The 57,671-nt window shown below is 33.9% G+C and carries 54 protein-coding genes, 3 tRNA genes, 2 other RNA genes and 5 pseudogenes (2 of these 64 only partly in view); 22 read left to right on the top strand and 42 right to left on the bottom strand.

What is annotated here, in order from left to right; genetic code table 11:
- From JSQ73_RS04545 to JSQ73_RS04535, 3 genes are all read right to left on the bottom strand, one after another.
- Positions 1–29 carry the beginning of an aspartate kinase gene (locus JSQ73_RS04545; protein ID WP_214249822.1) on the bottom strand. 1,132 nt of this gene lie to the left of the window's left edge, so 29 of the gene's 1,161 nt are visible here — the first part of the coding sequence; it begins with the start codon at positions 27–29; its stop codon lies beyond the left edge, outside the window.
- Positions 30–118: 89 nt separating this feature from the next.
- Positions 119–1,837 (bottom strand): monovalent cation:proton antiporter-2 (CPA2) family protein, encoded by a 1,719-nt coding sequence (locus tag JSQ73_RS04540; protein ID WP_214249821.1) that lies wholly within the window; start codon positions 1,835–1,837, stop codon positions 119–121.
- A gap of 5 nt (positions 1,838–1,842) precedes the next feature.
- Positions 1,843–2,415 carry a thioredoxin family protein gene (locus JSQ73_RS04535; RefSeq protein ID WP_214249820.1) on the bottom strand — a complete coding sequence of 191 codons (573 nt, stop codon included), beginning with the start codon at positions 2,413–2,415 and terminating at the stop codon, positions 1,843–1,845.
- A gap of 102 nt (positions 2,416–2,517) precedes the next feature.
- Here JSQ73_RS04535 and tmk point away from each other — a divergent pair, with 102 nt between their 5' ends.
- Positions 2,518–3,111 carry a dTMP kinase gene (gene tmk, locus JSQ73_RS04530; RefSeq protein ID WP_214249819.1) on the top strand — a complete coding sequence of 198 codons (594 nt, stop codon included), beginning with the start codon at positions 2,518–2,520 and terminating at the stop codon, positions 3,109–3,111.
- A gap of 25 nt (positions 3,112–3,136) precedes the next feature.
- Here the strand turns inward: tmk and JSQ73_RS04525 are convergent, their stop codons facing one another.
- The 3 genes from JSQ73_RS04525 to JSQ73_RS04515 form a co-directional block, all read right to left on the bottom strand.
- Positions 3,137–3,565: a hypothetical protein gene (locus JSQ73_RS04525; RefSeq protein ID WP_234301670.1), complete on the bottom strand. Its 429-nt coding sequence runs from the start codon at positions 3,563–3,565 to the stop codon at positions 3,137–3,139.
- Positions 3,546–3,809 (bottom strand): hypothetical protein, encoded by a 264-nt coding sequence (locus tag JSQ73_RS04520; RefSeq protein WP_234301669.1) that lies wholly within the window; start codon positions 3,807–3,809, stop codon positions 3,546–3,548. The genes JSQ73_RS04525 and JSQ73_RS04520 overlap by 20 nt, the downstream gene beginning before the upstream one ends.
- Positions 3,810–4,174: 365 nt before the next feature.
- Positions 4,175–4,251: transfer RNA gene (locus JSQ73_RS04515), tRNA-Met, on the bottom strand.
- Positions 4,252–4,347: 96 nt separating this feature from the next.
- Between JSQ73_RS04515 and JSQ73_RS04510 the strand changes: the two are divergent.
- The 3 genes and pseudogenes from JSQ73_RS04510 (at position 4,348) to JSQ73_RS04500 (ending at position 9,170) form a co-directional block, all read left to right on the top strand.
- Positions 4,348–6,399 (top strand): annotated as a pseudogene (locus JSQ73_RS04510) (ComEC/Rec2 family competence protein).
- 15 nt (positions 6,400–6,414) lie between these two features.
- Positions 6,415–8,223, top strand: coding sequence for a hypothetical protein (locus tag JSQ73_RS04505; RefSeq protein ID WP_214249818.1), 1,809 nt, complete (start codon positions 6,415–6,417; stop codon positions 8,221–8,223).
- Positions 8,224–8,258: 35 nt separating this feature from the next.
- A complete protein-coding gene (locus JSQ73_RS04500; RefSeq protein ID WP_214249817.1) occupies positions 8,259–9,170 on the top strand; it encodes an RluA family pseudouridine synthase in 912 nt (303 codons plus the stop codon).
- 6 nt (positions 9,171–9,176) lie between these two features.
- Here the strand turns inward: JSQ73_RS04500 and JSQ73_RS04495 are convergent, their stop codons facing one another.
- The 4 genes from JSQ73_RS04495 to JSQ73_RS04480 form a co-directional block, all read right to left on the bottom strand.
- Positions 9,177–9,524, bottom strand: a complete 348-nt coding sequence (locus JSQ73_RS04495; protein WP_214249816.1) for a diacylglycerol kinase — start codon at positions 9,522–9,524, stop codon at positions 9,177–9,179.
- Positions 9,525–9,795: 271 nt separating this feature from the next.
- Positions 9,796–13,023: a carbamoyl-phosphate synthase large subunit gene (gene carB, locus JSQ73_RS04490; protein WP_214249815.1), complete on the bottom strand. Its 3,228-nt coding sequence runs from the start codon at positions 13,021–13,023 to the stop codon at positions 9,796–9,798.
- A 437-nt stretch (positions 13,024–13,460) separates the two neighbouring features.
- Positions 13,461–14,225, bottom strand: coding sequence for an SDR family oxidoreductase (locus JSQ73_RS04485; protein WP_214249814.1), 765 nt, complete (start codon positions 14,223–14,225; stop codon positions 13,461–13,463).
- Positions 14,212–15,027 carry a YihY/virulence factor BrkB family protein gene (locus JSQ73_RS04480; protein ID WP_214249813.1) on the bottom strand — a complete coding sequence of 272 codons (816 nt, stop codon included), beginning with the start codon at positions 15,025–15,027 and terminating at the stop codon, positions 14,212–14,214. The genes JSQ73_RS04485 and JSQ73_RS04480 overlap by 14 nt, the downstream gene beginning before the upstream one ends.
- 128 nt (positions 15,028–15,155) lie before the next feature.
- Between JSQ73_RS04480 and JSQ73_RS04475 the strand changes: the two genes are divergently transcribed.
- Positions 15,156–15,524, top strand: a complete 369-nt coding sequence (locus JSQ73_RS04475) for a TrbC/VirB2 family protein (RefSeq protein WP_214249812.1) — start codon at positions 15,156–15,158, stop codon at positions 15,522–15,524.
- Between the two features lie 955 nt (positions 15,525–16,479).
- Here JSQ73_RS04475 and purF read toward each other — a convergent pair.
- The gene (gene purF / locus JSQ73_RS04470; protein ID WP_214249811.1) at positions 16,480–17,865 is read right to left on the bottom strand and encodes an amidophosphoribosyltransferase; all 1,386 of its coding nucleotides are present in this window, start codon (positions 17,863–17,865) and stop codon (positions 16,480–16,482) included.
- Positions 17,866–18,114: 249 nt separating this feature from the next.
- On the opposite strand from purF, the gene JSQ73_RS04465 reads away from it, so the two are divergent.
- Positions 18,115–19,347 (top strand): hypothetical protein, encoded by a 1,233-nt coding sequence (locus JSQ73_RS04465; protein ID WP_214249810.1) that lies wholly within the window; start codon positions 18,115–18,117, stop codon positions 19,345–19,347.
- Positions 19,348–19,478: 131 nt separating this feature from the next.
- Here the strand turns inward: JSQ73_RS04465 and JSQ73_RS04460 are convergent, their stop codons facing one another.
- The 3 genes from JSQ73_RS04460 to def all read right to left on the bottom strand — a co-directional run bounded on the left by JSQ73_RS04460 (position 19,479) and on the right by def (position 21,764).
- On the bottom strand, positions 19,479–20,018 hold the full coding sequence (locus JSQ73_RS04460) for a demethoxyubiquinone hydroxylase family protein (protein WP_214249809.1): 540 nt from the start codon (positions 20,016–20,018) through the stop codon (positions 19,479–19,481).
- Between the two features lie 434 nt (positions 20,019–20,452).
- Complete coding sequence (locus tag JSQ73_RS04455) at positions 20,453–21,235, bottom strand: uracil-DNA glycosylase (RefSeq protein ID WP_214249808.1); 783 nt, start codon at positions 21,233–21,235, stop codon at positions 20,453–20,455.
- The gene (def, locus tag JSQ73_RS04450) at positions 21,225–21,764 is read right to left on the bottom strand and encodes a peptide deformylase (protein WP_214249807.1); all 540 of its coding nucleotides are present in this window, start codon (positions 21,762–21,764) and stop codon (positions 21,225–21,227) included. The genes JSQ73_RS04455 and def overlap by 11 nt, the downstream gene beginning before the upstream one ends.
- Positions 21,765–21,895: 131 nt before the next feature.
- Between def and ftsA the strand changes: the two genes are divergently transcribed.
- Both ftsA and map read left to right on the top strand, forming a co-directional pair.
- Positions 21,896–23,134 (top strand): cell division protein FtsA, encoded by a 1,239-nt coding sequence (gene ftsA, locus JSQ73_RS04445; protein ID WP_214249806.1) that lies wholly within the window; start codon positions 21,896–21,898, stop codon positions 23,132–23,134.
- 103 nt (positions 23,135–23,237) lie between these two features.
- Positions 23,238–24,035: pseudogene (map, locus tag JSQ73_RS04440) on the top strand (type I methionyl aminopeptidase); the annotation flags it as partial.
- 30 nt (positions 24,036–24,065) lie between these two features.
- Here the strand turns inward: map and JSQ73_RS04435 are convergent.
- Positions 24,066–25,268, bottom strand: a complete 1,203-nt coding sequence (locus tag JSQ73_RS04435; RefSeq protein ID WP_410543643.1) for an MFS transporter — start codon at positions 25,266–25,268, stop codon at positions 24,066–24,068.
- 214 nt (positions 25,269–25,482) lie between these two features.
- Between JSQ73_RS04435 and rsmH the strand changes: the two genes are divergently transcribed.
- A complete protein-coding gene (gene rsmH, locus JSQ73_RS04430; protein WP_214249804.1) occupies positions 25,483–26,367 on the top strand; it encodes a 16S rRNA (cytosine(1402)-N(4))-methyltransferase RsmH in 885 nt (294 codons plus the stop codon).
- Between the two features lie 829 nt (positions 26,368–27,196).
- Here rsmH and JSQ73_RS04425 read toward each other — a convergent pair.
- Entirely contained in the window at positions 27,197–27,496 is a 300-nt protein-coding gene (locus JSQ73_RS04425; protein ID WP_211907645.1) for an ETC complex I subunit, read from the bottom strand.
- Between the two features lie 142 nt (positions 27,497–27,638).
- Here JSQ73_RS04425 and JSQ73_RS04420 point away from each other — a divergent pair, with 142 nt between their 5' ends.
- A complete protein-coding gene (locus JSQ73_RS04420) occupies positions 27,639–28,250 on the top strand; it encodes a 50S ribosomal protein L25/general stress protein Ctc (protein ID WP_214249803.1) in 612 nt (203 codons plus the stop codon).
- Positions 28,250–28,813, top strand: coding sequence for an aminoacyl-tRNA hydrolase (pth, locus tag JSQ73_RS04415; protein ID WP_214249802.1), 564 nt, complete (start codon positions 28,250–28,252; stop codon positions 28,811–28,813). Before JSQ73_RS04420 ends, pth begins: the two co-directional genes overlap by 1 nt.
- Positions 28,814–28,847: 34 nt before the next feature.
- On the opposite strand, the gene recA is transcribed toward pth, so the two are convergent.
- The gene (gene recA / locus JSQ73_RS04410) at positions 28,848–29,915 is read right to left on the bottom strand and encodes a recombinase RecA (RefSeq protein WP_214249801.1); all 1,068 of its coding nucleotides are present in this window, start codon (positions 29,913–29,915) and stop codon (positions 28,848–28,850) included.
- Between the two features lie 114 nt (positions 29,916–30,029).
- On the opposite strand from recA, the gene truA reads away from it, so the two are divergent.
- On the top strand, positions 30,030–30,767 hold the full coding sequence (gene truA, locus JSQ73_RS04405) for a tRNA pseudouridine(38-40) synthase TruA (protein WP_214249800.1): 738 nt from the start codon (positions 30,030–30,032) through the stop codon (positions 30,765–30,767).
- Position 30,768: 1 nt separating this feature from the next.
- On the opposite strand, the gene dnaN is transcribed toward truA, so the two are convergent.
- The 7 genes from dnaN to ffs form a co-directional block, all read right to left on the bottom strand.
- Positions 30,769–31,920 carry a DNA polymerase III subunit beta gene (dnaN, locus tag JSQ73_RS04400; RefSeq protein ID WP_214249799.1) on the bottom strand — a complete coding sequence of 384 codons (1,152 nt, stop codon included), beginning with the start codon at positions 31,918–31,920 and terminating at the stop codon, positions 30,769–30,771.
- A 111-nt stretch (positions 31,921–32,031) separates the two neighbouring features.
- Positions 32,032–32,529, bottom strand: a complete 498-nt coding sequence (locus JSQ73_RS04395; RefSeq protein ID WP_214249798.1) for an invasion associated locus B family protein — start codon at positions 32,527–32,529, stop codon at positions 32,032–32,034.
- Positions 32,522–33,415 (bottom strand): RNA polymerase factor sigma-32, encoded by an 894-nt coding sequence (locus tag JSQ73_RS04390; RefSeq protein WP_214249797.1) that lies wholly within the window; start codon positions 33,413–33,415, stop codon positions 32,522–32,524. Before JSQ73_RS04390 ends, JSQ73_RS04395 begins: the two co-directional genes overlap by 8 nt.
- A gap of 276 nt (positions 33,416–33,691) precedes the next feature.
- Positions 33,692–34,378 (bottom strand): P44/Msp2 family outer membrane protein, encoded by a 687-nt coding sequence (locus JSQ73_RS04385; protein WP_214249796.1) that lies wholly within the window; start codon positions 34,376–34,378, stop codon positions 33,692–33,694.
- 336 nt (positions 34,379–34,714) lie between these two features.
- Complete coding sequence (locus tag JSQ73_RS04380) at positions 34,715–35,029, bottom strand: YbaB/EbfC family nucleoid-associated protein (RefSeq protein ID WP_214249843.1); 315 nt, start codon at positions 35,027–35,029, stop codon at positions 34,715–34,717.
- Positions 35,030–35,050: 21 nt separating this feature from the next.
- Complete coding sequence (gene dnaX, locus JSQ73_RS04375; protein WP_214249795.1) at positions 35,051–36,634, bottom strand: DNA polymerase III subunit gamma/tau; 1,584 nt, start codon at positions 36,632–36,634, stop codon at positions 35,051–35,053.
- Positions 36,635–36,649: 15 nt separating this feature from the next.
- Positions 36,650–36,750: signal recognition particle sRNA small type (gene ffs / locus JSQ73_RS04370), an RNA gene on the bottom strand.
- A 108-nt stretch (positions 36,751–36,858) separates the two neighbouring features.
- Between ffs and JSQ73_RS06930 the strand changes: the two are divergent.
- Positions 36,859–36,987: pseudogene (locus JSQ73_RS06930) on the top strand (WPE palindromic element domain-containing protein); the annotation flags it as partial.
- Between the two features lie 197 nt (positions 36,988–37,184).
- Positions 37,185–37,838 carry a glutathione S-transferase family protein gene (locus JSQ73_RS04360; RefSeq protein WP_214249793.1) on the top strand — a complete coding sequence of 218 codons (654 nt, stop codon included), beginning with the start codon at positions 37,185–37,187 and terminating at the stop codon, positions 37,836–37,838.
- Here the strand turns inward: JSQ73_RS04360 and JSQ73_RS04355 are convergent.
- Positions 37,810–38,487 carry an O-methyltransferase gene (locus tag JSQ73_RS04355; protein WP_214249792.1) on the bottom strand — a complete coding sequence of 226 codons (678 nt, stop codon included), beginning with the start codon at positions 38,485–38,487 and terminating at the stop codon, positions 37,810–37,812. The two genes, JSQ73_RS04360 and JSQ73_RS04355, sit on opposite strands and share 29 nt — an antisense overlap.
- Positions 38,488–38,737: 250 nt before the next feature.
- On the opposite strand from JSQ73_RS04355, the gene JSQ73_RS04350 reads away from it, so the two are divergent.
- A complete protein-coding gene (locus JSQ73_RS04350) occupies positions 38,738–39,016 on the top strand; it encodes a DUF2671 domain-containing protein (RefSeq protein ID WP_214249791.1) in 279 nt (92 codons plus the stop codon).
- A 28-nt stretch (positions 39,017–39,044) separates the two neighbouring features.
- On the opposite strand, the gene JSQ73_RS04345 is transcribed toward JSQ73_RS04350, so the two are convergent.
- From JSQ73_RS04345 to ssrS, 3 genes are all read right to left on the bottom strand, one after another.
- Positions 39,045–39,737, bottom strand: coding sequence for a thioredoxin domain-containing protein (locus JSQ73_RS04345; protein WP_214249790.1), 693 nt, complete (start codon positions 39,735–39,737; stop codon positions 39,045–39,047).
- A 54-nt stretch (positions 39,738–39,791) separates the two neighbouring features.
- Positions 39,792–40,253, bottom strand: a complete 462-nt coding sequence (locus JSQ73_RS04340) for a type II toxin-antitoxin system RatA family toxin (RefSeq protein WP_214249789.1) — start codon at positions 40,251–40,253, stop codon at positions 39,792–39,794.
- 17 nt (positions 40,254–40,270) lie between these two features.
- Positions 40,271–40,432: non-coding RNA, 6S RNA (gene ssrS / locus JSQ73_RS04335), on the bottom strand.
- A gap of 117 nt (positions 40,433–40,549) precedes the next feature.
- Here ssrS and JSQ73_RS04330 point away from each other — a divergent pair.
- Both JSQ73_RS04330 and JSQ73_RS04325 read left to right on the top strand, forming a co-directional pair.
- Positions 40,550–41,134 carry an MlaC/ttg2D family ABC transporter substrate-binding protein gene (locus tag JSQ73_RS04330; RefSeq protein ID WP_214249788.1) on the top strand — a complete coding sequence of 195 codons (585 nt, stop codon included), beginning with the start codon at positions 40,550–40,552 and terminating at the stop codon, positions 41,132–41,134.
- Positions 41,131–42,429 (top strand): bifunctional folylpolyglutamate synthase/dihydrofolate synthase, encoded by a 1,299-nt coding sequence (locus tag JSQ73_RS04325; RefSeq protein WP_214249787.1) that lies wholly within the window; start codon positions 41,131–41,133, stop codon positions 42,427–42,429. Before JSQ73_RS04330 ends, JSQ73_RS04325 begins: the two co-directional genes overlap by 4 nt.
- On the opposite strand, the gene JSQ73_RS04320 is transcribed toward JSQ73_RS04325, so the two are convergent.
- From JSQ73_RS04320 to JSQ73_RS04305, 4 genes are all read right to left on the bottom strand, one after another.
- On the bottom strand, positions 42,417–42,944 hold the full coding sequence (locus JSQ73_RS04320; RefSeq protein ID WP_234301665.1) for a hypothetical protein: 528 nt from the start codon (positions 42,942–42,944) through the stop codon (positions 42,417–42,419). The genes JSQ73_RS04325 and JSQ73_RS04320 overlap by 13 nt on opposite strands.
- Before the next feature lie 117 nt (positions 42,945–43,061).
- Entirely contained in the window at positions 43,062–43,337 is a 276-nt protein-coding gene (locus JSQ73_RS04315; RefSeq protein ID WP_214249786.1) for a hypothetical protein, read from the bottom strand.
- An 812-nt stretch (positions 43,338–44,149) separates the two neighbouring features.
- Complete coding sequence (locus JSQ73_RS04310) at positions 44,150–44,614, bottom strand: hypothetical protein (protein WP_214249785.1); 465 nt, start codon at positions 44,612–44,614, stop codon at positions 44,150–44,152.
- 68 nt (positions 44,615–44,682) lie between these two features.
- Positions 44,683–44,767, bottom strand: a tRNA-Leu gene (locus JSQ73_RS04305).
- Positions 44,768–44,829: 62 nt separating this feature from the next.
- On the opposite strand from JSQ73_RS04305, the gene tldD reads away from it, so the two are divergent.
- Positions 44,830–46,260 (top strand): metalloprotease TldD, encoded by a 1,431-nt coding sequence (gene tldD, locus JSQ73_RS04300; RefSeq protein ID WP_214249784.1) that lies wholly within the window; start codon positions 44,830–44,832, stop codon positions 46,258–46,260.
- A gap of 451 nt (positions 46,261–46,711) precedes the next feature.
- On the opposite strand, the gene JSQ73_RS04295 is transcribed toward tldD, so the two are convergent.
- The 7 genes and pseudogenes from JSQ73_RS04295 to JSQ73_RS04265 all read right to left on the bottom strand — a co-directional run bounded on the left by JSQ73_RS04295 (position 46,712) and on the right by JSQ73_RS04265 (position 52,679).
- On the bottom strand, positions 46,712–46,870 hold the full coding sequence (locus tag JSQ73_RS04295) for a hypothetical protein (protein WP_214249783.1): 159 nt from the start codon (positions 46,868–46,870) through the stop codon (positions 46,712–46,714).
- Positions 46,871–47,236: 366 nt separating this feature from the next.
- Positions 47,237–47,836, bottom strand: coding sequence for a ubiquinol-cytochrome c reductase iron-sulfur subunit (petA, locus tag JSQ73_RS04290; protein WP_214249781.1), 600 nt, complete (start codon positions 47,834–47,836; stop codon positions 47,237–47,239).
- 94 nt (positions 47,837–47,930) lie between these two features.
- Positions 47,931–50,633 (bottom strand): DNA topoisomerase (ATP-hydrolyzing) subunit A, encoded by a 2,703-nt coding sequence (gene gyrA / locus JSQ73_RS04285; protein ID WP_214249780.1) that lies wholly within the window; start codon positions 50,631–50,633, stop codon positions 47,931–47,933.
- Between the two features lie 51 nt (positions 50,634–50,684).
- Positions 50,685–50,757: transfer RNA gene (locus tag JSQ73_RS04280), tRNA-Val, on the bottom strand.
- Positions 50,758–50,821: 64 nt separating this feature from the next.
- Entirely contained in the window at positions 50,822–51,688 is an 867-nt protein-coding gene (locus JSQ73_RS04275; RefSeq protein ID WP_214249779.1) for a tetratricopeptide repeat protein, read from the bottom strand.
- 68 nt (positions 51,689–51,756) lie between these two features.
- Positions 51,757–52,155: pseudogene (locus tag JSQ73_RS04270) on the bottom strand (DUF1284 domain-containing protein).
- Entirely contained in the window at positions 52,152–52,679 is a 528-nt protein-coding gene (locus JSQ73_RS04265; RefSeq protein WP_214249778.1) for a biotin transporter BioY, read from the bottom strand. Before JSQ73_RS04265 ends, JSQ73_RS04270 begins: the two are co-directional and overlap by 4 nt.
- Positions 52,680–52,775: 96 nt before the next feature.
- On the opposite strand from JSQ73_RS04265, the gene JSQ73_RS04260 reads away from it, so the two are divergent.
- Positions 52,776–53,348, top strand: coding sequence for a nitroreductase family protein (locus tag JSQ73_RS04260; RefSeq protein ID WP_214249777.1), 573 nt, complete (start codon positions 52,776–52,778; stop codon positions 53,346–53,348).
- A gap of 331 nt (positions 53,349–53,679) precedes the next feature.
- Here JSQ73_RS04260 and JSQ73_RS04255 read toward each other — a convergent pair whose 3' ends face one another.
- Complete coding sequence (locus JSQ73_RS04255) at positions 53,680–54,297, bottom strand: glycoside hydrolase family 5 protein (RefSeq protein WP_234301663.1); 618 nt, start codon at positions 54,295–54,297, stop codon at positions 53,680–53,682.
- A 40-nt stretch (positions 54,298–54,337) separates the two neighbouring features.
- Between JSQ73_RS04255 and JSQ73_RS06645 the strand changes: the two genes are divergently transcribed.
- The 3 genes and pseudogenes from JSQ73_RS06645 (at position 54,338) to JSQ73_RS04245 (ending at position 55,200) form a co-directional block, all read left to right on the top strand.
- Positions 54,338–54,466, top strand: a complete 129-nt coding sequence (locus JSQ73_RS06645; RefSeq protein ID WP_255701029.1) for a hypothetical protein — start codon at positions 54,338–54,340, stop codon at positions 54,464–54,466.
- Positions 54,423–54,590, top strand: a pseudogene (locus tag JSQ73_RS04250) (transposase); the annotation flags it as partial. The gene JSQ73_RS06645 and the pseudogene JSQ73_RS04250, both read left to right, overlap by 44 nt.
- Before the next feature lie 133 nt (positions 54,591–54,723).
- Entirely contained in the window at positions 54,724–55,200 is a 477-nt protein-coding gene (locus JSQ73_RS04245) for a hypothetical protein (RefSeq protein WP_214249739.1), read from the top strand.
- A 60-nt stretch (positions 55,201–55,260) separates the two neighbouring features.
- On the opposite strand, the gene ribD is transcribed toward JSQ73_RS04245, so the two are convergent.
- Both ribD and JSQ73_RS04235 read right to left on the bottom strand, forming a co-directional pair.
- On the bottom strand, positions 55,261–56,502 hold the full coding sequence (ribD, locus tag JSQ73_RS04240; protein WP_214249738.1) for a bifunctional diaminohydroxyphosphoribosylaminopyrimidine deaminase/5-amino-6-(5-phosphoribosylamino)uracil reductase RibD: 1,242 nt from the start codon (positions 56,500–56,502) through the stop codon (positions 55,261–55,263).
- Positions 56,502–57,671 carry the 3' portion of a deoxyguanosinetriphosphate triphosphohydrolase gene (locus JSQ73_RS04235; protein WP_214249737.1) on the bottom strand. The gene runs 30 nt beyond the window's last position, so 1,170 of the gene's 1,200 nt are visible here — the last part of the coding sequence; its start codon lies beyond the right edge, outside the window — the gene reads right to left on this strand; the stop codon is at positions 56,502–56,504. Before JSQ73_RS04235 ends, ribD begins: the two co-directional genes overlap by 1 nt.

The raw sequence follows: 57,671 nt of genomic DNA, 5'->3' as shown, positions 1-57,671 counted from the left end.
CCAAATTTTTTTATTATTATTTTGTTCATAGTTACAATAAGGTCAATTTCACCTTTCTAGAGAGTATAATTGCTTAATTAAATGTGTTTTTCTGGTCACTAATTAAAGTGATAGAGGATTATTCATCTTTATCACTACCAAGGTCTTTTAACATACTGTAGTTGCCTTTTCTAAATTTACCTTTTAAAGATGTAACTCCGCTCTCGCTAATACCACTTAAACTTAATGCTGCTCCACCTAGCTGCAATCCAATTTCAGACGTTTCGGGAATAACTTTACTAGCCCCTATATCTTTATAAACCTCCACATTATTCAAATCTGGTAAACGTATTATAATATTTACATGCGGGAAGTTTGTTGCAACTAGAGAAACTATTTTCTTTATAGTGACTTCGTTCTTTATTGAAACCACAAGAGCTTGAGCTCTTTCTATTCCTACTGATTTTAAAATTTCATATCTTGTAGCATCTCCAAGATATATAGGAAAACTGTCATTTTTTCCTTCTTTCACTATTTTTGATTGAATATCTACAACAACATAACTTAAATGCTCCGCAGTAAGCATTTTCGTTACCATATATCCCACTCTACCAAACCCGGCAACTATTACGTGGTTATAAAGATCTTGTGTGTCTGTTTCGATTGCTTCATCGTCTAGTATTATTTTTTCAGTGCTAAATGAATTTGCTATCCAGTCTCCAATTCCCGATAAAAGAGGAGTAAAAGCCATAGTTACTGTAGTTACCATCATAAGCACTTGAGCGATTTCACTTGATAGTACATCTAATTCATCTGCTAAACGGAATAAAATAAATGCAAATTCACCGCCTTGTGCAAGCAGTAATCCAGCTTGTATTGCAGGTGCACTTCTAAATCCAAAAAATCTACACAATGTATATATAATGGACGTCTTTAAAACGATAAGGATAATTGATAATAAAGTAACGAGTGGTAACTTATTGAGTAAAAGGTCAATATCAATAGACATGCCAACAGTCATAAAGAATAAACCAAGAAATAAGTCTTTAAATGGCAATACTGCATGTTCTACCGAATTCCTGTGTTCTGTTTCTGCAACTAGTAACCCAGCAACAAATGCGCCTAATGCCATTGATAAATGAAATCGTTCAGTAATAAATGCTGATCCTAATATTATCAGAAGTGTTGTTGATATAAAGATTTCATTACTCTCCATTTTGGCAATAACCGAAAACAATGGCCTCAGTAATAACCTACCAGTTACAAATATCAACACCAATGCAATAGCTGCTTGCACTAATGAGCCTGCCAACGAGCTTATTAAGCTGTGTTCAGAATTGCCAGTAAGCAGGGGCACTAGTACTATTAGAGGTACCACTGCAAAGTCCTGCATTAGTAGCACTGCTATTGACAATCTACCAACTTGGCTTGCTTGAGAACCTTTTTCTTGCAGAACCTGCAACACTATTGCTGTTGAGGATAGTGCAAGTCCACCACCGATAACTGCTGCCATGTTTGTATTTACTCCAAAGGCAAGAGCAATGCACCATATTGCTATCATGGTAACTATAACTTGAAGGGAACCAAACCCAAACACATGCCTACGCATAGCGATAAGGCGTTCAAATGTCAATTCAAGACCTATAATGAACAATAGGAAAACTACGCCAAACTCTGCAAAGTTATCCATTACTTCAACTGAATGTATCAGATTAAATCCATGAGAACCAATCAATGCACCTGCAACAAAGTAACCAAGTACTGGGCTAATATTCATTTTCCAAAACGCTATGACTATAAACACAGCAGCAGAGAGTAAAATTATAATATCAAACAAATACTGAGAGCCGCTGTGCATAATATTTAACCTGTAGAATTAGACCATTTTATTGAACAACCAATGCTTGATTTTTGGTCAACTGGAGGATTGCTAGTTTCTGCAATAAATTTCATGGCTTGAAATAAATCACTACTTCCTACTTCGTAATTTTGAACTTTCTCTTTTTTTGTGTTGTTAAAACGCCCTCGATAGCAGAGGGCTAGTTTGGAATTAAAGCCAAAAAAATCAGGGGTACAAACAGCACCATACTCTTTAGCTACTTCTTGGTTATTGTCAATCAAATATGGAAATGTAAACTTATTTTCCTTGGCAAAATTAATCATGTTTTCAAAGGAGTCTTCTGGGTACTCATTTACATCATTTGGCATGATTGCAACGGTGTTTACCTGATAATCTTTTTTTAACAAATTAACATCGCTTACTAGATTGCTAATAATTGATTGAACGTAAGGACAGTGATTGCATATAAACATTACAATGAGACCATTTTCCCCATAGCAGTCACTTAATGTATAATATTTGTTATCCACTCTCAGGAGATTGAAATTCTTTGCAGTAAAGTCTAAATCTATCTTAGGAGTGTCTAGCGTAACCATAGCTCATAGAGAATTGTATACCATAATTTATGATCTTATTGCTTAAATGTCAAATGGTTTCTATGTACACTGTTTGCATTTAGAATTGTAATTATAAAATATATGTTCATAACCTTCGAAGGAATAGATGGTTCTGGTAAAACAACACAGTCTGAGTTACTTGCAAATTATTTCAAGCAAATTCACGGTGAAAATAATGTCGTATTGACTAGAGAACCAGGTGGTACTGATTTTGCAGAAAAAATAAGAGGATTACTACTTAAGGATAATATTGATCCTATTTCTGAACTCTTGCTGCTTATCTCGATGAGGCACGAACATATGGAAAAATTAATATTGCCAACTCTTAAAGAGGGAAAGATAGTTATCTGTGATCGATTTATCGATTCAACTATTGCGTATCAAGGGTATGGACTAGATGTTGACTTGAGTCTAATAAGAGACTTACACAAATTAGTGGAAATTAAATATCCAGATATCACATTTATTTTAGATATTGATGTTCAAGTTGGACTCAGCAGAGCAAAGGATAAAAATAAGTATGAAGAAATGAGCATTGATTTCTATCATAAAATTCGAAAAGGATTTCAAGAAATAGCTATAAAAGAATCTAATAGATGTAATGTTATTACTGGAATTGAAAAAAAAAGTGATAATCATGTACACAATGAAATTATTGATATTGCAAAGACTTAGCTATACGTATTGAACTTTTGCTAACCTAAACAGTTACTGCATTAACCTGTGGTAAAAAATTATCAATTTTAGGTGACGTTATTTCATACGAAAGACTCTCTTTTTGATTAGCTAAAAAACTTTGTATTTCATTTTTAGGTTTTTCACTTATTGTTCTATATATTCTTGCGCGATTAATTAGCTCATTTCTACTATTCTTATAGCTTACTTCATTTATGGTAAAAAATTGATCAAAGTGATTTAACAGATCCTCGTCTTTTATCGAGGATGCAACGCTATCAATGTCTCTTACATATAAAGCAAGTTTGTGCGCTTTGCTACGATCCTCAAAACAAAGATTAATCAGTACTTTACAAAACTTATTTTTTGTAATATCTCTTGTTTCTGCTAGCAAAAATTCGATTCCGTCTTGGCAATGCACTCTCTTAACTGACTCAGCAGATACCGAGAACATTTTCTACTACAGACTTTTTCTCACAATCAAAAAGAACCGTATAATATCCCATAGACATAGTCAAGAGAAGGAATATAGCTGGAAGCAAGAATGGAGCGAGTACATTTTGTGATTCAGGAAAGATAAACCAGACGGCAGTTGCTGCTGACACAGCTAAAAATAATCCTGACATAACGAGCTTTATTTTTCTTCTGTATCCGTTATCAATAACTGTATTTATACCAATAAAAGCTACATCAACCATTGCTCATACCTTACTAAAAGTAATATTAGCTTAATAATAGCATTGTTGTGATAAGAAATCAATATTATGAATATTTTAATTGATTTATAAAATCATCTAACCAAATAGAAAAAAGGCAAAAGAAGTCCCGAGTAGAGAGTTTTAATAATTTAAATTGATAATGTGCTAACAAATGCGATTTGGCTAAATTTGGCTAAATATAGAAAAAATTAAAAGACATGCAGCCGCTATAATTTTGTTAATAAATACCCTGAGTTTTTTTACTGAATGTTACGATTGAGCCTACAGGTCAAAAACAAGCTTTGAGTTAGAAATACCATTGCTATTATAATAAGAGAAATCGCAATGTTTGTACAATTGAAAGATGGTTGCGGGAGTAGGATTTGAACCTACGACCTTCAGGTTATGAGCCTGACGAGCTACCGAGCTGCTCCATCCCGCGTCGTTGCTTATTTATTATTATATGCGTAATAATAATAAATAAAAGAATAAAATCACACTATTACATATATTTATATATCTATTAACCTTTCTTAACATGATAGTAAATTATATACATAACAATCTGTGCAATGAAAAATATAACTTGATATTGTGGTTCCCTGTTTTTCAGTGTGCAGGAATTTTCACCTATTTCTCATTAAATTTTGAACCAAGCTATGCTTTCACTATATCTATTTTTCTCTTGCTTTCACCTATACTAATTCTGATTGCAATATTATACAGGAAATACGCAATATTATGCATTTCTTTAATTGCAGTGCTCATAGGATTTACAGCCAGCAAATTCAGAACAGATTCAGTTAATACTCACATTCTTGATAAGGAAAGGTATGTGAAAGATATTGTTGCTACAGTGAAGGATATTAATAACAAGGGCTCATATGAGCAATTTTTGCTTTATGAAATAAAAAACACGAAGTTTAAGTTAGATAGCATCAGAATATCAGTTAGAACCAAAGCGGAAGAAGGAATTAAAATAGGGGATCAAGTAAAATTATCAGCAAAACTCTTTCCTCCAAAAATTGCGCCTTCGGAATATGCATATGATTTTGCAAGAATAGCATATTATCAGAAAATAAGTGCAACAGGCTTTGCAACAAGCAAAATAGTTCTGTACAAAAAGGCTGAAGCAAGAAAATTTCAAGAGTATATAGAATCTTTCCGTCAATATATCTATGAAAACCTACAGCAAAATACCAAAAAGCCACACGCGGACATAATCTCTGCATTATTAATTGGCAAAAAAGACGGGATAGATCAAAAAACTATGAATGCGATACGAGATTCAGGTATAGCACATTTATTCGCTATATCTGATTTACATTTATCGTTTGTTGCTGGTCTATTTTTTATAGTATTCCGTAATTTATTTGCAATATCTGAAACTTTGACTCTTAAATATAACACTAAAAAAATATCTGCATTCTTTACTATCTTGCCAACTACCTTTTATTTGTTGATTACCGATATGCAAATTTCTGCTCAGCGTGCCTACATCATGGTGATCTTGGTACTTGTTGCAATAATCATAGAAAGGAAATATCGAGGATTAATAGCAATTGCGTTTGCTGCTTCGGTGATACTCATAGTGGAGCCAGAAGCAATCTTAAAGCCAGGTTTTCAAATGTCATTTTCTGCTGTTTTGGCACTAGTTGCCAGCTATCAGATCAATGCTAATAAGTTATTCAAAATAAAAATAATAAAATATTTTGTGTCGATAATGATCAGCTCAGTCATAGCAAGTTTAGCAACTGTTCCGTACACAATATACAATTTTAACTATTTTTCAATCAGTGGCATTATCACAAATTTGATTGCTATACCAATAGTTACACTCATTATTATTCCATTTGGAATAATCTATGTTTTATTGATTCCTTTAGGTACTCAGTGGATTATAACGCCTCTCATGGAACGCCCAATTGACAGCGTTTTATATATAATAAACGCAATTGCTAATCTTCAGTATTTGGTTATTCCCACTCGCACTTTTCCTGGCTCATCAATTATTATAATAACACTTGGGTTATTGTGGCTATGCTTGTGGGAAAGGAATTGGCGTTTTTTTGGAATTTTCTTTATTGTGCTGGGTATTTTCTCTAGCGCTATGTGTAGAACCCCTGACATCCTGGTCAGTATTGATAATCTTGCTGTAAAAGAAGATGACAGTTTACTATATTCTCTTACTAGGAAAAATAGGAACTTTGTTGTCAAAACATGGGCTAAACAAAACGGACAGAATCAAATTTTGAATCATACTCAATTCAGTAATTCAAACAAAAGGCTAAAATGTAATGATTATGACTGTATATATAATAAAGGAAATAATAAGTCAGTGTTGCTAGCTTATAAAAAAGAAGATATTGTAGAAAGTTGTAACAATGTCGATCTAGTAATTTAGCTAAGCAAATTCAATTACCCAGCTTGCAATACTAAAACCATCAAGTATGCTGACTTAGAGGCATATGGCACACATTCTATTTGGCTAGCAAATAGTGGCATAAAGGTTAGCAAAGTCCGTTCTAATCGTCCTTGGCATAAGCCAAAAAACTTGTTTTTAAAGTATCATTTATATATAATTAATTAAGGTATAAGGAAATCTATGCATTCAGATACAACAAATCCTTTCAATGTTAAGGTAGATCATAATTTTGCCAAAATAGATGATGCTATTGGTTTTTTTCCTAGGTTATGGCGTGCAACAAAGAAATATTCCGTAAGTAACACTCTACCTATAGCAGATGTAAATACTTGGCTTCAATTTTCTTTGGCTTATGTAGCTGCAATAATAATAACTAGTAATAATTTAAGCTTTATTACAGATATTTTTAACCCAACATTCATGCCAATTTATACTTTGGTTTCTGTTATTCTTTTAACAGCTTTTGTTGCCTCTTCTGCTATGAGATATATGCATAAGCAGAAGATAAAAGAAGGAAAAAAGCCGATAGAGGAATTAATAAATGATAAAATTAGAGGTGGCAAAGACAACGAGATAAGTGAACTTGCTGAAAATGCTCTAAAAATAGAGATAAAACCAAATTTAAGTCTTATAGGTCACAAAAAAGCAAACTTTTCAATAGTTTTACCAATTTTTGAAAGTCAGAAAAAGATATTAGATAGTCAGAAACAGGAGAATAAAAATAAGGCCATTTTTCTTACCATACCATATATAATTAGCACTGTAATTATAGTTGGCGCATTAATACAAAATAGATTTAGCTTTGCCAATGTTCAGGATTTGGAATGGGCCATAGTTGCACTGGCTAGTATCATTGCTATTGTTGGGATATGTATAACATTCAGCAAGATAAAAAACAATGAGATAAACAATAATCATAATATTGTTAAAAAGTTTAACAATATGGATATTCTCTTTCCATTCAGAAGAGGTGGGGTTGTATCGGTAATGGAAAAAAAGACAAAAGATGAAGAAGAAAATGATTCTATATCTCGATTGATAAAATTACTTGATAAGCATTTGACTGATTTTACAGATAAAATTGTTGACTCACTCGATAAGCACTTAGGTGAAGCTACAGATCTACTTGATAATAGCCTTCTAAAACCTGCAAATGATGAGATTCAAGAAACACTTACTCATTTACGAAGAGTCAGAGAAGACATCAAAGAAGATTTGGATGAGTTGCACAAGAAAATCTCGCCCATTTTAAGTGAAGCTAAAGAGCTGGCAAAAAAAGCACATTCACTAAACATTGAAAGTATTTTTTCTAGTTTAGAGAATGCTATTAAAATCGCTGAAGATAAGGTTGAGCGATTTGAACCAAGCAGATTTGTTGGCTTTTTTCAATCTAGAGAAGAAATAATTAGCAACGACAACGATTTTTTTTGTATGTTGAAAAAGCAAGAAGAAGAAGCGGAAAAGATAAAGAAGGAATTAGAAGAAGAACTAAAAAAAGTAAAAGATGAACTAGAGGAATTAAAGAATAAACAAACAAACGAACCTACTAGCAATGAAGACAGTGCTATTCCTCCTTCTCCTCTTGAAGAACAGCGAGATGAAGAGAGAAAAGCAATAGAGAAAAATAGACTATTAAAATCAAAAAAAAGGACAAAAAAACTGGAGAAAGAAAATGCAAAATTGGAAAAAGAATTATCTGAACAAGAAAAAGCAGATGAATGGAAAAAAAAAATTAATGGCAAAGCAAGTGAGTTTTTCTTCTATTTATTAGAATCTATTAAGTTGGAAGAAAAAGATGATAAGGGAGAAAAAGTCAGTGAGGTAACATTAAGAAATTTTGATAATAAGGTAATAATCCACTGGAAAGATGGCTCTCAAATGACTTTTAATATCCAGAAACAAGATGGGCTTCAAGCTCAACCTAACGCAAAAGTTGATTTTGTGGATCCAGATGTTCATGCAGCATTTGAAGTAGCTTATTCAAGGTAGCTACTATAGATATATAGTCTTAGATATTGTTAGTAATGAAAAGGCTAGATACCTACATAGCTAAAAAGTGTAACATATCACGCAGTAAAGCACAAAGATTGATACAAGATGAGCGGGTAACATTATTTAGCACGCCGATAATTAATAATGACCACATAGTAAAACCAGGTGAAGAGTATATAGTACATCTCGTTCAACCTGACATATCCACATCAATTGAACCTAACTATAATATAAAGCTTGATATCATCTACGAAGATGGGGACATTATAGTTCTGAGCAAACAAAGTAGATTAACAGTACACCCAGGTGCTGGAACAAACAATGATACACTCCTGAATGCAGTGATCGCTCACCTTGGCAAAATTCCATATACAAATACAAGACCAGGAATTGTTCACAGGCTTGATAAAGATACTAGTGGACTCATGGTAATTGCAAAAAATGAACAATCTCACAGCTTTTTGTCTGAGCTGCTATCAAATCGTAAAATAAAACGGGAATACTTAGCAGTAATTTGGGGAGCATTACCTAATCTGCAAGGAACAGTAAAAACCCATATTGCTCCAAAACGCAGTAATAAAGAAATGATGTGTGTCACAAAAACAGCAGGTAAATTAGCAATCACTCATTATTCAGTGAAGAAAATTATAGGGCAAGCAAGCCTGGTTAAATGTACTTTAGAGACAGGCAGAACACACCAAATTCGAGTACAAATGAGCCACATAGGACATTCTGTAGTTGGTGATCAAGTTTACGGAAAAAATAGTAGTAAAAGTGCAAAAAATGCTAAAAACTCTGACTTTATCCGTAATTTCAATAGACAGGCACTACATGCTTACACGCTAGGCTTATATCATCCAAAAAGTAAAGAGTATATGGAATTTGTTTCTGATTTACCACAAGACATGCAAGTCTTAATCGGTGAATTTGAAAATATATCTTAACAACATTCATATCAATATTATCATCCATGTTATCAAGAAGTTAATTAATGAGAGAAAAACTGCTGCACTACCTAGATCTTTCACTTTTTTTGAAAGTATATGTTTTTCACTGGAAATACGCTCAATTGTTGTTTCAAAAGCAGCGTTAATAATTTCTACAATTAACACCAAAAATAGGCTACTTACCATTACTGCACGTTCTAAATTACTTACATCTAAAACAAACAAAGTTGAAACACATATTATAAAAAGCAGTAACTCCTGTCTGAACGCAACTTCTGATACAAAAGCTGATTTTATTCCTTCACAGGAGTATTGAATTGCTTTTATTAGACGAGTAATGCTTTTCTTCATTATCAATTTTGGAAACTCAATGAATTACACTTATTGCACTCAGGTAAAAAATGCATGAAAACACCTTTCAGTCGTGATCACTTACAAAGATTTTTAAGTTAAAGTCTAGCATATTGTTTGAATCAAGAAAATTAGTACAAAGCCTTTCAACAAACGCTCAAGTCAGTTATATATTGATACTGACACAAAAATCCTTTAATTAAATTTCTCTCGCCTTAGCTTACACGATCCTCATTTTGAAATAAGTAATAATTTATTATAGTCTTGATATTTAAACATTTTGTATCTGCTGTAATGATTTCACTTCCAATTTGCTATTCTTTACATATTGAATTGCAAGCGCTAACGCTTTACTCCCAGAAGCTGTGGTGCTATAAGCTATATTTTGCAAAATAGCAGTTCTCCTGATATCTTTGCTATCTGAGACTGATTTCACACCTTTTGAAGTATTGATTACTAGATTTATTTTTCCATCTTTGAGCATATCAACTATGTGGGGTCTGCCTTCTCTCACTTTATTTACAGCTTTTGCAGCAATGCCGTTATTGTTCAGATGCAAAGCTGTGCCTTTGGTGGCATATATTTCAAAACTCAGTTTTTTCAACATTCGTACAACAGGCAATATATACTCTTTATCATCATCTTTTACTGAAATCAGAGCTGTTCCTTCTGTTGGTAACTTGTATCCTGCAGCCATGTGCACTTTTGCAAGTGCAGCTCCGAAAGATAAGTCAATTCCCATCACTTCTCCTGTTGATTTCATTTCAGGACCAAGTAAAGTGTCAATTCCCGAAAAACGCGTAAATGGAAAAACAGCAGCTTTAACTGCAAAATGATTGAAAGGCTTGTTTTCCTGATTCAATTTTTTACCCAAAATAACCTGAGTGGCAAGCTTTGCAATAGGAATATTGATTACCTTGGAAATAAAAGGAACTGTACGGCTAGCCCTTAAATTCACTTCAAGTATGTATACATCACTCTCTTGAACAGCAAACTGAATGTTTATCAGACCTTTCACTTCTAGTTCAAGAGCTATTCTTTCAGTTTGGAGCTCGATCTCTTTTATTACTTCGTCACTCAATGTATTTGTCGGTATTGAGCATGTTGAATCGCCAGAGTGGATACCAGCTTCTTCAATGTGCTCCATGACCGCTGCAATGAAAACTTTTTTCCCATCACATACAGCATCAACGTCAACCTCAACTGCATTGACTAAAAATTTATCAAGAAGCAGTGACCCGTGTTCAAAAATTTTGGTTTGATTCAAGACATACTCTTTAAAGCTCTGAGTATCATGTCTAATCGACATAGACTGACCACCGAGGACATATGATGGCCTAACTACTAGTGGAAACCCCACCTTTTCTGCGTTGGTTAACGCTTCTTTTACTGAATGGCAGATAGAACTTTCAGGTTGTTTTAAATTAAGTTGCAAAGCAAGGTTTTTAAATCTCATGCGATCTTCTGCAAGGTCAATAGAATCAAACGAAGTTCCCATAATTTTGAAACCTCTCTCGTTAAGCACTTTGGCTAACTTTAAAGGTGTTTGACCACCTATTTGAACTATTACACCAACTAGTGTGCCATTTTCTTGCTCTTTGCTTAGTATTTCAAGCACATCCTCTGCAATCAGTGGGGCGAAATACAAACGATCAGCGGTATCATAATCAGTTGAAACGGTTTCCGGATTACAGTTAATCATTATTGTTTCATACCCGATTTCTTTGGCGGCAGAAGCTGCATGTACGCATGCATAATCAAACTCAATACCTTGACCAATGCGATTTGGACCACTTCCTAAAATGACAACTTTTTTTCGATCCGAAATATTCGTCTCACATTCCGTTTTATTTTCAACATCACCCTCATAGCAGCCATACATATAAGCAGTGCTCGATTCAAATTCAGCTGCACAAGTATCTACACGTTTATAAACCGGATTAACACCAAATTTTTTTCTCATTGCTTCAATCTGTTCTACTTTCTTATTGCTTAATTTTGCCAATCTTGCATCTGAAAACCCCATTTTTTTCAGCTCTAACATTTCATATGCAGTCTCAGGAAGGCCATTTTCCTTGATTTTTTGTTCAGCTAATATAATTTGCTGTATATTCTGCAAAGACCATAAGTCATATCCTGTAATCGAATTTATTTTTTCTATGCTAATTCCGTGACGCATTGCGTCAGCAGCAATCAGTAATCTGTTTGGTAGCAATTTTGCTAATTGAGATTTTACGTGATCAATATCAATGTTCTCAGGAAATACTTCATCAAGTCCTGTAAGACCAGTTTCAAGTGAACGAAAAGCTTTCTGCAGTGACTCATTAAAAGTGCGGCCTATAGACATCACTTCCCCCACTGATTTCATGGAAGTTGATAGTTCACAATTCGTCCCCTTAAACTTCTCAAATTCAAAACGAGGAATTTTAGTGACGATATAATCAATCACTGGTTCAAATGCAGCAGGTATAACTGGAGCGCAATCATTACGTATCTCATCGAGAGAATAGCCGATAGCAAGTTTAGTTACAACTTTTGCAATAGGATAACCTGTTGCTTTTGAAGCAAGTGCAGAAGAGCGAGAAACCCTTGGATTCATTTCAATCACAACGAGGCTTCCATCTTCTTTAGGATTCACTGCAAACTGAACATTTGCACCACCGGCACTAACATCAATTTCTCTTAGCACTGCTATAGATGCATTTCTCATCTGTTGGTATTCTACGTCACGCAGAGTCAAAGCAGGAGCAACCGTGATACTATCTCCGGTGTGCACTCCCATTGGATCAATATTTTCTATCGAACAGACTATTATGCAGTTATCTTTACAATCACGGATAACTTCCATTTCATATTCTTTCCAGCCGATAATTGATTCATCTATCTGAACTTCATTTATTGGCGAAATTTTGAGAGCACTTTCTGCGATATTGAAAAACTCCTCTTTATTATATGCTATGCCACTACCTGCGCCACCAAGAGTGAATGATGAACGAATGATTGCTGGTAATCCAACGTAATCCAAAGCCTTTTTTATTTGTTCTTGATTTTTTATAATGATACTTTTGGGGTATTTCAGTCCTATTCTATCCATGGACTGACGGAATAACTCTCTATCCTCTGCTTTTTTTATTGCTTCTCTATTTACCCCTATTAATTCTACATTGTATTTGTCTAACACTCCATCATCTGCAAGTTTTATTGCACAATTAAGTGCTGTTTGCCCGCCCATTGTTGGCAATATTGCATCTGGTCTCTCCTTAATTATAATTTTCTCTATGATTTCAGGTAGCACCGGCTCAATATAAGTTGCATCAGAGAATTCAGGATCTGTCATTATAGTTGCGGGGTTGGAGTTAACTAAAATGACTTTATAACCTTCACTTTTTAATACTTTACAGCTTTGCGTTCCAGAATAATCAAACTCGCATGCCTGACCTATAACTATTGGGCCTGCTCCTATTACTAATATAGATTCTATATCTGTGCGTTTCGGCATAATTACAATAACAGTCTCTATTCAAGTAATGTTACCAATCTTTCCTGTATATGTGAATTTTTATTAAACCTATTAGCTAACTACTTTTAGGCTTGACGTATAACTGTACGAACATTGCAATTTGCGTGGCAGATTCCAGTGCTTGACACATAGCTGTACAAACATTCATTTTTGAAGGTAAATTGCACAGCAAATGATGTCATTCAAGTAGCTGACACTGGTTCCTTTATGACGGCAGTGCCCAGATGTGTCATCCCAGTCTAGGATCCAGAAAACTTCACTTTAAATAAGTGGCCGCACAATAAAGACTAGATTTTAGTGTCAAACACTGGAATGACACCATAGAGGCACTGAGATGACATCCTTCCTAGTGGACTCAAATCACAATGTTCATACAGTTGTGGGCTTAACGGTATCTTTGCAGATACTATGGTAATTTACTCGGGAGATTTGCTAAGTGGTAAGATTTGTCCTGATATGCTACAATCTTCAGAAGCAAGTTCCACAAATTTGTCTGTCAGTTTATCAGGTGGCACCAATTCAGATATATCTTTTTCCGGAAATGCTTGCTTATACATTTCACTATCGATAGGCTCTTCCGAATACATGGCATTTATGCACAAATTCGTATGTTTTGTCTCAGATGCATATATCTTCACCATTGCTTCTAGTGCAACTTTACTTGCAGCATATGGCATCCAATATGGATAAGAGGAAGGAGAAAGTGTTATCTTTGAGGTCATGAATATCGCTCTTCCAGCATTAGACTTTTTTAGTATCGGACCCAAATTTTTTAGCAAGTACCAACTGGCAGTAAAATTTGTATTCATTACCTTCTGTAGATCTTCAAGCTCACAATCGTGAACAGGGCTCAACTTACATAAAATTTCAGTGCATGTAATCAGTATATCAAGTGTGCCAGATTCTGATAATTTTGGGCTTTCTATCATATTTGCCAGTTTTTCTACGTTTTCAAAGTCTAAAAGATCAAGCTGAATTAGTTTCACATAGCCTTCTTTAAGCTCTTCAATTTCATTATACAGTGGCTTGAGGTGATCGATAAACCTTGAAATCAGAATCACACATGCACCTTCTCTTACAAACCTTTTTGCAACAGCAGAGCCTATTCCACCTGAAGCCCCGGTAATTAAAGCTACTTTACCTTCTAACTTACCCATTTCTTTTTCCTTAGCAAGATCCATTGAAATATTTTAGCTGAAAATTAAATTTTGCTCCATATATAAAAATCAAACTTAGCACATAAAAAAATAGTAACGATACTACTACACCACCTAAACTTCCATATATCAAATTCAGTTGATCAAAGGAAGCTTTTAAATATTGCTTGAAAGCTGAAGCAGAGATCGTCCAAAGAATAACAGCCACACAAGATCCGGGAAATACGTCTGATAAGTTTTGTTTTATGTTTGGCAATGTGAAATATAGCCAAGATACTATAGTAAAAAGCACAAACTCAATAAGTAAATATCTAGTATAACTTAGCCCTTGGTAAGAAAAATCAATTAACATTGGCACTAATGTAAAAAATACTATAGTCAGAGTTGTAACAAGCGTAATTACTAAAAATTGTAATATACTGAGCACCCTTCTCCATATATAAGGCGATGAAACCGGAACTTTATAGGCCTTATTCAATATCGTTCTAAATCCTTCAATTGTCGATGAGGCAGTCCAAACAGCGCCTACAATTGCCAAGGTTAATAAGCTTTGCGGAGAGCCTGATATTATCTCTCTAATACGTGGCATCAAAGATGATAAAATATCCTGTGGCATGTTATCAATAATAAATGCCCAGCCGACATTGTATTGATCTAAGAAATTTGCGAACGTTGATGCCATGGCTATTAAAACAATAAGAAAAGGAAATATTGATAACAGGATTAAAAATGATAGATACCCTGCATGCTCCACTCCATCATTATAAATTGTGTCAATTAAAGCACGATAAAGGCAATAAACGATACTATAAAATTTATGTAGCACTTGTAATATAAATAAACTAAGAAAAGTATTCTAAATGAAATAAAGCATACTTTTAAGTAAAAAATCCTCACCGTTTACTTAAATTTAATCAAAATGATAGATAATCCAGCGTTAAATACGGAGGCATAATGAAAAATTTTCTTCTACTTGTAGCTTTAATTCTCTCTTTTGCGTTTGATGCAAGCGCTGATGAAACATCAGCAGTAATATGTAAGATAGTAGACTATACTCACAGCATAAGTGGACCGATGATTACAGTAGTGATAATTGGTGCAGCCTTGCTTGCAATATTTGGCAAAATGCCATGGCCAGCACTTTTTGCACTCGGTGCATTTACTGCTGTGTTTTTTGGTTCACCTAAAATTGTGAGCGTGATAGCACCAGGTGTAGCAGAAGCTTGCATAAGTTGCTCTAGTAATCAGGAAATGATCAATGGTACATGTGTTGCAAAATGTTCTGGAAAGCAAAGACGTAATGTATCAGGACAATGTAATTGATGATTTGAGACAGATAGTAAAAATAGTGCTTAGGAGGAGCACTATTTTTACATTATATCATAAACTTTTGTTGAGATTCTCTTCACTTGAAAGTGACTAAAATGACCACTTTCACTGTCTATAACTACCTAATAAATTCTCTTTCTGTAATCATATCAGTTAAAGTCTAGATTCCAGCGTCACGCGCTAGAATGACAAGACTTATCGTCATGCCGCCGCATACCGTCACGGTATCTCTAGATACCTGCTAACAAGCAGCGGGTGACGGTCGTCAAGCTAGCCTGTCATCCGAGTAGCTGACACTGATTCCTTTATGATGTTGTAATCCCAGTGCTTGACACTGTGATCCAGGGAATTTGATTGGATACTAAGTTTATGAGCATAAAAGCAGCTAATTTTATGTTAAAATACAACATTTTGATGAGGCTGTATTAAGAGATGGATCCCAGTGTCAGCTACTTGAATGACACCTTTGCTATCTTCAAAAATGAATTCTCGTACAGCTGTGTGTCAGCTACTTACATAACGCCTCTCTAAAATTACTTTAGTTATAAATATTAAGAAATTTACTAAACGAAGAAAAAAGGCAAAAGAATCCCCGTGTGACAAGTTTTGACCCTATAATAATTTAAATTGGCATTTTAATAATGTGCTAACGCTTAAAATAAGCGCGATTTGGCTGAATGTAGAAAAAATTTAAAAGACATGCAGCCGCTATAATTTTTGTGTAATTTGCCAATAAGTATTTGAGTTTTTTTACTGAATTTTGTGATTGAGCCTGCAGGTCAAAAATAAGGATAAATACTCTTAGTATCATAGTAAAGGGAATGACGAAATTTGTAAAGTAGTTTTCACTCAAATGACGCCCAGGAAAAAACTATATGGTTATGCAAAAAATCTATTTTTAAAACTGTTAATATAACATAGAAAAAACCTCACCTTCATTAATAATAGATTACTTACCAATTGGGTAGTCACCAGTGAAGCAAGCATCACAATATTGCGGTGTAGCGTTGTTACGTTTTTCTTCTTTAACAGCCCTGTATAGTCCATCAATACTCAAGAAGGCTAGGCTATTTACTCCTATAATTTCCTTAATTTCCTCTACAGATTTATTTGCAGCAATTAAATCTTTGCACTCTGGCGTATCTATTCCATAAAAACAAGAATGCTTAATTGGTGGGCTTGAAATTTTGAGGTAAATCTCTTTTACTTCCGCATCCTTTAGCATAACTATTATATTTCTGAGCGTACTACCACGCACTATACTATCATCTATTAAAATTATGTTTTTGCCTTTCAAAGTGTGCTTATTAGCATTGAATTTTAATTTTATTCTAACTTTACGTACTTCAGCGGTGGGTTGTATAAAAGTTCTTCCTATGTAATGATTACGAATTATCCCCAGTTCCATAGGTAATCCTGAATGCTTTGCATATCCAATAGCTGCAGGTATTCCAGAATCAGGTATTGGTACAACCATATCTACATTGTTTTTTGGTGGACTCTCTTCTGCAAGTATTCTTCCTATTTCTTTTCTTATATCATATATGGACCTCTTCTCCATTATGCTGTCTGGTCTCGAGAAGTAAACGTATTCAAAAATACAAAAACTTGATTTTTGCTGTGGGAAAGGAAACATTGAGGCTAGCTTACTATCCGAACTGATGGTAACTAATTCGCCTGGTTCTATTTCTCTAATAAACTCTGCATTTATTATGTCAAGAGCACAAGTTTCAGATGCAAGAACGTAAGAACCGTTTAACTTTCCTAAAACAAGAGGCCTGATTCCAGATGGATCACGTACTCCAATAACTACTTCTTGATTGATTGCCACAAAAGAATAAGCACCTTGTATTTGCTTTAATGCATATATAAAACTCTCTAAAAAGCTATCTTTTTCACTGCTTGCTGTCAGATGCACTACTACTTCTGTATCAATATCTGACTGAAAAACGCACTCTTGTTTAATTAATTGTTCGCGTATCGGAGAAATATTAATTAAATTACCATTATGTGCTATGGCAAAATCCCCAAATTTGCCACTTTTGCCAAACATGGGCTGCACTCCAAATTTACTACCACTTGTTGAGTATCGAACATGACCTATTGCACAATCCCCAAGTAAGGATTTCTTTATTTCATCTATATCAGAGAATACACTGCTCACTTGGCCTTGAAAGTGATAAGAGTGCAGCTTATCGTTGTTACTGGTTACTACGCCAAAAGACTCTTGACCTCTATGCTGCAAAGCGTGGAGAGCAAGTATAGAGTTAAAAGCAGCACTTTGGTTGTAACTTATGCCAAATACCCCACACTCCTCATGTACTTCATCAAGCATGAAAAATATTAAATAAAGCCTGATTGTACTTTAGTAGAGGCAAAGTACAAGAATTTTATTTATTAATCCCTTTTAAATTTGAAGCTTGCTACGGTAGTTTTGATGTATATCAGAAAGTAGGTTATATGCAATTAACCAATTTTGAGATTTTTGACAATTTTTTAGCACTGAGGAGAAAAAGATATTTTTACTGACTTATCTATGTATTGAAGTAACCACTAAAAAGTTTTAGTGGTTATGGTATATAATATGTCTAAGAAAGTAGGTAAACAAGGTGAAAGTAATCTTATTTTAGAGCCTGAACAATTCTCTAACAGGTTCTTCAATAGTCAACAGAGTAGTTCATCAAATCCAAAATTACCGACTATAAGTCGTAAAGATAGGCATATGGATTTAACCAAGAAAAGGTACGCAAAAAACAAAGATGTTGCAGAATATCTAAGGAGTTATGACTTTATTAAAAGAGCAGAGGAATTGTCAATAATTTATCTTTTTGAGCAAGACCCATCTTCTACGAAATTGCAAATACCATTGACTACAGATGAACAAATTCTAGTTAAAAAATTTTGTGATGAGATGATAAAAGGTATAACAGAACACGATGAGCAAGAAAGCGTTTTAAAGTACATGGAACGCATAATAGAGGATTATTTAAATCAAGGAATAAGATTAAACTCATATTACGGTAAGGATAATAAGACTGTAACAAATTTTATATTTGAAAAAATGGAAGAATTAATTAATCGCTTTCATGCAAATCCACATAATTCAACTACAAAAAATATCATACAAAAGATCACTCGTAATTTAGTGTTAAAAGGTGGGGTAGAAAAAGGATTATCTTTTTATAGCGATATTGAAGGTAGATATTACGGCTCTAATTATTTAAATGATCTTAACGAACAATGTAAGAGTAAGAAAAAAATGCTAGAGGGTCTAGCATATGAAGGTATTGTGAAAGAAAATAACAAGCAAATTGATAAATATGATCTTGAAGTAGAAGTAGATAATAAATATTTTTATATTAAGTATCCACAAGGTAGTATTGTTGAAACTGCAAGAACTTTAAATAATGAAAAAGCTAAGGATTTAGAAGTTGGCATATTTCAGATTGAGGAAAGTATAGTAAAAGTTGAAATTACACAAGATGGAAAAAGAAATTACACAGATATCTTAAAAGGTGGTATTGAAATATTTTTTACTACTAAAATAGGAGAGATTAGTATTTATCTACGGAAAGATGGTAACAAAATGGTAGTAGAAATTGATGAGAAAAGCAAAATAAGATTTAGCAAGTTAGAAAACAAATCAAGCTTTGGAGAGAATTGTCTTATACAGGGGAAAAGTGTTTTAGAAGTTATGGGCAAGAGTTTTGAAAATATTCCTGAGGAGTTAACTCAGACTATAAAAAACGTTCCATCTACTAGTCTTATGCAAACATGTTTACAACAACAAGAAAACTCTAATAGGAAATTAAATTAATGTATTTTTAGGATAATAATTAAGAAATTAATTATAAATATTCATACGCATTCGATTGGAGTAGAAGATATGGGGCAGCAATTAGCACAAGAACTAAAGGCAAATGTGGTTGGTTGTCAAATAGTGATTGATTAAATTAATTTAGAGAGATAAATAGCAGCTTTGCAGCTTGTTTTTATGAACAAAGATAAAACGTTGTAGCCAAGTGCGCTTTCGGCATTGTGCTGAATTGCAATATCTCTGTGTTCTAACTCCTCATCACGAAACTTACTTATGGTTTCTCTTAATTCCCCATCTTCTAAATGTAAGACTTGCTCCTTATAGTGCTCTCCGATCACTTCTTCAACTGCAGCAGTGCAAGCCATAGCGGCTCTTTTACCCATCATAGCAGTTACAACACCAAGTGACACCCCTAAAGCACACCAAATTGGCAACAAAACAGTAGGAAGAACTCTTTGCTCCTTGATTTTCTCATTAAAATAGTGGAAATGTTTTTTTTCCTGCTCCTCCATTTCAATTATTTTGTTAATTATGGAAGATTTTTTAAGAATAAATTTTTGACCAAAATAAATACAAATTGCTCCATATTCGCCAGCATGATTTACTCTAATTGCTTGTTCTAAAAAATTTCCTTTCAATTTTTTTATATTGCTTTCCAATGTCTCCTCCATTTATTTCTGCATTAGTACTACTATAAACCAACATATTATAGAGTAAATAAAATTCCATGCGTGCATTGCACCAACATTGTGATTATAGGAACTCAAGGAGCTATAGCAACGGCAAGAGTTACTTGACGGACTCCGCCATTTTCCTTAAAATAAGGGTGAAGATATATTATTTATCTTCAGTCTGTGCAGATAAAGCGATAAAAAGCTCAATATACTTGATGTTTAATTTTTTGCACTATGTGCACTCTATGTCTTTATAAAACTTTTACCCACATAAGCTAAAATGCGCTTATCAAAGGATTTAACACAATGAAAAACGCCAATTAAAAAAATAGGTAGTAACTGATAGATTTTCTTTTGCCTTTTTCTCTGTTTAGTAGATTTTTCAATATTTAATTCAATTAGCCGGTACTAAGATGATAACGAGTAGTAAGCTAAACATCCGTGTAGTTATTGGTATTATCAAGATATTCCCTAATCTTCTTCAAATCTTCCCAAGCTAAGCGTTTTTGTGCTGGTTGACGAAGTAGATAGGCTGGATGAAATATAGCGGCTGTAGTAATTGAATGAGATAAATATTGGTTAGTATAAGTATGAAATCTGCCACGCAAGTTCGATATAGTCTTTGTGTTATCAAAAAGGCTATAACATGCAATTCCTCCGACAAAAATCAGAATTTGCGGTAAAATAAGAGCAATGTGCTTCTCAACAAATGGTCTGCACATATCAAGCTCTAGGTCAGTTGGTTTTCTATTACCTGGTGGACGCCAAAATACCGCGTTGCTTATATACACCTTAGTGCGGTCCAGACTAATTGCACCGAGCATCTTATCGAGCAGCATTCCGCTTGCACCACAAAATGGTATGCCTTTCAGGTCTTCATTTGCTCCTGGTGCTTCACCAATAAGCATGATTTTTGCATTCGGACTACCATCAGAAAAAACAGTAGTAGTTGCAGTTTTTTTTATTTCACAACCCTCAAATGACTTAACTGCACTTCTTAGTTCATCTACACTACTACATTGACTTGCAAGCTTCCTTGCTTCAATTATCCAGTCACTTGGGAACATGGTTTGTTGTTCTTTTTTCTGCTCGATGACAGAAGATTGTGCAGCTCTCTCATTTTCCATTTTTTTTTCCTCTTCACTTTCAGTTAGTGTACAATCAACTCCCACTTCATGATAAAACTTCAACAATTCTAGATCTTCATTGCTCATAGTGCCTCTTAACCTTTTGTGCTTTTTTCATAGCCAAATCATACTTCAACCTAGATAAATGTCTAATGTATAATATACCATTTAAGTGATCCAATTCATGCTGAATACACCTTGCAAGCCAATCACTAGCTTTTAGCGTCTGTTCTTCGTTATTTAAGTTTTTATATTTTACAGTTAAATATTTTGGACGCCTGATTTCATGGCTTTGCTCCGGAATTGAAAGACATCCTTCACTCATAATGACTTGTTCATCAGATAATTCCTTAATTTCAGGGTTAATCATACAAAACTTGCCAACTGAGTCATACCCTGCTAGCTCATCTTCTTCCTTCTCTGGACTAACGTCCATGACAAAAATTCTCTTCAGCACTCCAACTTGTACTGCAGCAAGACCAAGACCTTCTGCATCGTACATAGTTTCGAACATGTCGTTTACTAATTCTTTAATTTTATCGGTTATATCTATTACTTCACTGGCGCGTGTAGTTAATCTTTCGTCAGGAGCAATTACAATTGGTAACTTAGACATAAAAATTGTAATTCTGTGTTTTATTTTTCTTTTTGTCTAGGTATATTAAAATGTTGCTACATTTATGATAGAAATATAAATTCATTCAGGGAAGCTACAATTTAAATGGAATCGCATCATAAGGTCAACTAATGTACTCTGCAGTAATAACAAAACCAAAGCAGAATGTTTTTGCTATTTTAGACGTAGGTACAACAAAAATTATCTGCCTCATCGTTAAGATCAATAGCAATTTCAGCTATAAAATAATAGGAACGGGTTATAAAAGTGCAGAAGGTATAAGTGGCGGATCAATAACTGACGCAAAGCATGCAAGTTACTCTATTTCATCAACTGTAGGTTTAGCTGAACAAGTATCAGAAGAGACTATAGACCAGATATATGTGAATGTAGCCGGATGTGGAATCTCATCTTTTTACGTACATAACGAAATAATTGCAGCTAATCACGAAATTTCAGACCGAGACATAAAACGTGTAGTCTTTCAGACATTTGAGAAATATATCGAAGAAAATGTCATCATTCACAATATACCACTGAAATATCACTTAGATGATATGACTGACATAAAGGAAGTCAGTGGATTATATGGAAAAAGATTATCTGCTGATGTTAATGTTGTCACTGCTTCGCGTCCAGCGCTTACCAATATCGAAAATTGTATAACTAATAATAGTGGGATAAGTATGGCTGGTTGTGTTGCTTCTGCATATTCTGCAGGCCTTGCCTGTTTAAGTAAAGATGAAAAAGAGCTAGGAACTGCCGTTGTTGACATAGGAGGTGGATGCACTGCAATTGGAATTTTTAAGAGAGGAAAACTTGTGTACACAAGCAGTATTTCAATTGGTGGCATTCACATTACCCGAGATATAGCTTATGGACTATGCACAAGTATAGAGCATGCTGAACGCATAAAAATACTATACGGTAGCACTATTGTAACTTCAATAGATGAGAATGAATGTATTGCAGTGCAAAGTAATGAAAGCGATGAACCAACTCAAGTGTTTAAGTCTGAACTTGTTAACATCATAAGACCAAGGATTGAGGAAATACTTGAGCTGATAAGAGAACAATTTCAAGAACAGAAAGATCCAATTAATAAAGTAGTGATCACAGGTGGAACCAGTCAACTCACAAGCATGAAAGAAATTGCAAGCTATATATTCAATAAACAAGTCCGTATCGGATGCCCTGAATCTTGTAGCGGTCTTGATGGCGAATACGACAAAAATCCTGTATTTTCTGCTGCTTTAGGCTCTATAAAGCTAATAGTTGACACCTTTTATAGAAATAATTCTGGAATGCTTGGTCACGATGGCAAAATAAGTAAGTTATACCATTGGGTTAAATCAAAAGTCACAGTCTAGATTTTTGTCTTTATCTCTTAATATACAAATGGCTTGATCTAGGAGCTTATTTTTATAGTATTATTACACTGATGTATCCGTAAGAGAAGCGGAAAATTACAATAAAAACGTAAGAAACATGAACATAACTATACATTCACAAGAAGATTTTGACTTTATGCGTAAAGCTGGCAGGCTTGCAGCTGAAACCCTTGATTTTATTGCACCATACGTCAAAGTAGGCGTAACAACTAATGAATTAAATGATCTATGTCATGATTTTATAATCAATGCAGGTGCAATTCCAGCACCACTGAATTATAAGGGATATCCTAAATCAATTTGTACTTCGAAAAATGCTGTTGTATGTCATGGTATTCCTGATGATAAACCTCTTAAAGATGGAGATATTTTAAATATTGACGTTACAGTGATTTTAAATGGCTGGTATGGTGATACAAGTCGCATGTTTCGGACTGGTAAACCCTCAATAAAAGCAAAGCGTTTGTGTAATGCTGCCTACAATGCGCTAATGGAAGCGATAAAACAAGTTAAGCCCGGCAATAAGTTAAATAAAATAGGATTTGCTATAGAAAAATATATTGAAGATTTTGGATATTCTATCGTACGCAATTATTGTGGACATGGCATAGGAAAGGTTTTTCATGCTCCACCAAATGTTGTACATTTCTATGATGAAGGTGAGGATTTTATCTTAAAAGAAGGCATGTTTTTTACGGTAGAACCAATGATCAATGCTGGAAAACATGAAACTCTGCTCAGCAAGCTAGATGGCTGGACAGTGACAACACGTGATCTTTCACTTTCTGCACAGTTTGAGCATACGCTTGGAGTCACAAAAGATGGAGTTGAAATATTTACACTATCACCTAAAAATTGGCATTTTCCACTTTATGATTAGATTTTTTAAACACTTGGTTTTTGAAAAAATCTAACTCTTAACTTGTGATATAGCAACTAACCCAATTAGTGCACAGAAAATCATGTAAAAACTTGCTAAAGTTCCTTGTCCTGTAACTTTGATAATAGTTGTGCATATAAATGGTGCAAGACCACCAAAAAATCCCGAAGCTATATTTCTTGATAAACCAAATCCACTGTATCGTACCTTTATTGGGAATAATTCGCACATAAACGCGCTAACAGGACCAAGAGAAGCAGCTATTGGGATTATAAAAAGAACGTGCGCCATTATGGTGAGCAAATTATTACCACTTAGTATCATTGAAAAAACTTGATAACTTACTACTATAAAAGTCACAAATGCAAATTTCATGACTCTTTCTCTCCCTACCTTATCAGAAAGTATTGCAAATAGTATAGTCAATCCTCCGAGTGCAACCTGATTCAATATTTCTACTGCGTGATTAAAGTGAGTGTTTATTGTTGATGTAAGTAGATTAAAAAACACTAAATATATGTAAAGAGATGCATTCTCAACTATGTCAACTCCAATTGATATTAGAAAAGGTTTTTTATAGCCATTTAACAGTTCTTTTAACGGTAATTCATGTGGCTTTTCCTGCTTTTTATATTCTGGGCTTTCATCGAGTATATATCTCATATATATACTGATTAATCCTATTACAAAACTGAAAATAAAAGGAAATCTCCATCCCCAAGATTCAAAATCGGATACTTTTTTGCATATAAGCACCACTATAAGACTTAATATTGAGCCAAGAATTGCGCTCAATACTTCAATACTGCCAAAGAGTCCTCTTTTATTTTTAGGAGCATGCTCTATTAAAAATGGGGCATTTCCTGCCTCTCCTCCAAGAGATATACCCTGCAATAATCTTAAACATACCACCAGTACTGATGCGAGTACCCCAATGTTCTGATACCCTAGAACAAATGCAATAAGTACGGTTGATAGAGTCATCAATATGATAGAGAGAAATAGAGCAATCCTTCTTCCATATTTATCTCCAATGTGGCCAAATATAGCAGCACCAATTGGTCTTATTAAGAAACCCACTGCAAACACTCCAAAAGCTTTAAGTATGCTGACTAATTTGTCGTCTGATGGAAAAAACACATCTCCGATTATGCTTATTAGATGGCTGAAAAGCATGTGATCATACCACAACAAAGTGTTACAAATTAAACTTGATAGTATTACTTTTGTTATTTATTGCACAAAATCTTCCGTAATTTGTTTGATATTATAGTAATGTTACTTACTTTTTCAAACGTGAATTATGTAAATATTATATTAATAATATTATCTTATTATATTTTTATATCGTTGATTATATTTAAATATTCTTATACTATACCTATATATTTCCATATATTTTTTGGCGAGAAAGTTATTTTAATTTAAGTGCACAAAGTCTCTTGATATGACACATATTCCAGTTTTGTTAAAAGAGATGCTACTGCAATTGTCACCACACAGTGGTGGTATATATGTGGATGCCACGTTTGGAGCTGGAGGATATAGCAAAGCAATATTGGAATCCGCTGATTGCAAAGTGTATGCAATTGATAGGGATGAAACAGTTACCAAATTTTATGATGATCTGAACGTTAAATACCCTGATAGAATAAATCTATTTATTGAGAAATTTAGTAATATTAAAAATTTATTAGATAGTAATGATATTAAAGGTATCAATGGAATAGTTTTCGACGTTGGAGTTTCATCTATGCAGCTTGATAATGGAGATAGAGGATTCTCATTTCTACGTGATGGCCCACTTAACATGAGAATGGATAACTATTCTCATATGAATGCTTCGACGTTTGTTAACGCTTTACGTGAAGAAGAGATTGCGAACACTCTATATAATTATGGGGGTGAGCGTCATTCTCGTAAAATCGCAAGAGCGATAGTAAATGCGCGGAAGAAGAAAATTATCAAAACTACATTTGAACTTGCGGATATTGTACGTTCTGTAGTGTTTCATGGAAAAAGCAAGATTGACCCTGCAACTAGAACATTTCAGGCAATCAGAATATGGGTAAATGATGAGCTAGGAGAGCTTGAAAAGGGTATTAAAGCTGCATCTGAGATTGTAAGTGAAAACGGCAAATTAATTGTAGTCACCTTTCATTCTCTAGAAGATCGTATAGTTAAAACCCTTTTTAAAGATTTGTGTGAACCAGGACTTACCAAGACATTCTCCCTTTTAAACAAAAAAGTGATTAAAGCAAGTGCGGAAGAAATAAATGCAAATCCGCGTGCGCGTTCAGCAAAATTAAGAGCTATACAGAGGTTGTCATGAGAACCTTCTGTATTATTTCAATAACTATGTTTTTATTATAGGGTTATTTAAGGTAAAATTACATGTCCACTCACTAAATAAATAGCTAACACAAATAAAACGTGAAATTAATTTAGTGCAAAGCAACATAAAAGTTCTTCAAGCAGAATGAAGTTATTTGAGTAATCCAAAAGGGGCTTGTAAAGCTTATGGAGAAATATATAAAAAATAACTCTTTGATACTAGTTGGCCAGGTTCAACTCTCTAAATAGCCGCAGTGCGTTAGCACAATTTAAAACCTAGAGTAACAATTAGAACCTATCTTGAAAGGGAAATTTGAAATATTAACGTAAAAAATTGCTTCCATATATTTTAAATCTGATTATAATTACAGTTAGAGATATTTTAAGAGCTCAAAATCTATCTTTGTCTGCAGACTTTTCAGTCAAATTTTTAATCAAAAAGCGTAGCATATCTTCTTCGGAGCATGTAAGTGTGCTTAATTTCTTTCATATGTGCGCTGCACTTTTTTCTAATCTTTTTTACACAGGAGGATTTTATGTCCAGTATTCCAGATACTTGACCTTTACTTTAGCTAAAAACCAATAGGCGCCTATGGCTAATTAAAATAAAAATTTTTCTAATATATAGAAGAATTACAAAATCACTGTTACTGAAAACGGGGCAAGAAAGCTGCTAATGTCAAAGAATTTTAGGTAAACATTGTTTGCTTGACGTATGAGCGTGCTCTCCTTACTTCAAGAACTCTTTAATATATGCTTAACCACTTAAGTCCTTTCAAGATATGTTCTTAAATTTAGGCTTTTAGATAAACACACTACGATAAAACTTACTTTGATACGAAATTATTCGCATAAGATTTTGGCAGTCTTTTAACATCTTTTGGCATTTCAATTGTGTACTTTGTGTTGTGTTTCTTTGCGTAAGATACTGCTTTTTCAAGAGAATCAAACTTTAATACAATCTGTTTTTGAGGATCTTTTGATCCAAACCACCCCATCAAAGGTTCAATATAGTAAGAACAAGGCTCAATTTTTAGGTGCCAGAATTTTGTATTACCTAAACCAGATTGTGTTGCAGTTTTTGTTGGCTTATAAATCTTAAAAACTACTTGATCGTCAATACTCATAGTCCTTACTACGTAATCTTAAGTATATATCTAAATAAATTTTTCCACAAAGAATTAGTGTGAAAGAATGAAGTTTGAAATAAATATTTTTATGTTATATTATTAAATTATATAAAAAGGATTAGCTGAATAGGAGTAATCGATGGCACAGCAAGAAATGGTAACAATTAATGCAGAGTTACGTGATGTAAAAAAAAAGAAAGCGATGCAGGCTCTGAGGGAGAAGGGAAGTATACCTGCAGTTATATATGGTAAAGGGCATGATAACGTAAATTTGACATTGTCTGCAAAGGAATTTACTAAACAATATAAATCAGGTGCTCTTTCTGCACATTTAATAGAACTAGATATTTCAGGGAAAAAAGAATATGCTCTTGTTCGTGATATTCAATGGCATGTAGTAAAGGATACTGTGCAACATGTTGATTTTCAATTTGTTGATAAAGGTAGTGAAATTAAAATAGATATACCTTTATCATTCATCAATGAAAGTAAATCACCAGGAATCAAATTAGGTGGAGTGCTTAATGTTTTGTGTCGTTCTATTACTGTCAAATGCTCTCCTGAGAAAATACCTCAAGTCATAGAAATTGATTTGTCTGGCAAAATGATTGGTCAGTCTATACATATCAATGATGTAAAATTGCCAGAAGGTGTTAAATTTGTAGCTCATGAGGAAGAAAATTTCACCATTGTAACAATCTCTGCTGCTGATAGTGATGTTGAAGAGCCTCAAATAAAAACAGAGGAGTAGTGCATTTAATAGCTGGGCTTGGTAATCCTGGTAGTAAATATGAATTAACTCACCATAATATTGGCTTCATAGTTATTGACGCAATTCACAAATATTGGAATTTTCAGTCATTTTCTAATAAAGCTGATTACTTGATAACCTCTGGCACAATTAATAATAATAAAATCATGCTGATAAAACCTTATTCATTTATGAATAATTCAGGTATTCCTATTGCAAAAATAAAAAATTTTTACAAATTATCGCTAGACAATATTGTTGTCATACATGATGATGCTGACTTAAAATTCGGAAGAGTAAAAATAAAAAAAGGCGGTAGCTCTGCTGGACACAATGGACTTAAGTCTATAGATAGCTTTATTGGTAACGATTATTGGCGTTTGAGATTTGGAGTAGGTAGGCCTGAAAACCGGAAAAGCTTAGCAGATTATGTATTATCAAAATTTGAAAATTTTGATAACGCTATCCTCTTAGTGGAAAAAATAGCAAAGAATATACACCTAATGCTGCAAGGAGATAACGCAGCTTTCATCAACTCGGTTGAGAGTGAAACTTTAGTATAGCAAACGAATACTGCCCAATACAAAATAATTTAGATTAGAATACTGATTCTTCTAGAAGTTGTTCGCATTCCTCTTCTATTGCAATAGAATTATCATGATTTTTAAATAAATCTCTGATTTTTGTTTCTATTTCATTTGCAATTTCTTTGTTTGCCTTGAGGTAACTTTTTACATTTTCTCTTCCTTGGCCAAGACGCGTATTGTTATATGAATAATAAGCACCTGCCTTTTCAAGCACACCAAGCTTTGCTCCTATATCTATTATTTCTCCAAATTTTGATATGCCTTCATTGTACATTATATCGAATTTTGCTTCTCTAAATGGAGGAGCAACTTTATTTTTTACAACTTTAACTCTCGTTTCATTACCCGTAATATTCTCCTTATCCTTTATCGCACCAACTTTTCTTATATCAAGTCTTATAGAAGTATAGAATTTTAACGCATTCCCACCAGTGGTAGTTTCAGGATTTCCATATACTACTCCTATTTTCATACGAATTTGGTTAATAAATATCAATATACAGTTTGCTTTTGAAACTGCAGAGGTGAGCTTTCGTAGCCCATGACTTAGAAGTCTTGCTTGTAGTCCCATGTGCTGGTCGCCCATATCTCCTTCAATTTCAGCTCTTGGAGTTAGTGCTGCAACAGAGTCAATAACTATTACATCAACTGCACCAGAACATACTAAATACTCAACGATATGTAACGCTTGTTCCCCAGTGTCTGGTTGTGAAATCACTAAATCATCGGTGTTTATTCCAAGTTTACGAGCATATATAACATCCAGTGCGTGCTCCGCATCGATAAATGCACATAAACCTCCTTTTTTCTGTGCTTCAGAAATTACATGCAAAGCAAGGGTAGTTTTACCAGAACTCTCAGGGCCAAATATCTCAATTATACGTCCTTTTGGGAATCCCCCAATACCCAGAGCTGAATCAAGTGCAATCGACCCTGTAGATATCGTGTCTATTTTTTCTACAGGGTTTTGCTTTAGCTTCATTATTGCACCTTTACCGAATGCTTTTTCAATTTGACTTATTGCATTATCTAGTGCTTTTTGCTTATCATTATTTCTTTCTTCTGGATTATGTGCCATGGATCATTTATTAACTTGTATAGTCTCCATGGTAATTGAACGCAACCAATCTGCCAAGGGTTTTTTAATAACGAAGAACGTTAGTTACCTAAAATTGGATAGATAGACTTTGTAGTGCGATACAAAATAACGATAGAATACAATGGTAGTGGTTTCTCTGGCTGGCAAAAGCAACAATACTCTGCTAACTCAATTCAGGAAACCATAGAAAATGCTATATTTAATTTCAGTGGCGAGAGAGTCTCTTTGCATTGTGGTGGCAGAACTGACACAGGGGTTCATGCTTTAGGGCAAGTTGCTCATTTCAATATGGAAAGGAAATTTGAGCTTTACAGAATAAGAAATGGAATAAACTATCACTTAAAAGCGATTCCTATAGTTGTGCTTAGTGCAGAAGCTGTAGATGATGCATTTCATGCACGATTTTCAGCAAAAAAAAGATATTATGAATATAGAATAATTAATCGCTACGCTCCTGCAGCTATGGAAATCGGTTATGTGTGGCAAGTATTTAACCCACTTGACGTAAACATCATGCGTGAAGCTGCTAGACACCTGCTTGGAAAACATAATCTTTCAAGCTTCCGCTCAAAAGATTGTCAAGCTACAAATCCGGTCAGAACAATCGATGATATTGATATAGTACAAAACGGAAGTCACATATACATCAAAATATCTGCGATTTCCTTTTTACATAACCAGGTGAGGATTATTGTTGGTACTTTAGTTGAATTTGGAAAAAATAGAACTAATCCACAAGAAATGCTAAACATATTAAGTCAATGTAAAAGAAACGCTGCTGGGGTCACTGCGCCGTCTCACGGCTTATACTTAGTAAAGATAGATTACTAGCTTAAGTCCTCATTGGCATTACTATATATAGTGCACTTGGATCATCTTCATCAGTGATAATTGTAGCGCTATTACCATCTGATAGGCTGACCTTACATTTGTTTTTTATGCAAGATAAAGCATCAAGCAAATAACGAGAATTAAATCCTACTTCCATAAGAGCTCCATCGTAATCCACCTCTATAGACTCAGTCGCATCACTGCACTCTTGAGAATTTGAATGTAGAGTTAATAAATTCTCTTGCAATGAAAATTTAATTGATTTTATTTTATCGGACACAACAACGGAAACTCGGTCTATAACATTAGCAAGTTTGCTACTCTCAACAATCATTTGTTTATCTTGAGACGTTGGAATGACAGCTTTGTAATCTGGAAAAGTCCCATCTATCAATTTTGATATTAGAATATACTCACCACATGTAAATTTGATTTTTCTATCTGAAAGTTTTATATTTATCTCATTACAATCACCCAATACTTTCAACAGTTCCATGATAGTTTTACGTGGAATGATCACCCCAAATTCTCCGTTGATATCTTCAGGTTTAGGCCTTTTTATACATGATAAACGGTGGCCATCAGTTGCAACGCAGTACAGAAATTGCTCATCTGTATGCAGATATATCCCGTTTAAATTATACCTTGTATCATCCAGCGACACAGCAAACTTCGTTTTAGTCAACAAGTCTACCAAATCTGCGCTTAGTAGAGTGAAATCGTATTGATGATCACCTTCTTCAAGAACAGGAAAGTTATTTGAAACTACGTTCGGTAAAGAAAAATTTGCATTTCCACAGGATATCAATAATTTTCCTTGATTATTCATTTCGAAATTGACATCCAAATTAGTTGGCAATTTTTTCACTATGTCATGTAAAGTATGTGCTGAGATTTTCACTTCTCCTTCCGCTGATACATTTGCAGTAAGTGAGGCAAATATTGAAATGTCAAGATCAGTAGCCTTCAATTTTATGCTACCATATTGTGCTTTGATATTTATACACGCTAAAACATCTATCGCGTTGCGCCTTTCAACTACTCCACTTACCCTGGATAGCGTATTTAAAAGGCTTGCACGACTTACACTAAAACGCATTTGTTCACACACAGAACTTTGTTCTTTGATTCCTATATCTACAATTTTTGACATATTAATTCTCAAAAATATATTTTAAATGATATTCATATTCTATGTAAAGTGATATCCATATTTTTGTCTTAGAGACAAAACAGCCTATCTTATACTTTAGTGATCAATAATTTACTTTGTATGGCATAAGTCATGCATTTTTTGGTACGCTTTTTGAAAACCAAGCAAGGAATAAGTATCATCAACATTTGTTGTTTTTACTTTTCCATTAACTACCATTGATAATCCCTGCTTCATTTTTAGAATCAAATCTTGGTCCATTTTTGTATCATCTGTCCACGCAAGACTTCCCTGTATTATTGGCAATTGATATTTAATTTTTTTATCGATATTGAGAACTACAGGCTCATTATTATACTGAAAGCCAGAAGTGACGCTCACCTCATCTGCTTTTTTATCAACGTAACTGACCATTACATACGGCTTGCGGTCAGCTGTATAATGTTCACTTTTTTTCTTAGGATGAGATACAATGTAACACATTTTTTCACCATCTTCCAATGCAGTGTACACAAGCCAATCTTTATATTTTTCCTTCAGTTGTACGTCACTAACCGATGCAAGAGTACCTATTGAAAAAAATATTAGAAATACAAAAAGACTACACATGTAAACCAAGTTTCAAACTCTCTGATTTTACATGTTGTTTTACCTTACTCATTGCTTGCTCAGCCAACTGTCTTATTCTTTCTCTTGAAACACAATATTTTTTGCTAAGCTCATCCAAAGTCTGAGTACTTTCAGATAAATATCTGCTAATGAAAATGTCTCTTGATCTTTCATTAAGACTTGCCAGCGCATTGCTTAAAATTGTTTCTTTTAATGCCTTTTCTTCATGATTCTGGTAAGCTACTTCTTGACTAACTAAATTACACGGAATCATATCTTGTAACTCCTTTTTAAAGTCATCACCTATTTTTATACAATTATTTAACGACTGATCCTTACAAGCCAAACGATAGTTCATTTGTACAACATCTTCTTCAGATACAGAAAGCTCATTTGATATTGCTTTTATTTCTTCGTTACTCAAAGTTTCTCTGTTTGTGTATTGTAAAATTCTTTTTTTTATTTTACGTAAACTAAAAAACAATCTCCTTTGTGCTTGCGTTGTACCTACTTTTACAAGTGACCAAGATTTTAATATAAAGTCTTTCATTGAAGCTTCAATCCACCATACTGCATAAGTTGAAAAACGAAATCCCAAGTTAGGATTGAACTTTTTCACTGCATGCATTAAACCCATATTTCCTTCCATGACCAGGTCCATCAACAATAGACCGTAATTCTTAAATTTCATTGCAATTTTTACTACCAAATTCAAATGGCTAGTAATCAACCTGTGAGCAGAAGAAATATCCTGGTATTCTTGCCAATTTTTTGCTAATCGCACTTCCTCTTCTTGGGAAAGCATAGGAAATTTTCGCACTTCAGCAATATATTGCATGAGATTAGTGCTACTATTAACACATAAATTTGCTACTGGGGCCAACATAACAACTTAAATTAAAACTTCATGTATATAATATATTGATTTTCAGCAAAAAATTCAAGCTTTAATTAAAAAAGCATAACTTTATACCTAGTTGAAATTTTAACAACAGCTACCTAAATGTAGCATTAAAATTGCTAGCGTGTAACGATAAAAACTACATTAAATAAATAATGTGTTATTCCAGTGCTCAAACACTGGAATCCACATTTCTTTTTTCTAGATCCCAGCTACTTGAATGACAAGGAAAACTCACTGGGATGACAAGACTGAGACAGACTAGAAATTAAACGCTACTCCAGCTTCCGCACCAACAGTGCTGTAAAGAACATTTTTGATACCAGTATCATCCTTAGCTGCCTTATCAAAACTAGCACCATAAGAACCGAAGTAACGAGCTCCAGCAAAGAGTTTGATTTCTGGGGTTACATCATAATTAACACCAGCTTTTGCTTGATAGGCAAAACCAAACCCCTTTTGATCCTTAACGTCAGCAGCGTTTGAAGGATTGCTGAGGCATGCCGCGCCAACACCAACACCAATATATGGAGTAATAGGCATGTCTTCGATTGCTACATCATAATAAACATTCACTAATCCTGAAAACGCTGTAACACTATCTGCAACAGTTGTTGGAGTAAATGCTGCACCACTAACGTCGTTTTTGTTTAGTTGTGAGTAAAGTCCCTCAACATCAACCCTGATATCGTCCATTTTATAACCAAATGCAGCACCACCAGCCATAAAAGATGCTTTTAAAGAAGCATGAACTTCGGTTCCTTTTTTATATTCAATGCCGTCAATTCTTGTTTTAAAAGGTAAAACTTCACCATTATATTGCAAACGAACGTAGTAGCTAGTTTCTTCATCACTTATTGGACCAATAGGGTCTGATGAAAAAGCAGAGTTTGATAGGCTTAGCAACGTCACTAAAGCAGCTGCCGAAAAAAACTTTTTATAATGCATAATTGCCCTCGTTAAAAAAATTAAAATTCCACTTTAGCAGTCTAAATAATAACTAAAGTTAAGTCAAGTGCTAACTTAATAACACAAAACCTTCTGTATCTTAACTAACTTTTAGCAAAATACAAAGATTTTATTAATTAATAAATAGAGCTACTCTACTTTTTTTACTCTTGATCTTCTGATACCTATTTCACTAATGTCTTTTTATCTTCTAATCTGCATTCATCATTGTGAATTGCCTCATATTCATGCGGTAATATGAATGTACTTCATGGAAGTAATAGTATAAAAGGAAAACACTTAGTTACTGCATTAAGGCAAACTTCAGTAGTAAATTTAAAAAGGAAGTTTAAGCCCAGGCGGTAAACCCATCATACCTGCAAGATCAGAAGTTGCATTTGCCATATCTTCTTTTGCTTTTTTGATGGCATCATTGAATGCTGCTGTCACTAAATCTTCTACTATATCTTTTTCTTCATTTCTCATAAGCTCTAAGTCCATATTTACCTTTTTAGCTTTATAGCTACCTATTTTTATCACTTCCACTAATACAGAAACTTTACCACCACCAGAAATACCTTGAAACTCTTTTCCAATATACTTTTCTTGAGCTTCCGCAAGCTTTTTTTGCATTTCTTGCGCTTGCTTCATTATTTGACTAAAATCCACAACCTACTCCTTATTTTCTATATTAACTACCTTTGCACCTTTAAACGTATTTAATATATCCTTAACTGCAGGTGCATAATTTAAATTACTCACTTCCCTATTCATATAACTCGTATCAACTATAATAACCCACTCCTGATTAGTAGCTTGATTTAAGTAACTTTTCAAGTCATTACAAAAATTACTGTTCAAATTAGATACAGCTTTTAATTTTAAATACCCAAATTTACAATCTATTAATTGTAGATTACTACACAGTTGTTTGTAAAGATAAATTTGGTTACCCCGCCTTAATAATTTCAAAATCTTATCAAAATCGTAATTTTGTTGTTTATTTTTCACATGGATCCCAGTGTCACGCACTGGGATGACAGAGTGGGGTTTTTCCACATATTTTTTTGGATCCGAGTAATCAGCTACTTGGATGAAAGGGGGGGAAGGTGCAACAGGTCTGCCCTGTCTATTTCCTTGCTCTACATTTTGTGAAAGAACTTTTTTGATCACCTGTTCCGGAGAAGGCAAATCAGAAAGATAACAAAGGCTAATTAATATCATTTCAGCGGCAATTTCATTGCATGTTGAAACCTTTATATCTTGAATACCCTTAAGCAGCACCTTCCACAATCTCGAAAAAAATATTAAAGACTTTTTTGCACTCAAGTCTTTTACTCTGCTCTTCTCATATTCTGTATCAATCTCTTTTATAATTAAAAAACGGCATATTAACTGGATTGTTTGCAGTAGATCTTCAAAAAGATTGAGCGGATTTGCTGTTTTTACCACATTGTCGAATACTAACAAAGCCTTCTGTAAATCACTATCTAATACTGCTTCCAGTAGATCAAATATAACGTTTCTATCTACTAGACCAAGTATGTCTGTAACACTTTGAGTGGATATTGTACCATCTTTGCTATATAGCACTGCTTGATTCATCAAAAATAAAGCGTTACGCATTGAATTGCTACAGTGGTGCGCAATTAATTCTGATGCTTCTTTTTCAAGAAAATAATTTTCTTTTTTTGCAATATCATTTAAACTCTCCATTATCTTAGCTGAAGGAATGTTATGTAAGTCAAACCTTTGACAACGTGCAATAACAGTTATTGGTATCTTTTTTATTTCTGTAGTTGCTAGAATAAACTTTACGCTAGATGGTGGTTCTTCTAGAGTTTTAAGTAATGCATTAAATGCATTACTGGATAACATGTGTACTTCATCTATAATGTAAACTTTAAACTTAGAACTTATTGGTAAATAGCAAATATCTCCCAAGATCGCTCTAACATCCTCAACACTAGTGTGACTTGCCGCATCGATTTCAACTACATCTGGATGGCTTGAATTTTTTATTGCCAGACAACTTGTACATGATCCACAAGGTTCAAAAGTTGGCCCCAATGAGCAGTTCAAACATAAAGCTATTATTCTTGCAGTGGTGGTTTTACCAATTCCACTGCTACCAGAAAGCAGTATAGATTGTGGAATTTTGTTGAGAGTAAAAGCATTTTCTAATATACGCACCAATATATCTTGACCTACTAAATCTTTAAAGCTACTAGGACGATATTTTAATGCTATGTTCATAGCCTAGAATAAAACAAATAATACAAATAGGTATGCAACCCAAAAAGATTCTGATATGGTTGCTTCATTTCTGACCTGACCAAGTTACAGAATTTTTGCCTGCATACCTTATAAAAGGTTATACTTTTTTTTTTTTTTAGCAAGGTATATTCTATATTAGTCTTATAATTTATATGTTAGACCTTTTGCAACATTACTTTGGAGTAAACAGCTGTTACCTAAAATACTCTTCTTCTGTCATCACAGTGCCCAGACACTGGGATCCAGAAAACTTAATTTTAAATGAATACATTAGGCTGTTGTATAATAAGAACTGGATTCAAGTGTCAATCACTGAAATGACACCCTTCCGGTGGGGATTGCTCTCAAACTACAATGTTCGTACAGTTGTGCTGGGATCCAAGTATAAAAATATTTGGAAATTATACAATGGACAATGGATTCTAGGAGTATATGTTAAAAGTAATGTCCATAATGAAATAAGCTGGATTCCAATGTCACGTACTGGAATGACAACATATAGGTATTGGAATAACAAAAGAGGAATATTATGATTTTATATCATTTTCCTCTTTGTCCGTTTTCACGAAAAGTTAGAGCTCTTCTCAAGGAAAAAAAGCTGAGTTGTGATTTTGTATATGAAAATCCATGGGAAAAGCGGAATGAATTCATGAAGATCAATCCAATCGGACAAGTACCAGTATTAATAGATAATAACTTTGTAATAGCGGATAGTAATGCCATTTGTGAATATATAGAAGAGGCTTACAATAGCGACGTCAAATTACTTGGTTCATCCACTATTATTAAGTCTAAAATACGCGCTTTAATCAATTGGTTCGATAGCAAATTTTACAATGAAGTTACTAAGTATATTATGAATGAAAAAGTAATTACTAACCGCAGCCCTGACTCTAGGTTTCTTCATGCAGCTCAGCATAACCTGCCTTGCCATATGAAATACATCGAACACTTGATTAACAAGAACGTTTGGCTTGCAACCGATAAGTTCACTTTAGCCGATATTACTTTAGCATCACATATTTCTATAATAGACTACGTAAATAGTTTCCCATGGGAAAAAAGTAAGATTTTAAAAGAATGGTACTCCATTGTTAAATCAAGGCCTTGTTTTCGCGAAATATTATTAGAGAGAGTTTTTGGCTTAACTCCCCCTAGACATTACGCTGACCTTGATTTTTAACTTGCGTTAGTTTTAAAGCTACAGTCATTCCTTCGTCAGTAGGAATCAATATGGAGAAATATTTTTTTTCATCTGACAATCTATCGTTAAATTCTCTCATAGCATGCCATGACTTTTCTGATACTCCTTTTGGAGGCGATTCTAAAAATACTGTATCAAATAATAGAGTGTTATCTGCAATGATTAGCCCATCTTGTTTAATGTATGACTCTGCCCAATCTAAATACTTAGGATAACTACTTTTGTCAGCATCGATGAATATCATGTCAAATGGTGCCTTTGCTGATAATTCATTAATTTTTTCCAGTTCATCACCTTCTATTAGAGTAATTTTATCACTTAGATTAAAAGCACTAAAATTTTTTTTTGCTATTCTTGAGTGTTGAGGATTATTTTCTATTGTATATATATGACCATCTTTCGGTAAAGCTTTTACCATACAAATTGACGAATAACCATATAACGTGCCAATTTCAACTATGCTTTTAACTTTATGGATTTTGATAAATAAATTTAATAATTTTCCTTCTTCAGGAGTGATTTGAATACGTTGTTTCTTATCAAGAGTACAATGTTCTTCTATTCTTTTATACTCTTTTGCAAATAAGCTTCTTATGTACAATGATTTTCTGCTAAAGTTATGACGCATTAAGTTTTATAATATAAACTAAGGAGGTTTAATCTATATAAGATTTATAAATATAATAATAGAGTTAAGAATAATAAATTTTTTTATTTTAAGTTGTTATTTTATAAAGTAAAATTTTAAGTGACAAAGATTATTATATATTTTACTATGGTTAACTAGTATAATAATCAATTGTTATACTAGAATTAAGGGATCGTTTATTTACATCTCTCTTAAAATGTAATTTTTATAATCAATTAGAGGGAGTTATATGTCTTATAACATTGCTAACAAAGTTGAAACGTTAAGCAAGAAATCTAATAATAATGAAGGAGTGAAATTACTGCATAATCCAGCTTATCGCGAGAAGTACAAAGAACGCTTTAACGAAGCTCAGAAAAAAGTTATGGATATGGTCCAATTTTATGATGGAACGATAGTATTAATAGAGAATAAAATTGCTATGTATTATTATGCTTGGCACAGTAAAAAAAGAGAGTTTGAGCGTAAAAAGCAACAAACAGTATCAAAAAATACTGATTCAGCATAGGGTTTTTATATGGTAAGCTAAAGTGTTATTACTTCACTATAGCTTTTCCATATAACTCATCTATTACATTAGTGAAGTATTCCAGCTCTCTATATCCTTCATGTTTGATTTTGCCATTCTCTACATATGATTTGTCATCGTTAAGCTTGATGATGAATATAGGAGTAGCTGTGATATCAAGCTTATTAATTGCAAGTGATTTGTCATTTATAATTTTGTCCATCATCTTTTTATCATTAATGCATTGGTTAAATACATCTTGCTTCAAATTGCTTAGTGCAGCAATTTTTTGTAGTATAGTTAAATCACTAAAATTAGAGTAGTTCCACGATTCTATTGCATTAAACACAGCTTTGTTAAAATTAAAATAGTCTTCTTCTTTTTCATAACAATAACTTAGCATTGCAGCTTTTAATCCTCTGTAATCTAGAGGAAAATGACGAAATATGTATAACATCTTACCTGTATCTATGTACTTCTCTTTGATTTTAGGAAAAACTTTCTTATGAAAAAGAGAACAGTGATAACAAGTGAGCGATGCGTATTCTATCATTAAAATTGGTGCTTTTCGATCTCCTAATAATTTATCATCAGGCAATAGCGACAGTAGTTCTTTTGGTGTTATTTCATCAGTTTTTTGAGTGTTGGGTAAGTTTTGTTCAATAGCTGCATAAGAACTAACACTTATAAAAATTAGTAAAAACAATAATCTAAAGATCATTACAATAGAAACACTTAACTTATTAAAAAAAATAATGCATTTATATGAATAATGTCAAGATAACTTTTTCTCGGTAACGCTTTCTACTCTATCTTTGAATGCAGCAATTATTCTGCTTTGTGTGTATTTATACACTGAGTTTAATAAAGTGGAAAACAAGTTGGATTTAAATTCAAATTCTATATAGAACTTTACCATAGTTTTACTTTCGTTCATAGAAGTGAATTTCCACTCGTTGTATAAATGTTTAAATATTCCATTTGACGACACAGCTTTTATCCAACCTTCATTTATTCCATTTGGAGCAAGGGAGGTCACTTCTGATGTGTAACTTCCTTTAATACCATGAAAAGCTGCGAGGAGATCCACAGTCATTTGGCTATCAGTTTTTTCTTTTATATGAACAGCTTTGCACCAAGGAACAAAATCAGGATACTTCTCAACGTCAATTACAACTTGAAACACCCTATGAGATGAACAGAAAAAGACACCTTGTTCTTTATATTGGTGTAACATAAACCTGAATAATGGAAAAGGGATCCGTATCTACCGTCAGTCTTAGTAGATTCCTGAGACCTAAAGTTAAGGTGGGCATCACGTACTAATTTCAATGAAATTAACAGAGGCAATTCCCTTGATCAGAAATTATCGCTCGGAAAATTTAACTTAACTCATAACGCATAGCACAGAACCCTAAATTAATTATAGATTATTTATATAGAGTATGTCTATAGATATATTAAAGCTAGCGATTATTATTTTGCCTTTGTTAAATTTTGCATTTTTAGTATCATAGCTAATAAATATATCTTATGAATATTATTAAGCTCTTAACCATTTTTATTTTAATATCCTCAAGTGCTTACGCTAGTTGTATAGGTCACAAAACTTTTGTGCTTGCCATGAAGCAGCAAATAGATAATACGTTTATGAAAGGGAATAGAAAAAATTTAGAACATATACACGAAAAGCTTCGGAAGATCATTCAGAATAATGTTAACCTCAAAGAAATATCTCGATTTGTAATAGGGAAATATTGGAATTTATCTACTCAGAAAGAAAAAGAAGAGTTTCTAAAAGAATATGAAGTATATCTCGCGCGTTTATGCGCTAAAATTTTGTATAAATACATAAATAATAGTGAAATGATCATAATGAGTACAAAAGCAGTTGACGATGAAACTTGTCTGATAGGAACAAGATTTTCTTATGGTGATGAGGAATTTACAAATATTGACTTTAAAGTTACTAAAAGTGACAGTTCTTTCTTAATAAACGATGTTGTAATGAGTGGAATAAGTATTGCTATTAATCAACGTTCTCAATTTAGTGAAAAGATCGACACGAATGGCATGGCAAGTGTAATAGATGAATTAAAACGTAACAATAATTTATGATATACATGCCTCATTGGCCTAAGCCGATTGGCAGTAGGCCAAAGGATTTTTCTCTTGATCGCATAAAAAATTTTCTAAATAAACTGGGTAATCCCGAGAAAAAAATACCGCCAATAATTCACATAGCTGGTACTAATGGCAAAGGATCAACACTATCATTTATAAGATATATAATGCAAGCAGCAGGGTATAAAGTTCATACGTACACTTCTCCACATTTAGTGAATTTTAATGAGAGAATAGTTGTTGCAGGCAATGATGTCGATGATAGTGAATTACATAACTCACTGGAAGAATGCCGTATAGCAGTTGCGGAACAACCTATCACTCTATTTGAGGCCACAACAATTGCAGCTTTCTTAGCTTTTGCTCACCATAAAGCGGATATTACTTTAGTTGAGGTGGGTATGGGTGGAAGGCTTGATGCAACAAATGTTATAGATAATCCGATTCTAACGATCATCACTTCCATTGCACTTGACCATACAGAATATCTTGGTCCTACCGTAGAAACCATAGCAGGCGAAAAGGCTGGAATAATGAAACCTCATGTTCCTTGCGTAATAGCACCACAAGAAAAATCTATAATGAATACGCTAGAACAACACGCAATAAACAAAAAATCTCCCTTATATAGAGGAGGATTTGAGTGGAATTGCAAAAAACAGAATAACAGAATAGTCTTTCAATCGACTATTCAATCAATAGAATTTTCTTTGCCATCTTTAAAAGGAGATCATCAAATAATCAATTCAGGAAACGCAATTGCAGCATGTAGCATTTTGAGTGGGAAGTATGGATTTAATATTGGAGAAGAGGACATTGCTTCAGGTTTACAGAGCACTTATTGGCCTGCGCGGCTAGAGTCTATAAAAGAAGGTAATTTAATTTCTTTATTACCAAAAGATTGGCAATTATTTCTAGATGGCGCGCACAACAATGATGGTGCCAGAGTGTTAGCTAAGTGGGTAAGAGACAATTTTGCTGAAGGTATCTATATGATCTTTGGTGTTACTCGTAACAGAAACGTCGCAGGGTTCTTAGAGCACTTAAAGCCATACATCAAACTACTATGCGCCGTTTGTGTTAAATCTGAACCTAAAGCAACAAGTAAAGATTTAATTAGAGAAGGAGCTCATAATATAGGAATCAATGCTATCGAATGTGAATCAATCAATGATGCAATATCAAATTACATATTGAAAGCCTCTATTCAAAACGTCAAAATCATACTAATCTGTGGCTCGCTATTTTTAGCCAGAGATTTGAGTATGGAGAATAATCAACCTACTTGATGAGCCGAGACGTTAAAAGCACCATCAGGATTTACAATGCTGCTTGGCTTTTCGGTTGATGCTCCTATAGGTACATTTTGTTCATCATCTATTCCTTCAGTTTTTACAAGATTTACAACTTTTCTCTCGTAAATTTCACTTGCTAAGTGTAGTAATAAACTACAACCTAGTAATGCAGCAAATCCGATGAGTATTTTACTGTTTAAGCAACTAGATTGGTACTGTAACACCAAACCTGCTATTAATAAAATAGGAGGAAGATAATTTGAAATTTGGGAAGTAAGAATTAGATATTTAAATGCTTTACTTTTGAACATTTCATCTTTTAGCTCTTCTTGATCTAAATTTTCACCTTGTTCCCGTTGAGAATTTTGCAAATCCACAGCTTCTTTAACTACAGAAGCTATCAAATAAACAGATAAGAAAAAAGTTGTAACTAATGTTATTAGGCTCGCACTAAACAAAATACCAGGTGCGTCAGTAAAATTAGCAGCCTTACATAGCTTAAACCCCAAGTAAATATACGACACTAATGACGAGACGGACAGTAAGAATCTTACCAAATTAAAAACAAAATAATACTTTGTACGCTTATCATTCTGACCTTGCTGAATTGACTGTAAATACCTTTTTCATTCTTCGGGAATGATTAATCCCTGATTCTTTCCACTTAGTGGTTTAATATATTGCAAAAGTGCTGCTTTATTTCTGTTAAGGGCCTGCATTTTTTCATCGCTACCTCCTGGTTTATCTGGGTGAAACTTTCTTGATAACCTTTTATAATTTTTTGCTATTATATTAGATATTTCTAAGAAGTTACGACCTTCTACTTCTTGTACTTGAATACCTATCTCTTTAAATAAACTTTCATTATAATTATATTCTCTTTTTCTTAACTTATACCCCATATCCCCACCTAATAAATTAACTAACTATTAATACTTTATAATATATAAACTTCCAAATCATGTCAATTCTTTCATTCATGCTTATTGTATGAATTATTTCTTTCACGACTACCATGACAAGTGTATGAAAGTTATCATTTAGTGCACAATAGTGCTTCAATGTTTAGGGTTACAGTTTTCATTGGTCATTTGAGTAACTCAAATCCGATTAATGCCAGTTCTATCTATCTTGTCACTTAAGTAGCCTCTATTTCAGCACAGGAATCTACTTTATAGTGATGTCATTCAAGTATCTGACATTGATTCCTTTATGATGCTGTCATCCCAGTGCTAGACACTGGGATCTAGTTAAATTTACGAGTATAAAAGTAATGTTAAAATACAATGTTTCCGATGATTATGAAAAAGCTGGATTCCAGCGTCACGCGCTGGAATGACACCTTTTTTAAATTACTTTAGCAATAAATATTGAGAAATTTACCAAACAAAAAAAAGGTAAAAGAACCCCCCAGCAGTGAGTTTTGACCCTATAATAATGTAAATTGGCGTTGTAATAATGTGCTAACGCTTATTTTAAGCGCGATTTAGCTGAATGTAGAAAAAATTTAAAAGACATACAGCCGCTATAATTTTTATGTAATTTGCCAATAAATATCTGAGTTTTTTACTGAATTTTGCTGTTAAATCCGCGGATATTAAAAACAATGATAAATACTCTTGCTATTATAGTAAGGGGGATGGCGTAATTTGTTAAGTTAAATAAGCTAACTTATTAACATGTAATAATTAGGCATCTATTGCAGATTGAATGTTCAAATGATCACTAGCTTTGAGGTTTTGGTTTCATCTATTTGCGGCTGACTAATCATAGTTTGAATGAAATTGGTTGCCATAAAGGTACAGCCTAGAATAAAAAAAGCAACGGAAATAAAGGGGATAATAGGAAATTCAAGAGGTAATATAGATGTAATTCCTCTTATTAAAAATGAAACGTTAGATGTAATGTCGAGGCAGATCTTCATTAATTTATCTTGCCAAGAGGTATCGAATTGCTTATTAAGGCCACACTGCCTAAAATGATCAGTTAATGACCATATATTTAAAGCAAGCGAAAGTGCACTTAGCATAGTGCTGACAATAGTACAGTACAAGCTTGAGGAAGAAATATTTAGGGCTAATGCTGCTGTATACCCCATCAAAGAAGCAATAGATAGTGCAGTAACCAAGCGTTTTGAATAAGTTCGTATTTTTTTCCTGTAAATAAGCCTCTCTCTCATAACTCATAAACCTAGCAGTAAATGCATATTATCTCATAACATTAATTGACTTGAAAATCAATACAGAGTGCCCGGGAGAAGATTTGAACTTCCACAACTTGAAAAGTTACTAGCACCTGAAGCTAGCGCGTCTACCAATTCCGCCACCCGGGCTTTTTGTGATTTACTATGTTAAAATAAAATAATATACTCAAGTAATTTTTATCTCAAAGGTAATGCCAAATCTAGATCAAATATTTTTTGCTCAGAACAATGTTAATATTAATAATGTACATAAAATAGTCAACGACGCTTTGAGCAATAGTGATGGTGGTGAGCTATTTTTAGAGTTTTGCCAATCAGAATCCCTAATTTTTGATGATAATATATTAAAACATATGGATTTAAATATCAGAAGAGGATTTGGTCTAAGGTCTTTTTGTGAAGATAGTACGTCTTTTGTTTGCTCTTCTGAGATTAGCGAAAAAGAAATTAGTAAAGCTGCTTCTATGGTAAAAAGTTCAGCATCTTTAAGCAAAACAAATTCAGTAAACTTAAATGAGGAGGCAAAAAGCCTGTATTCAACGATTAATCCCATAAATGAAATGGATCTGAGCTCAAAAATTAAACTACTCAATGAGATTAATGAGTATGTAAGGTCGAAGAATAACTGCGTGAAGCAGGTAAAAATAACTCTAAATGGAGAATGGCAAGTTGTACAAATAATAAAAGATGATCACAGGTTAAGCGATATTAGGCCTTTGGTACGTTTTAATGTACTAGTCATCGTAGAGAAAAATGGCCGAGCTGAGAGAGGTTCTGCAGGGCACGGTGGAAGAGACTCTTATAGTAAATTTGTTTCTGAGAAGAAGTGGAAAGAAGTTGCAAATCAAGCGTTAGAGCAAGCGCTAGTAAATCTTGAGGCAATTCCAGCTCCGGCTGGAGAGATGACAGTTGTTTTAGGTTCAGGTTGGCCAGGAATATTATTGCATGAAGCTGTAGGTCATGGACTTGAAGGTGATTTTAACCGTAAAGGAATCTCGGCATTTTCAAATTCTATGGGTAAACAAGTGGCAGCCAGTAACATTACTGTAATTGATGATGGAACTCTACCTAATTTGCGTGGTTCTATTAGCATAGACGATGAGGGTAATTTACCTGGCTATAATGTGCTTATAGAAGATGGAATTCTAAAAGGATATATGCAAGATCATATGAACGCTAAACTTATGTGTGTAAATCCAACTGGTAATGGTAGAAGAGAAAGTTACAAAGAAGTTACTATGCCACGCATGACAAACACCTATATGTTGCCAGGAAAATATACACCAGAAGAAATAATATCCAGTGTAAAGAGAGGCCTATATGCAGTAAATTTTGGTGGTGGACAAGTTGATATAACATCAGGAAAATTTGTTTTCTCATCTTCGGAAGCTTACCTAATAAAAAATGGTAAAGTTACACAACCAGTCAAAGGAGCAACGCTAATTGGTGATGGGCCAACAGTGCTAAAAAAAGTATCAATGATTGGTAATGATCTAAAGTTAGATCCTGGTGTTGGTACGTGCTCAAAAGACGGACAAAATGTGCCTGTTGGAGTTGGTCAGCCAACACTCAAGGTCGATGCAATAACTGTTGGTGGAACTGAATATGTAGATAAGGGCTAAGCGAACTCAGCTCATGCTGTACAATTGTACAAATATTGTAACCATTATTCAAGTAGCTCATATAGATGCAAAAACTACTTAACAAATCTCTCTGCCTTCCTTGCCATAACTTGTATAACAATCTCACAAAAAACAATATCATAGAATTCAATAGGTGGTCTTTAAAAAATCCTTAAGGAAAGTAAAATACTTTTTAAATAGGCCGATATAGATCGTTTTACGATATAATAAAATTATTATAAACAAGAACTTATAAACTCTAGCAAATGAATTTGTGAGTTTAGTGGTGTTAGGAATACCTGGCTCTTTTATGTGGATTGACATTCTCAATAACCTGCTCTAGAGATAGATTATATAATTTTGACAAGGTTCTTGGCATGTGATATTTTTCTCGAATATAGGTAATGTCATAAATGACTTTATATCTATATCCAGCTCTAGGGGAAGATCTTCAATGTTTACGTCCATCCCTGATAAAGGATATTCTATGTCCATGTGCAGCTTTGGGGGATAGTTCTACTTTGAAGATTTCTTTCACTTTTACTATTGCGACTCCCAATTCCACTGAAATCACTCTTTCCCTTAATTCATATTGATATGGTGACTCCATTTATTCCCTCACTTTCAGCTTTTTCTTGCTTTACCATATCTCTTCCCCTCTTGTCTATATCTTTATGTATTAAGCTATATAACTCAAAATATTGATGAAATGCAGAAAAGTTTTTTTAATTTCAGCTACATCCTCGAAGAGTTAGAAAATAACTTTAAGCAAGTTAGTCAGAATTTTTCTGACGCAAAGGAACAAGTTTTAAATTTAGCTATCAACTCTGAAGATTTGGCAGGCAAGTTTCTTAATTATCACCCGAATATGTGCATAGTATAAAATTAGCTTGATAGACTTCAAGAGCTTTGCCTATGAAGTCAGTGTGCTTCTTGAAATGGAACATACTTTTATTACTTTAATTATAAAAATCCGTTAAGCCTTCTTGCCAATTACTACAATATTTTCACTTGGAAAAAAGTAGTCAGGTATAGCCATGTTTTTTGGTGCAGGACCGCCAATTACTCGGCCTGATGTGTCATAATATGAACCGTGACAAGGGCAGAACCAACCGTTGCCGTCTTTTGTAGCGTGATCAACTGGTACACATCCAAGATGGGTGCATATTCCAATCATAATTAACCATTCATCTTTCCCTTTGTATACTCTTTTTTCATCTGATTCAGGATCTCTCAAATTTTCTGCATTTATGGCTCTTGCAGCCTCAATCTCTTGTTTTGTGCGCTTGCGGATAAATACTGGCTTACCTTGCCATTTTACCTTTTTTCTTTGTCCTTCTTGAATATCAGATAGATTAACCTCAACCGTAGACATCGCTAAAACCTCAGCAGAAGGATTCATAGACTTAACCAATGGCCAAAGACCGCTTGCAGCTCCTATACCTGCCATGGCACACGTAGTTAATATGATAAAATCTCTTCTACTCTTATTTTTGGCAAAATCTTTAACAAGAGATGTTTTTTTACTCTTCTCATTCGTCAATGATTTTTTATTTTTAGTTAACTTCTTATCCATCAATCTCTACTTGAACATAAACATATATTTTAATTTAAATACTATAGATTAATCAATAGAAATTTGCACTATTTGCTTAACTTTTGCTATACAGTTAAGAAGAAACAGAGTTTTCAATTTCGGAAATACTATCTTCAGTGGAATCAGGATCCTCAATTTTCGCTACTGACACCACCTTTTCTCTACTCTCTGTTTTAAACAGAGTGACTCCTTGAGTGCTACGTCCTGCAATTCTGATATCATTTACTGAAATACGAATTAACTTTCCTTTATCTGTAATAAGCATGATATTATCACCCTGTTCAACTGGAAAGCTAGCAACAACATTACCGTTTCTATCGGTAGTAAGGATATTTGTAATACCAACACCACCTCTATTTGTTACCCTATACTCGTATGCAGAAGTTCTTTTACCAAAACCATTTTCAGTAATAGTTAATATGAACTCCTCATTCATTGCAAGTTTTAAGAACAGTTTGTTATCTATTCCTAAATCATTCAAAGTTTTTTCTAATTTAGAATCAATTGAGTTGTTGGTTACAGCTTCCATCCTTTTTGCAAGCGGAACTCTTAAGTAAAGCTCTTTTGTTTCTGTTGCAATACCTATGCCGTTTAGTATTGTCATGGATATCACACTGTCATTTTTTGCAAGTTTGATACCTCTTACGCCATCTGAATTACGACTCTTAAATTGACGCACATCGCTTACAACAAATCTGATACTTTTTCCAAGTGTTGTTGAAAGTAGAACATGATCAATTTCGCTACATACTTTAACTGATATTAACTTATCTCCTTCGTCGAGCTTTATTGCTATTTTTCCATTGCTTGGAATATAGTGAAAATCCGCTAAGGAGTTACGCCTTATGTTCCCATGAGCAGTAACAAAAACTATATTTTGATTTTCGTCATTCTCACTTGGAAGCGGCATAATGTTAGTTATTGTTTCACCATCGCTAAGCGGAAATATATTAACAAGTGCTCTTCCACGTGCAGTTGGTTCTGCAAGAGGGAGTTTATAAACCTTTAATCTGTAAACTCGACCAGTATTAGAAAAGAATAAAAGACTAGTGTGGGTATTTCCAACAAATAATTTTGTAATTACGTCCTCCTCTTTTAATCCCTGTCCTAGCTTTCCCTTTCCACCACGATGCTGGGTTTTATAATGAGAGAGTTTCACACGTTTGATGTAACCATTCATAGTTACGGTCACTACCATATCCTCTTGTGGAATTAGATCTTCAGCTTCGATGTCCATATCTGATTCTTCTATTGAAGTTTTTCGCGGCACAGTAAATCTGTTCTTTATTTCTTGTAGATTGTTTTTTATTTCTTTCATCAACTTCTCTACTGAACCAAGAAAAGCGATATATTCTTTTATCAGGTTAATCATTGAACTTAGCTCAGCTTCTAATTTGTCTTTTTCAAGGCCTGTTAAACGTTGCAATTTCATGTCAAGAATAGCTTTCGTTTGCAGCTCAGTTAATCTATACACTCCGTCTTTCAAAAATCTCGTGCTATCTGAGATTAATCCAATAATTGTGCTTATCTCAGCTGAAGTTTTCCATTCTTTATTTAAAAGTTCTCTACTTGCTTCTGCAGGATCTTTTGCACCACGGATGATTTTTATCACTTCATCTATGCTCAAGACCGCAATGTAGAGCCCTATATATATATGAGCTTTTTCCCTTGTTTTTCTTAGACGAAACTCTGTTCTCCTGATTAATACTTCTTTTCTAAAATCAATAAAAGCAGCTATAATTTCTTTCAACGACATCAAAGCAGGCCTGTTGTTGTTGAGGACTAAAGTGTTAACACTAAAGCTACTTCTCAGTGGAGTTAGTCCCAATATTTGATTAAGTATAAAACTTGCTTCAGCATTTCTTCTGAGGTCAATTACTACCCTAATACCAGACTTATCAGATTCATCCCTAATTTCTGTTATGCCATCAATTCTTTTTTCTTTTACAAGCTCACCTATCTTCTCAATTAATTTTACTTTATTTACCTGGTAAGGTATTTCATCAATCACTATTGCTTGCCTATCTTGTGGCAGATCTTCCATGTGAGTTTTGCCTTGCACAACAATTGATCCACGACCCGTTGCAAATGCTGATCTTATTCCAGACCTTCCAAGAATCGTTCCCCCAGTTGGGAAATCCGGTCCTGGCATCACTTCAAGTAACTCATCCAAAGTAACTTCAGGGTTATCTATATATAACATACAAGCATCTATTATTTCTCCAAGGTTGTGAGAAGGAATATTGGTTGCCATACCAACTGCAACACCGCTTGCACCATTTACCAATAGATTCGGAAATTCTGCAGGCAGTACAACAGGCTCTGTTTCATTTTCATCATAGTTTGGCCTAAAATCAACTGTATCTTCGTCGATATCATTTAGTAAAAAATGCGACACTCTGTGGAGCCTTGCTTCTGTATATCGCATTGAAGCTGGCGGATCTCCATCTATCGAACCAAAGTTACCTTGCCCATCAATAAGTGGTAAAAGAAGAGAAAAATCTTGAGCCATCCTGACCAAGGAGTCATAGATAGCCATGTCACCATGTGGGTGATATTTTCCCATTACATCCCCGACTATACGAGCTGCTTTTTTATACGGTTTACCGGCATCGAACCCAGCCCTCGACATTGCATATAATATGCGCCTATGAACAGGTTTAAATCCATCTCGCACATCAGGTATAGCTCGACTTATGATCACACTCATTGCGTAGGAGAGATAAGAATCCTCTAGCTCTTTCACTATTGAAACTGGTACTATGTTGTCTTGCATTTTCTATATTTTGATTGAAATAATTGTAATATTAATATTCAACTAGGCTAATGGGCAATGACAGACTTGAACTGCCGACCTCCTCGGTGTAAACGAGATGCTCTACCAGCTGAGCTAATTGCCCCTCTAGATATAATTCTATAGTTCAATGTTGTTGTTGTAAACAAAAATAGCGATACAAGCAACTCTTATGGAATCGCTGGGTGCGCACTATGGAGTTGTATAAATTTTAGTCTTGCTGCTACCTTGTATAAAGGTATTCTTTCACTTACATTTTTTGACATGTTCAACAACTTTGAATAACATGCTGTGGCATTTTTAAAATCTGAGAGCTTATCTAGAATAACAGCTAAATTATAGGTATAAAAAATATTGTTTTGATCTAAAGAAATTGCTGCTTTCATATATTCTTTAGCTTTTACGTAATCCCCTTTTTTCATATAGATCAAACCTAAATTTGCTGATAAGGGGGCGCTATTTCTGAGTGTATCATACAATTTCAACATTTCACTCAATGCTAAATTAGGATCATATTGTGAGATTATCGTCAGAAAATTCTTTAATACATAAGGGTTGCTAGGATATTCTTTTAACAGTCTTGTGTAAATCTCTACAGCTTTTTTAAATTCTTTGTTAGCGTAATAGATATTCCCTAATCCAATTAAAGCACTTTCATGATAAGGAAATCTTGCAATAATCTGATTGAGGAGAGAAGTAGCTGTTTCACTATCTCCTAACTCAAAGGAATCTTTTGCTTTTTTTAAAATAGAGTATATGTCAAAATTCTTGCCAGAATTCTGCGAAATTTTGATATTAAATTTGTCACTTTTTCTCTCGAGAACATCAAGATCTTTATATTTTTTATCAGCTTTTATATGCTTGACAACACTATCAAAGACCTTCTGTATCTCCAAATTTTCACTAGCATAGGTAACAGAAGACCTCCATAAAATCACAACGCAAATTAACATGCAGACAAACATAGATCCTAGTGTTGTGGCATTGGCTGCAGCGCGTAACCAGTAAATCTTATTTCTTTGAACTATACGCAACACATTACAAATTCATAAATGCTGAATTACTTATCTAATATAATAATAAAGATATTATTAATTGGCAGATTCTATTTAGAATGAGTTAAAAGAGCACTTCTACACATTCCATATGGTTGCCAATTACACTCCTCACATGCGTAGTCAAATTTCTCTAAAGACATTTTCTTTCTAATTCTTTTGACTGCTTCACTCTAGGTCAAAATCTCGCCAATTTTTATTCCTAAAATTTCCATATGCCTTCTATCTAGCTCTAAAACTTTAGCTTGTGTGGTACATTTACCTTGTTTAGTCTGGTTTGGACAAACACTGTAAATAGTGTCAAGATTATCAACTACTTCGATTTTAGTATTAGGATCACTAATTACTTTACTTGCTATCTTTTTGTAATTTTCTACAAAGCTCTGAGAATATCCATACCTTTGAAATGCAAGAATGCACATAAAATGATGAGGACGAAACCTTATCACTTTTTCAAATACTGCAAAGCTGCTACAAGTAGAAAAATTTTTACCAAACCAGGAAGGATGAATGGTAAAACACCTACCATTATTGCTTGTTTCAGACCCACGTAAATAGTAAGCCAACTAATACCACAAATAAAGATTACGACTTTACCCGCCAGACAACTTAAAGAATTACACATAAATGATTTATATTTAGAGTTCAGTAATTCATTTACTCTGCTCATTACTACAACAGCAACTAAACAGCCAATCAAATATCCACCTGTTAGCCCGAGAAAAATGTGATGACCACCAGAAAAATTCGCAAAAACAGGAAATCCTGCTGCACCAAGTGATAGATATGTAAGCACAGAATAGAATGCTGTTCTGCGGTTAAATTTAAGCCCAACAAGCATTAATCCTAAAGTTTGCAATGTAATAGGCACAGGCTGCAATGGTATGCTTATTTGAGCCATCAAGAATAAAAGTAAAACACAAGACAATATTTCAGCCAGTGTTGACCTACTGCTTGATTGTGTTATAAACATATCTTCCCAATAAAAATAACTTACTATATGTAATATATGTGTATAAGAGGTTTTGCAATTTAAATTTTGCTTATATTGCGCTACAATGAATTATTTATGCACTATTTAAAAATGATGAGTAAACAAGATCTATTATCTTTGATGAAAGAAAGACACAGCGGACGTTCATACGATCCTACAAGAGCAATATATCAGAAAGAAATGGATATTTTAATAGAAGCTGTAAGGCTAACACCCTCGTGTTTTGGTGATGAACCTTGGCGATATGTGATATGCAACAAACAGAACAATCAAAGCGCATGGAAAAAATTGCTCGATTGCCTTGATGAATCTAATCAAAAGTGGGCAAAAGATGCACAAATACTAATTATATCTCTAAGCGCTAAGAACTTCCGCAAACAAGGTAAAGGAGAAAATTTTTGGGCTAAGCATGATACTGGTGCAGCAAATTATGCACTTATGCTGCAGGCTGCAGCTATGAACTTAATGACTCATCAAATGGGTGGATTTGATAAAGATAAAATAGTTAAGAGATTCAATATACCTGATGATTTTAATGTAATGTCAGTGATAGCAGTTGGTTACGAAAAAGAGGGTGCTGAAGTCAAAGAAAAACAAAGAAGATCAATAAAAGAAATATTCTTTTATGACGAATGGCCAGCGAGCTGACTTGACCATTCTTCTCTTAATGTATTAAAAATTGAATTATTTGGCAAATAATTTTTTTTCATCCTACCCTCTTCAATTGCTTACCAATCTTTCCACGATAATTTCTTACTTCCAAGTTCATAGTCCATACCATCCCATATATCTTCTCGAAAGCCATAAACAGCAAAATGCCAATTATATTCATTAAAAATAGATAAGATCTCGAAAATAGTGCTCTAATCCTTTTGAGCAGCGGTGCCCGCCAAACTCTCCAGCAAGGATCTTATAATCTGGTATATTATACCTCTTTTGGAAAATTTTTACAGGTTCTATATATGATTTTAACTTATCTTTATTCCAATACTCTACTTTTTTTTGCATCAAAAGATTGAACATGTCCAGGGTAGGCGAAGTTACCTTGGTTTAATTTTAAGTTTATATAAGCAAAAGGCTCATATATATGAAATGAATAAAGAACATTTTTATCACTAACTGGTTCAAATTTGTTAAAAGTATTAGAGTCAGCATAACTGCTGCTATCAAGTATTATTGGGGTCTCTGAGTCAACTTGGCGGATACTGTTTACCACGCTGCTATAAAAGCCAAATAGATTCTTCTGAACTTTGCTTTGTTCTACTTTATAAATAGCCGAATCTGCAGTATTATAAAGCCTTTCTGGATGTGGTTCATTTAAGATATTATATCCAACAATAGCAGGATGATCTTTAAGCTCTTTCGCAAGATCTTGCCAAAATTTTGCTGCTTGTTTTTGAAAAGCTTGATCTGACCATAAACGTAAATCATCTTTATCGTTATTATTTTGCTTCCATCTAGATCCAGGTAAGCTAAGCATCGTTAATACTACTGGTATTTTTTGTTGATGAAAAGCATCTAAAACATCTTTCAGAACTTTCAGGTCTTTGGAAATCAGGTCCGGATAATTGTCTGCATTGCCTAAGAACCTGTACATGATCTCAAAAAAGGGATAGAATGAGAGGATAAAGTAGGATATGGGAAGTTTATATCCAAGTGATATAAGTCGAGGAAAGTTTGAGATTATTGTAGCAGATCTGAAGTCTTGCAGGAAGAGGACAAGAATTACACACCTTTGCTGTATTGCCAAAAAGATGGGTTGTTGAGAGATCTTCTTTTGCCTGGTTGCAAAAATGTAGGCGACTTTGGAAAAATTGCGAGCGGAAACTCAACACTAGCCTGCAAATGGTCGTTCTTGCTTTCGCTGCTTTCCTCCTCAAAAGATTATGAACAGGTTCTTACATAATGAGTAACAATTTAGGAAGTAGATAAAATATTAAGTTGTTAATACAAATGCTTGACTAGTGTGCATTCTTAATATACAATTAACTTTTTATAAACCTTAATTAAGGAGGAAGTTATTATGCCTACTATATGGAAATTGAAAAATATAGCACCTATAACAAAAATGAGTATTGAAGGTACAGTTGCAACTGCATCTTTAGCAGCAGCAATAACAACAGTATTGATTGCTACTAAAGTAATTGCTGGCCCTGCATTTTTAGCACTTATTTCTAGCCCTGCTGGAATTGCAGCTCTGTTTGTTGTCGCTGTATATTTTGCCGCAGCAGCTTATGCTTCATATCAGCAAATGCATAAGAATGAAGAAATAAGTGAAGCTAAAGCAGACGCTGAAGCAGCTAAAACAGAAGTTGAAGGAAAAATTAAAGATTTAGCTACTAAAGATGAGTTGAATAGCAAAGCTGACAAGTCTGAAGTTGATACGAAATTAGCTGAAAAACTGGATTCAAGCAAATTTAATGAAACACTTAAGAGTTCGTTAGAAGATGCTAAAGTTGTTGAAGCATTCGAAAGCAAAATATCTCAAAAAAGCTCATAAGCTAAATGGTACAGAGGTAGAGATGATTCTGCCTCTTTTTTTCATTTGAGCATGTAAAGGTTATGATAATATATCCCACATCTCAACTACATCCTTACTAAACTCTATTATCTCTGCTTTTTTGAACTGATAACATTCATTGATGGATTGAATTCCTAAATCTCTTACAAAAGGAGTGGCATCATTACCTAAAATCTTTCCACTACGGCAGATTATCAACCTGTCGATTAAGTTATGTTTTAATAATTCTGTAATTAACACTCCTCCACCTTCAACTAATAACCTTGTTATGCCAATTTCTGAAACAAGTTTTGATACCATGTCCTTTAAGCAGACTTTATCGATAATATCAGGTTCCGATGTCATTCCAGCGCGTGACCAGTTTTCATTATGCAATTGCTTGAAGTTTTCTGGATCTAAGTGTCTGGGCACTGGGATGACAGGAGAAGGCATTGGAATGACAGGAGAGTGTGTTGTAGTAACATCTGAAATAACAGGAGGTTTGTGATTTGAATTGACTATCAAATAATTAATGTTTTTTATTTTTTTCTCTATTTCTCTGTTTGTAATCACCCAAGTTGTTATTTTGTCTGCAGTCTTTGCAATATTATGCTCTTCCTTCAATTTCCCTTGGCTATCGATAATTAGCCTTATTGGCGACCTTTCTTCGAGTCCTGGTAATCTGCAAGTTAAGAGTGGATCGTCATTGATAAGGGTACTACTGCCAATCATAATTGCATCATATTTTGCTCTGAGCTCATGTACCCAATTTCTCGTATCTTCACTTGTTATCCATTTGCTATCACCTGTAAACGTTGCGATTTTTCCGTCAAGAGTTGTTGCGATTTTGCAAGCTATGAATGGTCTATGAAGTTTCTTGGTGGTAAAAAAGCCAACATTCAGTTTCTCTGCTTCTTCTTGCATAATACCTTGCTCAACTTCAATTCCTGCATATGCTAAGGCTTTTATGCCTCTCCCTAAAACTCTATTATCTGGATCAATTGCTGCAATCACTACCTTTCTTATTCCTGATTTTATGATTTCTGCAGTGCAAGGTTCTGTAACTCCAAAGTGGCAACATGGCTCAAGAGAGACGTACATAGTTGCATCATGAGTTAAGTCTTTAGCATTTTGTAAAGCAACTACTTCTGCATGTGGACGTCCACCGATTCCTGTGTAGCCTTCACCGATCACCATACCGTCTTTTACAATGACACATCCAACAGTGGGATTTGGTGCAACACTTCCAAGACTTTTTTCTGCAAGTTTTAATGCGATCGACATGAAATAATCATCGGTCATTAGAAAGAAGTCATTTCGTATGAGGTATCAAAAATTCTTCTGTGCTCGTGTATGGCAAATCTATCTGTCATACCTGAGATATAATCACATATTATTACTGAACGCTGAGATTCACAAGCAAGCTTGTTCCACTCTATAGGTAATAACCCTGGGTTTTCATAAAAGCATTGAAAAAGCTCCTGTACTATACGTTTTGCTTTGTTCATTGTTCTATTCAATTTATAGCTTCTGTATATTTTTTCCATGTTAAATTTTTTCATCTCTTTTGTGGAATTTGCAATTTTTGGTGAAAATGTGACTAGCATTGTATTTAGACCTCTTACATCTTCTACGCTTTTTATTTTGTAGTCTTTAATATTTTTTTCAATCTGAAAAACGACATCATTTATCATAATCCCTATAGTTCTACTCAGTGATTCATGTATGAGTTTGCTCTGAGACAAGTCTGAATATTCACTCCTTACGTTTTTAAAGATTTTGCCAATTAAGGGAACATTAAGCAAATCTTCAATAGTTACTAAATTTGCTCTGAGTGCATCATCAAGATCATGCACACTGTAAGCGATGTCATCGGCAATTGAAGCAACTTGTGCTTCAATGCTTGAAAATTCCTCAAATTTTAGATCATATTTTTCATTATATTTTAATAATAGCTGATTATTTGTAGAAGACTCTGCGTTTTGACTAAGCAAGGGACCGTTATGTTTTGCAACCCCTTCAATCACTTCCCAACTTAGATTCATACCATCAAAATCAGCATGTTTTTGTTCAAGATAAGTTAAAATCCTTATAGCTTGAACATTATGATCAAACTCATACTTCTCATTATCAAGATTCAAATCTTGAACTGATTTCTTTAGAGCATCTTCACCTGCATGACCAAATGGAGGATGACCAAGATCATGTGCGAGCGCTATGCATTCAGTGATATCCTCATTTAAGCCAAGTCTACGAGCAATGGACCTTGCAATTTGTGCAACTTCAAGGCTATGAGTAAGCCGAGTGCGATAGTAGTCGTGCTCATAATTGATAAAAACTTGTGTTTTGTACTCCAATTTTCTAAATGTATTAGAGTGAATAATTCGGTCCCTATCACGCTGAAAGCAGCTGCGATTTTCATCTTCTGGCTCTTTAAAATTTCTTCCTTTTGTTTTATTTGGAAAGCACGC

The organism is Wolbachia endosymbiont of Anopheles demeilloni (assembly GCF_018491735.2).
GTDB lineage: Bacteria > Pseudomonadota > Alphaproteobacteria > Rickettsiales > Anaplasmataceae > Wolbachia.
Note: the sequence above shows the minus strand (reverse complement) of the source record. Positions and strands in the feature narration are given on the sequence as shown.

Coding starts and splice junctions, on each gene's coding strand:
- JSQ73_RS04540 (WP_214249821.1), bottom strand. CDS start 1,837: ATGCACAGCGGCTCTCAGTATTTGTTTGATATTATAATTTTACTCTCT.
- JSQ73_RS04535 (WP_214249820.1), bottom strand. CDS start 2,415: ATGGTTACGCTAGACACTCCTAAGATAGATTTAGACTTTACTGCAAAG.
- tmk (WP_214249819.1), top strand. CDS start 2,518: ATGTTCATAACCTTCGAAGGAATAGATGGTTCTGGTAAAACAACACAG.
- JSQ73_RS04525 (WP_234301670.1), bottom strand. CDS start 3,565: ATGTTCTCGGTATCTGCTGAGTCAGTTAAGAGAGTGCATTGCCAAGAC.
- JSQ73_RS04520 (WP_234301669.1), bottom strand. CDS start 3,809: ATGGTTGATGTAGCTTTTATTGGTATAAATACAGTTATTGATAACGGA.
- JSQ73_RS04505 (WP_214249818.1), top strand. CDS start 6,415: ATGCATTCAGATACAACAAATCCTTTCAATGTTAAGGTAGATCATAAT.
- JSQ73_RS04500 (WP_214249817.1), top strand. CDS start 8,259: ATGAAAAGGCTAGATACCTACATAGCTAAAAAGTGTAACATATCACGC.
- JSQ73_RS04495 (WP_214249816.1), bottom strand. CDS start 9,524: ATGAAGAAAAGCATTACTCGTCTAATAAAAGCAATTCAATACTCCTGT.
- carB (WP_214249815.1), bottom strand. CDS start 13,023: ATGCCGAAACGCACAGATATAGAATCTATATTAGTAATAGGAGCAGGC.
- JSQ73_RS04485 (WP_214249814.1), bottom strand. CDS start 14,225: ATGGATCTTGCTAAGGAAAAAGAAATGGGTAAGTTAGAAGGTAAAGTA.
- JSQ73_RS04475 (WP_214249812.1), top strand. CDS start 15,156: ATGAAAAATTTTCTTCTACTTGTAGCTTTAATTCTCTCTTTTGCGTTT.
- purF (WP_214249811.1), bottom strand. CDS start 17,865: ATGCTTGATGAAGTACATGAGGAGTGTGGGGTATTTGGCATAAGTTAC.
- JSQ73_RS04465 (WP_214249810.1), top strand. CDS start 18,115: ATGTCTAAGAAAGTAGGTAAACAAGGTGAAAGTAATCTTATTTTAGAG.
- JSQ73_RS04460 (WP_214249809.1), bottom strand. CDS start 20,018: ATGGAGGAGACATTGGAAAGCAATATAAAAAAATTGAAAGGAAATTTT.
- JSQ73_RS04455 (WP_214249808.1), bottom strand. CDS start 21,235: ATGAGCAATGAAGATCTAGAATTGTTGAAGTTTTATCATGAAGTGGGA.
- def (WP_214249807.1), bottom strand. CDS start 21,764: ATGTCTAAGTTACCAATTGTAATTGCTCCTGACGAAAGATTAACTACA.
- ftsA (WP_214249806.1), top strand. CDS start 21,896: ATGTACTCTGCAGTAATAACAAAACCAAAGCAGAATGTTTTTGCTATT.
- rsmH (WP_214249804.1), top strand. CDS start 25,483: ATGACACATATTCCAGTTTTGTTAAAAGAGATGCTACTGCAATTGTCA.
- JSQ73_RS04425 (WP_211907645.1), bottom strand. CDS start 27,496: ATGAGTATTGACGATCAAGTAGTTTTTAAGATTTATAAGCCAACAAAA.
- JSQ73_RS04420 (WP_214249803.1), top strand. CDS start 27,639: ATGGCACAGCAAGAAATGGTAACAATTAATGCAGAGTTACGTGATGTA.
- recA (WP_214249801.1), bottom strand. CDS start 29,915: ATGGCACATAATCCAGAAGAAAGAAATAATGATAAGCAAAAAGCACTA.
- dnaN (WP_214249799.1), bottom strand. CDS start 31,920: ATGTCAAAAATTGTAGATATAGGAATCAAAGAACAAAGTTCTGTGTGT.
- JSQ73_RS04395 (WP_214249798.1), bottom strand. CDS start 32,529: ATGTGTAGTCTTTTTGTATTTCTAATATTTTTTTCAATAGGTACTCTT.
- JSQ73_RS04390 (WP_214249797.1), bottom strand. CDS start 33,415: ATGTTGGCCCCAGTAGCAAATTTATGTGTTAATAGTAGCACTAATCTC.
- JSQ73_RS04385 (WP_214249796.1), bottom strand. CDS start 34,378: ATGCATTATAAAAAGTTTTTTTCGGCAGCTGCTTTAGTGACGTTGCTA.
- JSQ73_RS04380 (WP_214249843.1), bottom strand. CDS start 35,029: ATGAAGCAAGCGCAAGAAATGCAAAAAAAGCTTGCGGAAGCTCAAGAA.
- dnaX (WP_214249795.1), bottom strand. CDS start 36,634: ATGAACATAGCATTAAAATATCGTCCTAGTAGCTTTAAAGATTTAGTA.
- JSQ73_RS04360 (WP_214249793.1), top strand. CDS start 37,185: ATGATTTTATATCATTTTCCTCTTTGTCCGTTTTCACGAAAAGTTAGA.
- JSQ73_RS04355 (WP_214249792.1), bottom strand. CDS start 38,487: ATGCGTCATAACTTTAGCAGAAAATCATTGTACATAAGAAGCTTATTT.
- JSQ73_RS04350 (WP_214249791.1), top strand. CDS start 38,738: ATGTCTTATAACATTGCTAACAAAGTTGAAACGTTAAGCAAGAAATCT.
- JSQ73_RS04345 (WP_214249790.1), bottom strand. CDS start 39,737: ATGATCTTTAGATTATTGTTTTTACTAATTTTTATAAGTGTTAGTTCT.
- JSQ73_RS04340 (WP_214249789.1), bottom strand. CDS start 40,253: ATGTTACACCAATATAAAGAACAAGGTGTCTTTTTCTGTTCATCTCAT.
- JSQ73_RS04330 (WP_214249788.1), top strand. CDS start 40,550: ATGAATATTATTAAGCTCTTAACCATTTTTATTTTAATATCCTCAAGT.
- JSQ73_RS04325 (WP_214249787.1), top strand. CDS start 41,131: ATGATATACATGCCTCATTGGCCTAAGCCGATTGGCAGTAGGCCAAAG.
- JSQ73_RS04315 (WP_214249786.1), bottom strand. CDS start 43,337: ATGGGGTATAAGTTAAGAAAAAGAGAATATAATTATAATGAAAGTTTA.
- JSQ73_RS04310 (WP_214249785.1), bottom strand. CDS start 44,614: ATGAGAGAGAGGCTTATTTACAGGAAAAAAATACGAACTTATTCAAAA.
- tldD (WP_214249784.1), top strand. CDS start 44,830: ATGCCAAATCTAGATCAAATATTTTTTGCTCAGAACAATGTTAATATT.
- JSQ73_RS04295 (WP_214249783.1), bottom strand. CDS start 46,870: ATGGAGTCACCATATCAATATGAATTAAGGGAAAGAGTGATTTCAGTG.
- petA (WP_214249781.1), bottom strand. CDS start 47,836: ATGGATAAGAAGTTAACTAAAAATAAAAAATCATTGACGAATGAGAAG.
- gyrA (WP_214249780.1), bottom strand. CDS start 50,633: ATGCAAGACAACATAGTACCAGTTTCAATAGTGAAAGAGCTAGAGGAT.
- JSQ73_RS04265 (WP_214249778.1), bottom strand. CDS start 52,679: ATGTTTATAACACAATCAAGCAGTAGGTCAACACTGGCTGAAATATTG.
- JSQ73_RS04260 (WP_214249777.1), top strand. CDS start 52,776: ATGCACTATTTAAAAATGATGAGTAAACAAGATCTATTATCTTTGATG.
- JSQ73_RS04255 (WP_234301663.1), bottom strand. CDS start 54,297: ATGTACAGGTTCTTAGGCAATGCAGACAATTATCCGGACCTGATTTCC.
- JSQ73_RS06645 (WP_255701029.1), top strand. CDS start 54,338: ATGGGAAGTTTATATCCAAGTGATATAAGTCGAGGAAAGTTTGAGATT.
- JSQ73_RS04245 (WP_214249739.1), top strand. CDS start 54,724: ATGCCTACTATATGGAAATTGAAAAATATAGCACCTATAACAAAAATG.
- ribD (WP_214249738.1), bottom strand. CDS start 56,502: ATGACCGATGATTATTTCATGTCGATCGCATTAAAACTTGCAGAAAAA.